The sequence below is a fragment of the Paenibacillus sp. P46E genome (assembly GCF_001909095.1).
Taxonomy (GTDB): Bacteria; Bacillota; Bacilli; order Paenibacillales; family Paenibacillaceae; genus Paenibacillus_AQ; species Paenibacillus_AQ helianthi.
This window is the reverse complement of record NZ_LVYZ01000052.1, coordinates 1-57,671: the sequence shown is the minus strand read 5'-3', so window position 1 is coordinate 57,671 and position 57,671 is coordinate 1. Positions and strand designations below refer to the sequence as shown.

Sequence of the window (57,671 nt, the reverse complement as noted above, 5' to 3'; positions counted from 1 at the left end):
AAAATAGTCAGCGCACCCAGGATGATAATCAGCAGAAACCGCCAGAAATAGGAATTGAAATAGGGAGCAAACCATCCTTCACGTTTCAATGGATTCCCTCCAATTGACTTTGAATAAGCTCATAATAGGCACCCCTGCGGGCTACCAGCTCTTGGTGTGTGCCAACCTCGGCCACTTGTCCCTGCTGCATTACGACAATGAGATCCATATCAATCATCCAGTGCAGCCGGTGGGTAGCCAGGAACACCAGCTTCCCTTCAAAAAGCGGGAGCATTGTTTCCTTCAGCTCATACTCCGTCTCAATATCCAGATGAGCAGTCGGCTCATCCAGCAGCATGACCGGCCGGCTGCTTAGCAGTGCGCGGGCCAATGCTACACGCTGCTCCTGGCCGCCGCTTAGTGAACGCCCTCCGCCGCCAATCATTTCATCCAGTCCATTCGGGAGTGACGCAGCCAGCTTCGATAATCCAGCAGCGGCAATCACTTCAGCCACCGCTTCATTCGTAGCATCAGGGTAATAGAACCGTACATTATCTGCGAGTGTGCCGCTGAAAATATACGGCCGCTGCGGAATATAGGTCGTCTGCTTGCGCCATTCCTCATCCGTTAACGCACTCACCTGGTTACCATTCACTTCAATCGTACCGGACGTAGGATGCAGGAAGCCACCCAGGATATCCACCAGGGTAGATTTACCTGCACCACTTTCGCCAATAATGCCGATCTTGGCATTCCCTCTGAACGCCAGATCCACACCGGAGAGCGAAGCAATCCCATCGGCTTCATATTTCACGCCCACCTGATGTAGTGCAAGGACACTGTCCTTCTGCCAAGCGAATACATCCCTGAATGGTACAGCTCCGGAAGCCGAAGTGGCAGCAACGTCACCTGCTACCGTTCTGGCCGTGTCTCCATTTCCAGCTTCAGCTATGACACCCGCCGAATTCAGCAGTTTGGCTTCCACTGCCTCCCGGTCAATAATACTCTTCATCGCTTCTCCTGCTTCCTTGCCATCAAGAGTAGCATGGAAGTCCGCTCCGACCAGGCGGACCGGCAGGAAATATTCAGGTGCCAGGATCAGAATGGTTAGTCCAGTGACCAATGTCATCTGTTCATTCACCAGACGGAGGCCGAGGCTTACCGCTACTGAAGCCACAGACAGCATCGTGAAGAAGTCCATGGCGAACGAGGACAGAAAAGCTACGCGAAGCGTACGCATGGTCGCGGAACGGTAGCGGTCACTAACCGCTGCTATACTCTCGCTATGACTGCGGCTGCGCCCGAGAAACTTCAGCGTTTCCAGACCACGCAGCGAATCCACGAAGTGATTGGACAGGGTGCGGTACGATTTCAATTGACGGTCCATCTGCTTGCGGGCCGTCATCCCGATCAGAATCATAAAGACAATAATGATCGGCAGCGTCAACGTAAGAATAACACCGCTTGAGGTGTCCTGAGTGTAGACGTACACCAGCAGCAGTGCCGGTGTGACCGCCATCCCCACCATCCGCGGAATAATCAGTTCCAGGTACGTCCGGAACTTCGTGACTCCTTCAAGCACAAGCGTAACCAGATCTCCGGTTCCCCGGTCGCCTGCCAGCCTTGGTCCCAGCTGGAACAGCTTGTCCATCATCTGTCTCCGCATGCTGCTGCCAGTAGCTTCCGCGAAGCGGTAAGACACACGGCTCATCAGCAGGGCACTGGCATGGCGCACCAGAAACGCAAGAAGGAACAAGAGCGATTTCGCCCCTTGTTCCTTCAGCGGTTCCCCCGCAAACAGCGCAGAGACTACTTCTGCCAGCGACTTCGCCAGCAGAAGAATGGACAGGCTTTGCACCAGGGTAAGGAAGCCCACGATCAGGAAGACCGGCTTAACTCCTTTATACCCAAGCAAATTTTTATCCATTAGTATTCAAGATGCTCCTTCTCGTGAACCCGTTTATGGAAGACGAAGTAGCTCCAGATCTGATAGCCCAGTACGAACGGCAGCAGCGACAGCGCTACAATCGTCATCACCTTCAGGGAATAATGGCCGGAAGCTGCATTCGTAATCGTCAGATTAAAGGCTTGATCCAGCGAACTGATCATCACCCGCGGGAAGAGTCCGACAAAGATAGAGATTACCGACAAGGCCATCACCGCACCCGTCATCCCGAAGGCGAGCCCGTCTTTCTTCTTACTCATGAAATAGCCGGACAGCACATAAGCAGCAATTCCCAGAATTACAATTACGAACAGGAGTGCTCCCCGTTTCTCAAATACATCTGTCATGTAATAAGTCATTACCACAAAAGCAAGCAGCAGCGCAGCCAGTGGGAACAGCAGCTTCTGTGCCAGCTTGCGGGCACGTTCCTGCAGATCCCCTACCGTACGAAGCGTAGTGAACATCAATCCGTGCACCAGGCAGAGCATCACTACAGTAATACCAGCCACTACAGTATAACCATTTACAATATCGAAGAATCCGGCATACATCTGCATATCCCCGTCGATCGGCAGCCCTTTGATGAAGCTGGCGAACACTACGGCAAGCAGGAACGGCGGCAGGAAGCTTCCGAAAAAGATGCAGACATCCCAGGTTCTTTTCCAAGCCAGCGAGTCCCGTTTGCCTCTGAATTCAAAGGCGACACCGCGGGCAATCAGCGCCAGCAGCGCAAATACGAAAGGAATGTAGAATCCGCTGAAAAGCGTTGCATACCAGTGCGGGAAAGCGGCGAACATTGCACCTGCACCTGTAATCAGCCATACTTCATTCGCATCCCAGAATGGCCCGATCGAGTTGATCAGCACCCGGCGCTCCGTATCATTCTTCGCCAGAATCTGAGTTTCCATCCCTACGCCGAAGTCAAAGCCTTCCAGGAAAAAGAAGCCGACGAACAGCACAGCAATCAGCACAAACCACAATTCATTAAGAGAAAGCATGGGATCCCTCCTTGTTATACGGATCATGGGATTCGCCGTGATCGTTATCCATGGCGTAAGGACCTTTTTTGATCACCTTGATGAATAAGCCAACCAGTACCAAACCAAGAATGGCGTAGATTGCTGTAAAAGAAATGACCGAGAACAACACCTGTCCGCTCGTAATATTAGGCGATACACTATCCTCTGTAGTCATTAACCCAAATACCGTCCACGGCTGTCTACCCATCTCGGTCATAATCCAGCCCGATGTATTGGCAATCGGCGGAAGCAGCAGCCCCCAGAACATAAAGCGCATGAACCAGGTGTTCGGGCGTTCCATCTTCTTGCGCCACATCAGGTAGATGGCGTACACTCCCAGCAGAATCATAAGCGAGCCTGCAGCAACCATGATCCGGAAGCTCCAGAAGGTTGTGCGCACCGGTGGAATATAATCCCCAGGACCATAGGTCTTTTCATATTCAGCCTGCAGCGTATTCATCCCTTTAACAGATCCCGAAAACTTACTGTAAGAGAGAAAGCTCAGCATATATGGAATTTTCACTTCATGAGAGCTTATTTTATTCTCTGGATCAATCGTCGCAAAAACTGTCCATGCAGCAGGGTCTCCACTGTCATCCCACAGTCCTTCGGAAGCAGCCATCTTCATCGGTTGAGTCCCAACCAGATACTGCGCCTGGGCATGACCCGCAATGGCTACACCGAACGATGAAATGATGCCGACAATCGCAGCAATCTCAAATGATTTGCGGAAAAAGGAAACATCCTGCTTCTTCAGCAATTTATATGCGCTAATTCCCGTGACCAGGAAGGCGCCTGTAGCGTACGCGGCGAGAACCGTATGCGGGAACTCGACCAGCAATTGTCCATTCGTAATCAATGCCCATATATCATTCATTTCAGCCCGTCCATTATTGATAGCAAAACCTACCGGATGCTGCATGAACGAGTTGGCCAGCAGAATCCAGAAAGCTGACAGCATGGTTCCGAGCGCTACCAGCCAGATCGAGACCAGGTGGACACGTTTGGATACCTTATCCCAGCCGAAAATCCAAATTCCAATAAACGTAGATTCCAGAAAGAAAGCAAGCAGCGCTTCAATCGCTAGTGGAGCTCCAAATACATCGCCGACAAAACGCGAGTAGTCAGACCAGTTCATCCCGAACTGAAATTCCTGCAGAATTCCTGTTACTACGCCCACAGCGAAGTTAATCAGGAAAAGCTTTCCCCAGAACTGCGCCATTCTTTTGTACTCATCATTGCCTTTTCTGACATACATCGTCTCCATGATTGCAATCAAGAGCGCGAGTCCAATTGATACCGGTACAAAGAAATAATGAAAAATTGTCGTCGACGCAAATTGTAATCGCGACAGCATCACTGTATCCATATTTCTCCCCTTCCTTCTCCCCATTCGATATGTCTATTTTGTCAAAAATTCAAAGGGTTAAGTGTGATATTTATCACATTATACACCCTATTCAGGCTTAAAATTCAATAAATTTGTGACAAATATCACAATATTGCATCCTGAAAGCAAAAAAAATAAGACGGTTTTACCGTCTTGATTGTGTTCATTATTCTATAGAAGCTTGACTCATAAAGGCATTGGTTAGGTAATGGAAATACCCTTCTTCAGCGATTTCAAATCGCCATTGGAATTGAGCAGCTGCGGCAGCATCTTCATACTGCGTTCCATCGGGGAGTGACAGAGACGGCAAGAAGGCGCATGTTCAAATGCGAAATTATCCCTCATCCATCCATTACATCCATCGTTGGTACAGGCCCAAATTGCGGTATTTTCTTCCGGTACTTCCTCCAAAGGCTTCTTCCGGTAGTTCATTGCCGTTCCTCCCTTCCTTTATGTCACAAGTTGAGAATCCAGACAAGTAGAAACGACATTGCCGTCCTTGATGTTAAGGACGGCAACCGTTTCACGAGAAATATAAGGGACCGATATTGCATGAAGCATATAATTCCTTATATTTGAAAAAAAGACCGTCCCAACTTTCACAAGCGGGGACGGTACCTTCTATTATTACAGTTTTACAACGTTTTCGGCTTGTGGTCCGCGGTTGCCTTGAACAACGTTGAATTCAACGCGTTGGCCTTCGTCCAAAGTTTTGAAGCCGTCGCCAGTAATTGCGCTGAAGTGAACGAATACGTCGCTTCCGCCTTCAACTTCGATGAAACCGAATCCTTTTTCTGCGTTGAACCATTTAACTGTACCTGTTTGCATGTGTGTTACCTCCACAAATTTAAATTAATATGTTCTTTTTATCTTCAAACAAAGAAAAAATTCACACATTGAGAAAGGTTGTAATCCATTTGACAGCCCTTTTCAATGCGAGAATTAGGTATCAATTGTATGATTAATTTCATGTTACCACACCTCAATAACAAAGGCAAGCTGTCCTATCCGAATTTCTCCGTTTTTTCACTATTTAGGTTAACCTTCCAATGTAAGGGCTGCCAGTTGGCCTAAATTGTATAACTACCGACTTCAACACTATCTTTTACCCCATTTTCACAGCTTAGAAACGGCTGCCGCTCATAAATTATAAATCATTTATGGGGCGGCGCCGCTCCCTGATGTGACTGCCTCTATATTATATACTGCCTCACAGGCTTTTATTCCTCCGGCTTCTCCAGAAGTTTTACTGTAACCTGCTTCACGGCTCCATTGCGGTAAAAGGTGATTCTAAGGTCATCACCGATCTTGGTATGATCGTACAGGTACTTGCGCAGTGCCAGTGTAGATGTAATGGATTGATCATCAAACTTCGTAATTACATCATTGAACTGCAGGCCCGCATCCTTAGCAGGTCCAACTGCATCCAGAACGACAACCCCGTCCTTCACGCTGGTAGGCAGATTCAGCTCCTTACGCTGGTCCTCCGCCAACGGCACATAAGGATTATTAAGATCCACTGAATATACACCTAAGTATGAACGGGAGATTTTACCTTTAGCTGCAAGTTCATCCGCCGTTTCCATTACATGATTGGCCGGAATCGCAAAACCGAGCCCTTCGACGCCTGTGTCGGAGATCTTCATTGTATTAATGCCGATCACCTTTCCATCCAAATCCACCAGAGCCCCGCCGCTGTTGCCTTCGTTGATGGCAGCATCCGTCTGAATGACTTCCTGCTCCCAGTCATACACACCATCCTGATTTAGCGATACAGGGATGGTACGCTCCGTATAGCTGACGATCCCAGAGGTTAGTGTATCACCAAGCCCCAGAGGGTTGCCGATAGCAATGACGGTCTCTCCCAGCCGGAGCTTGGAGGAATCGCCGATCTGGGCGATCGTGTTAATCCCCCCTCCATCAATGGAGAGCACTGCTATATCGCTTACTTTATCTGCGCCAACAAGTGTTGCTTTGCGGGTCTCCCCGTCAACCGTAACAACCTCCAGCTTGCCTGCACCATCAATTACATGGTTGTTCGTGATGATAAATGCCTTGCCGTCGTCCTTTTTATAGATAACCCCCGAACCCAGTGCCGACTCATCGAGAATATTAAGTTCCTTATTATCTTTCTTATGATTAATGATGCTCACTACCGCCGGGCGTACAAGGGCGGCGGCCTGTATAATCCGGTCGTAGGGATCCCCACTGCTTGCAGCAACCTTACCGATTACCGCCGGTGATTCGGCTTTCTCATGGGTCAGCTGTCCGGTCACCAGACTGAACAGAAGCACCGCTGTTACAGCACTGACTACAGAGCAGATTATAGCTACCTGCCATGTAGCCAGGTTCCTCCGCGATCTGCGGGGCCATTTGTGCCCGCCTCGTTCGCTTGAGGCATCAATCTTTCTGCTTCTGCGCCGTGACACTTTCGTTGAATAGAAATCATCGTCAAACAGTCCCACCGTTACATCCTCTCCCCTCTATTGCTACTGCATTCAATACCTGAACGCCAAGCAACCACGCCCGAGTTTACCTCATCTTCTCTTAGACTCCAGGAAGAACTAAAAGGTTTCATTTTATTATTTCACCCTACAAGTACGGGGGCAAAGCACATAGGACGTCTAGAATTCTTGCAAGCTAGCGTTATCCGTCATTTTTCAGGAATATTTTGCAGCATAAAAGCCTACAATAATAGAAACCATAGAGCCAAAGTCTGCCTTGCGCTTACTATTTAATTGTATCACACGCAGATGTTACACCGTGTTTTTTCTGCCGTAAAAATCATGTAAATTATTACATGCAAGGAGGGGTATAGCTTGGAATCTTTTTCGGCCAATATGGATCTTGTGCAGTTTATCGGTAAATTGGGTGATCTTAAGGATGAGCACTATCATTTGGTTCTGGTTCAGAGCGCCTTGATCGAACTTCTGATTGATAAGGGCTTCTTCTCACGCCAAGAGCTGGAACGCAAGATTACGGAAATGGACCAGCTTATGACTGGCTCACCTTATCCCATGGCGTAGGCCGGTCATAGTAAGTGTCACAGAGCCTGAATTCACTGTCTTTGAAAAAACAGCCCCGGTCCTCCATCGCAACGCGAACAGACATTTTAGCCAAGTCCATCATATTGTGATCCCGGCTCAAATGTGCCAGATACGTGCGTTTGGTCCGCCCGGTAAGAATTTCACTCAGCGCCGCGCCTGCCGCCTCATTAGACAAATGGCCCAAGTCACCTAAAATCCGCCGCTTCGTGTTCCAGGGGTACCGTCCCATTCTCAGCATTTCAATATCATGATTGGCTTCCAGTACAAGCACATCGGCATCCGAAATCGCCGTGCGCACTTTATCGCTCACATAACCCAGATCAGTCGCTACACACAGCTTCTCGTTGCCATCGTAAAAGTTATACCCCACCGGCTCAGCCGCATCATGCGAGATCGCAAATGACTCTACCCGCATACTGCCAAAATCCCTATGCTGCCCCGTCTCCAGAATGACCCGGTTCTGCTCGGCAATCGTGCCGATGCCCTTCTCAATCGCTCCCCAGGTATTCATATTGGCATAGATCGGAAGATCATATTTGCGCGCCATTGCTCCGAGTCCCTTAATGTGATCGGAATGCTCATGCGTAACTAGAATCCCATCGATATCCTGTCCGGTCAACTCGCGCATAGCCAGCAGCTCATCAATCCGCTTCGCGCTAAGCCCGGCGTCAATCATCAGTGTCGTTTCTCCGTTGCGCACCACCGTCACATTACCGGTAGAACCGCTGGACAGCACTGTAAATGATATTCCCATTCTCTCTCCTGCTCCTTCTACTCTGTTGTCTTAGGACTGATTATGTCCGCGCTAATGGCATCTACATAATAGGCATTGCCGTTCTCCAGCATGAACCGCCACATTGGCGAAGCCACCTGGCTCTCGGAGTTGAATAGCTCACCGTAATATCCCAGCTCAATCTCCTTAACCACCGAATTCGCCGGAAAATACTTCTCAATTAGGCTGCTGAGCGCCTGCGATGCCGGAAGCACCTTCTGATCAGTATCACTCCTTGTAGTTACCATCTCAATCTTCGGCCACCGGAAAGCCACGATTTTCTGATCACTGTTAATCAGCTCCAGTCTAACCCTGAACAGTGACCATTTCTTATCTACCAGCGGGTGCAGCACGAACTTGCCTACCTCACTTTCCTGGGCATCAAAACGGTAATTGGAAATATCCGGGATCTGTCCCTCCAGCGCCGTACTAAGCTCGGTAAAAGAGGAATAGATCAGCTTACTGTCAATCGGCTCCTTAAGCTCTACAGGAGGTTCGTTCTGCTCCTCACCGGAATAGTGATACGTAAGATCCGGCAACTGGGGGGTTGCAGCCGGAATTGGACATAGAATGCGGATGTTCTTCTCTTCCATGACAGCCTGAGTTGCCTGCGACAAGGAGGTGAAATCAAGGTTAGCGCTGGCCTGATCACGCAGATCCATCCACAGCTGATAGCACAGCAACAGATTCAATACCAGAAAGGCGTATATCAGCACATTTTTTGCTCTTCCCCAGTCCATACCTTCCCTCCTAAAAGTTTTTGTAACTATATTGGTTGAACTTTAGCTTCTCATATTAGGTCTGGTTGTCACTACAGGGAATGTTTGGACTTCCACCGCTGTCGTCTGCACTTCTACCGTTTTATATATAGCTTCAGAACTCTAATTCAGCGTAAGCACGGTGCCGTCTTTTAGCGTAACCCGCCATACCGGAATCAGCTGAAGCTTCTCCCCTTTGACAGCAGGTACGTACACCGGAGTCAAATCCTTCACCGCAGAAGCCTGGCTAATTTGTGCCAACTGGCCCTCCAGCCTTTCCCCGAACGATAAATCCACAATCCGCTTGACTGCCTTGTCCTCCTCCACAAACATCAGGGAACGTTCATAAGAAGATACGGTCCCTTGCTGAAGCTCGAGATTAATCACTCCATATTGCAGCTTCGGCTGGCTGATAATCGGATAGGAGCCATAGGGAGAAGAACCATAGAACTGTTGAAAAGATACCTTACGTTCCTGCCTGCCCTCTTCTGTTGCCGCCAGCCGGTAAGTTCCATTCCAGCCCCCGTGCTCATTCACAAAATCAACGGCCTCCAGAGCATCCTTAGCCGGAGTACTGTCACCAGCGGGAAGCGCAGCCGGATCACTATAGCTCATCCAGTTCTGTTCCTGATCGACCTGAAGACTGCGTTTGCTGTCTGTATAAATCTCGGAGCCGTCTTTTTCCGGAATATATCGGGTACTGCCTGCATCAAAAAAGAGATTGCTCTGCATCTGCTGAATCGTATACATGCCGGAGGGCATTTCGACTTCAACCATCGATACTTTGGCATCCGGCACATAATAATCGCCATTCACTGCTTTGTAATTGGTCAGGTTATTGCCGAAATCAACATGCTGCTGCACATCCTGCACGGTGAGGTCGGCCTTGGCCGCTTCATAGACAATGTCTCCCCGGGTACTGAAGAAGACTGCGTGTGCTTTGGAATCATTCTTCATATTATAAATCCAAATCCTGTCGATGCTCTCCCCTTCAAACAGGGAATCGGGTGACAACTGCATGACCCGCTGCAGCAGGGTTACGGGAATTCCTGCACCGAAGGACAGCTCAATCCCCGGATTTTCATTCCGGATCTTATCCCAGTCGAAGTCTTGCACGGACCGCCGCTGAAAGCTCTCAAAGCTCCGGCCCTTCAGACGGTTAAGGATGAGATTATAAAACGTCGTATTGGGATAAAAAAGCGTATGCTTGCTCTCCCCCATATGAATAATCATTTTATCGGGATAGAGCAGGTTCTCCACCTTCTCCTCCGGCCCCATATTGTCTGTCTTCACATATAAATTCTCCGACATGACCGCTGAATCGCTGCCCGGCAACCGGTAGATCAGATAATAACTCTCTACAAGACTCCCAAATACAAGCAGCGCAAGAACCCAGGATTTCACCTTTTCCTTCATGACTCACTCCCCCTCTCCTGCTTCAATGGCAGTGTAAAGGTGACCAGTGAGCCCTCATTCAGCTCCGATTGAAGGGAAATTGAGCCGCCATGTGCTTTGACAATTTCCCGGGCAATGGACAGTCCCAGGCCTGTGCCCCCCATATTACGGGAACGGGCTTTGTCCACTCTATAGAAACGCTCAAAGATGCGCTCAATATCTTTCTTCGGGATGCCGATTCCAGAATCCCGGACAGAAACAGCCAGCATCCCCTCTTCATTCTTCAGGGCCTCCAGCTGAATTGTCCCGCCTTCCGGCGTATATTTCAGCGCATTGGAGACCAGATTGCCCAGCACCTGATCGATTTGATCACGGTCAAGCCAAGCACTCTCAACCTCTTTGCGGACTCTGGTGCTGATATGAATCCGTTTCTGGCGGATTTGAAAAGAGAACCGGTCTGCCACATCCTCCAGCATCTCGGAAATATCAGTCTGCTGAATACGCAGGCTGGATTCCTTCGAATCCAGACGTGAGAGATGCAGCAGATCCGTAACCAGGCGGATCATGCGCTCTGTCTCATTGCGGATGACCCCAACGAACCGCACGGCAAGCTGCGGATCTTCAAGTGCGCCGTCATCCAGTGCCTCGACATAGCTTTTGATGGTCGTTAACGGCGTCCGCAGCTCATGTGACACATTCGCTACAAATTCACGGCGCGACTCTTCCAGATTCTCCTGCTCGGTTACATCCTGCAGGACCGCTATCGTGCCTGCGATCCCTCTGCCTTCCCGCCGGTGTATAGGCGTGAAGGTAACACGCACAATATTAGGATCTCCTCCGCCCATTGGCGACAGATGGAGCATTGCAGACTGGGCATTACCCTGAGCAAGGGAGCCTGACTGCTCATGATCCAGGCCGAGCAGCTCATCCAAGGGAGCCCCCTCCGGGAGCGGACCCTCTGAACCCAACATATCTGCTGCCCGGGTATTCATCAGAATAACCCCGCCACTCTCATCGGTAGCGACAACACCGTCACTCATATTCGCCAGAATGGAAGCCAGCTTCTCTTTCTCCTCTTCATTCTGAGAGAGAGCTTCCCGCAATCTTCCAGTCATATAATTAAAAGCCTGGCTTAGCTGACCTATCTCATCGTTGCCAAAAACCGGCATTTTGCGGTTGAAGCGACCTTCAGCTACCGCCGTGGCGTGCCGGGTCATTTCCTTTATCGGATGCGTGATCGTATGCGCCAGAATAACGCCCAGAACGGCCGTAAGCGCCAGGGCCAGCAGCAGTCCGGAGAGGAATACGCTGTTGATCCGGCTCATGGTAGCATACAGATCCTTCATGTCGGCAGCAATATAAATCGCCCCTACCACTTTGTCCCCGGAAAGCACGGGTTTGGCGACTACCTTCTTACGCACATTATCATCCGCTATAATATACTCCTCGTTGTCGCTGATTCCCTGAAGAGCGCGGCTGACCACTGTCTGTGTGTTGCGCTGGCCGACATAGTCATTCTGAGAAGGGACTGAAGTGGTGATGATCTTACCGCTTGCATCCAGCACCTGAATTTCGGCACCATTGATATACAAATTGTTGACCATACCGCGCAGACTTTCTACTGCAGTCTCTTCATCTGCGGTTCCGGCCTCACTGCCGAATTTATCGGCGGTCAGAATCGAGAGCATCTCCGCGCGCGCCTTCAGGTCCTTGGTGAAATTATCAGTCAGTGAATTCTTCATCGAGCTGACAAAATACACGCCAATCAGTTGCATCGCGATCAGAATCAGCAGTACATAGATTATTATAAGCCTGGCCTGTATCGTCCGAAAAAAGGACAGTCCCTTCATCACAACCCTCCGCTTTTGGGGCTATGCATCAAATAACCAAGTCCGCGCCGGGTAAAAATATATTCCGGTTTGCTGGGATTCTCCTCAATTTTCTCTCTCAGACGGCGGATCGTTACATCAACGGTCCGCACATCCCCGAAATACTCGAAGCCCCATACGGCCTGCAGCAAATGCTCCCGGGTCATCACCTTGCCGGCGTGGCGAATCATATAATAGAGCAGTTCATACTCACGGTGCGTCAAATCAAGCGGTTCGCCTTCCTTATAGACCATGTACATGTCTGTATCCACAAACAGGCCAAAATGCTGTACCCCCTGCTTGCTTTCCAGTTGTTCACTCTGAGCTTCCGAAGGTGCCGGCTTATGCTGACGCCGCATTTGCGCCTTGACTCTCGCCAGCAGTTCACGCGTACTGAACGGCTTGGTTACATAGTCGTCTGCGCCAAGCTCCAGACCCAGCACCTTGTCGATCTCCCCGTCTTTGGCGGTAAGCATAATAATTGGGATATCCAGATGAGCTGAACGCACCTCGCGGCAGACATCCATGCCATCTTTCCCGGGAAGCATCAGGTCTAGCAGCATCAGGTCGGGCCGTTTGGACAAGGCAAGCTCTACTGCACTGTTTCCGTCAAAGGCGCAGATTACTTCATAGCCCTCTTTTTCCAAATTGAATTTCAATATATCAGCAATAGGCTGTTCATCGTCTACTACCAGAATCGTCCCCATCTGCATATGCTCCGCTTCACCTTTCTAACCATACTTATCATTGATTCTCTTATTTTAGCATACCTGTCCTGGCGTCACATCCTACGAAGCGCATTCTTGTAATTTAAAAGCCGCCCGGAATCTCTCGGACGGCTGGCTTAAGATATGAATTATTGCAGATACTTCATGGGGTTGATCGCGATCCCGTTTTTGCGGATTTCAAAATGCAGATGTGTGCCGGTTGAACGTCCAGTGTTGCCCATGACTCCGATTTGTGTACCTTGTTCAAGTCTTTGTCCCAGAGAGACTGAAATTCTGCTCAAATGACCGTAGTACGTAACGTACCCGTTATGATGATCCACAATCACTACGTTGCCATATCCGTTCTGTACACCTGCAAAGCTGACAGTTCCGGCATCGGCTGCTTTGATCGTACGGTTACCGGATACCAGGTCAACACCTTTATGTACGCGGCCCCAACGCTCGCCGTAGCTGCTGGAAATCGATGCACCCACTACCGGCCAGGCAAACATCCCCGTTCCTTCTCCGGCAGAATTGGTTTCCTTGTACGTTTCTGCTCCGGCCACCTTGGTCCCCCGGTACACTACTTCCGGCAGCGAAGCATGCACTACCGTCTGCCCTAGCCATTCTTCCTTAACGACCAGACCATTTTCTTTGGTTAAGCGGTACTGCATCGTTTTGAGGCCCGTCTGTCCCGGGCGGACCACTTTGTTCTTGCCTGCCGGGAGCAGATCGCTCTTACGCACAATTACATCCGGCTCGGTAACGACCTGTTCCGCCACCTGTTCTACGGTAACCACCGTAAGTGCGGGCTGGGGAACCGTCAATTGCAGAGTATCGCCAATTTGCAGCGTCAATTCTTTGACCGTAGGATTGTTCTTGAAGATCTCAGCCTGTGTAGTCTCATACAGCTTGGCGATACCGGAAATCGTGTCGCCCTCCTGTACCGTATACGTCAGCGGCTCCTCTTTGCCTTCAGTAAGTGCACTTACGGCTTCATCCACACTTAAGACTTTATTCGGATCGGCTTTGACCGGTACAATAGACACCTGCTCACGGATATCAGCCGACTCTACGGTATCCTTGGCACTGGTCGACCCCTTGGCTGAACTTGAAGCAGCCGTCTTCTTGAGCTGGGCTCCTGTAGAAGCTTCGGTCTGCGGCATATAATGCTCCTTGACACCTTTCAGCACGGCTGCTGCCGTCGCCTGATCCTTGACGATACCAAGCACCTCGCCGTCCACCGTTAATTGCACACCTACAGCGTAGGCCTTCAGCATGCCATCCAATTTGTCCAATGTCGCGCCGCTGTCAACCTCAGGCTTAAAGGCCTTTTCGGCCTCGGTCGAAATACCCTCTGTCTGCAGCACCATCACGGATTCAGGATACTTCCGCTGATACTCCTGACTCTTCTGTTCAAATAGCTTCTCCAGTTCAGCCTTTTGGCTGATCTTTCCGATTTCTTCGCCCTTCACCAGAACCTTATAGTAAGTTACCGTATTAGCGGTCACATACCTCTTCTCGGCTCCCACCAGAAACGCACCAAGCAGCACCAGACCGGCGGAAGCCGCGATCCAGGAGCGCCGTAATCTCCGGGGTTTGGTCTCCTGATGAAAGACATTATCGCTATCGGCATCGCTGCCCTGTTGACTTGCTGCACCGAGCTCTGCGGAATACCGGTCATCGTTCCGCAGCTTCCCCGTCCGGCGCATGAACTTAAATCCCTTCATGAAACTCTCCCTTTCAGTCCGCCCATTCCTACCGCACAGAGCGGCCAAGCTTTGTTTACGTCCCCTTTTATATATGCTGCAGCATCTATTTATCTATTTGCATTAGTACGAATGATCATGTTGTCAGGTACCCGAAAAAGGTTACAAAAAATTAACCCCTTATAGTCCTTTTTTACTGTACCACAGCCGGGAGAAAAATTTCAACTTTCCGAACACAACAAAACCCGCGAAAATCGCGGGTTTATTCCAGAATTATGACGCATAAACAGCCTTCCAGTGTCCAAAAAGTGACATTTTTTAATTTTGCGTACTGTCCTTACTGCTTGGTGTAAGCATTTTCATTAAGGTCTCATATTCCTTTGGATCTACATACTTCGCTATGACCTGCTGCAGTTCCTGGACTTCACTCTCTGTTAGCCCATCTTCCATGGCCTTGGATATCTTTTGCATTTCCTCCTGAGGCAGCTTAGCCATTAAAATATTGAAAATATTGGTTTTTTCATCAGCAGGCAGATTCTCCTTCAAATTCAGCATGGCCTCCGGTGTCATAACCAATTCCTGTTCGCTGGAAGCTTCGCCCATCACAGGCAGGGCATCCTTAGGGGCATCTTCCTCCACGGGTTTCTCTCCACTTTTAACGCCAGTTGTATCCGGCTTACCTTCTTCCGTTTTGTTACTGTCTGGCACTGCAGTTTCTTTATCCTCAGCTGTAGCTGATGCCGCAGGTTTCGTGTCCATACCGGTCAGACTCTTCATAAATCCGCCGATCCCCGGCTCCGGCCCATCCAGCTTAATGTCGAAGCTTGCGAGCACCGACTGGATATACGTATTCACCACATAGGCTGTAGTCAGAATAGACAGTGCACTGGCCAGCACCACAATCAGGCAGACAGCAAGTGTACGCTTTACCAATTTCATCTTCATCTCTCCCTTGCTTCTGTTCATGGCCAATCTCAGGAATATCAGGCCTCGGCTCCTTCTATCCTTTCAGTATTGACTAGAACGCTGGAAGAGAAACGTCTGAACAGATACAGAGACTCTTAGATTATCGCCAGTAACAAATAAAAAGGAGCCTCAATAGAGGCCCCTCAATGGGTAGAGCTTATATTCGACCTAGATATAGATTGGAAGCACCTGGTTGGTCTGCTCGCGGTTACGGCCTACAGAGAAGATCGAGATCGGAATGCCTGTAAGCTCCGACACCCGTTCAACATATTTCCGTGTATTCACCGGCAGGTCTTCCAGCGTCTTCGCCGAAGTGATATCCTCACTCCAGCCTGGGAGCTCCTCATAGACGGCTTCGCATTCTGCCAGCATTTTCAGTGAGGCCGGATAGTGCGTAATCACTTCTCCACGGTATTTATAACCTGTGCAGATCTTTACGGTTTCCAGACCACTAAGTACGTCAAGCGAGTTCAAGGACAGACCGGTAATTCCACTGACGCGTCGGGCATGGCGTACCACTACACTGTCGAACCAGCCTACACGGCGTGCACGACCCGTTACCGTACCATACTCATGACCAGTTTCACGGATGTAGTCGCCGATGGAATCGTTCAACTCGGTTGGGAACGGTCCATCGCCTACACGGGTAGTATAAGACTTGGCTACACCGATAACCTGCTTAATCTTGGACGGTCCTACACCCGAACCGATGCAGACGCCGCCTGCTGACGGATTGGAAGAAGTAACGAATGGATACGTACCTTGGTCAATATCAAGCATGACACCCTGCGCGCCTTCGAACAGCACACGGGAATCGGCATCAATGGCCTCATTCAGCACTACAGAGGTATCCGTAACATAGCCTCGGAGCACTTCTGCATACTCCAGATATTGGGTCAGAATTTCTTCTACATCCAGCGCTTCCGCTCCGTAGACCTGAGTGATTACCTGGTTCTTCTCTTCCATTAGGTGGCGAAGTCTCAGCTCGAACTCTTCTGCATCCATCAGATCAGCAATGCGGATACCGTTGCGGGCAGCTTTGTCCATATAAGCGGGGCCGATTCCCTTACGGGTCGTGCCAATTTTGTTCGGGCCTTTACGGTCCTCTTCCAGCGCATCCAGTAGCATATGATATGGCATGATGACATGGGCGCGGTCACTGATCACCAGATTCTTGGTGTCGAAGCCGTTCTCATGAATATAGTTAATTTCTTGAATCAGCGCTTCAGGGTTGATAACCATTCCGTTACCGATGACACAAGTTTTCTCTTTATAAAATACTCCTGATGGAATCAAGCTCAGCTTGAACTTCTTCCCGTCAATCAGAATCGTGTGACCGGCATTGTTACCCCCTTGATACCGGGCGACCACATCTGCACTCTCTGCCAGAAAATCCGTGATCTTGCCTTTGCCTTCGTCTCCCCATTGTGTTCCCACGACGACTACCGTTGACATGTTCATTCCTCCGTAGGTGCTCGCTTAGCACCATTATTTTTCAAAATAGAAGAATCTATATGATTAAGCTATAAATTATCCTTCTATTTCCCGCTGAAACCCGCCGTCCCTTTAGGACAGCGAAGCCGTTTCCACTTGTAATATGGGCACTGTACGCGCTTCTTATGTACGCAGCCCTCCGGATGCCCGGCGGTTTAACCCGCTAAAGCACAATAACCAGTGTAACAGCGGTACTTTTTAAAGTCAAACAAAAACGAACGATCTCACAAGGAAATGTGTGATCGTTCGGATATTGTACAAAAAATGCCTAACCGGCAAACGGTTCGTTATGAGCACGCTCGTAGTTGACGAATTTGTTGAAATTTTTCAGGAACACCAGCTCTACGGTACCTACAGGACCATTACGCTGTTTGGCAATAATAATCTCGATGATATTTTTCTTTTCAGTATCCTGATTATAGTAATCATCACGATACAGGAAGGCCACGATATCAGCATCCTGCTCAATCGAACCCGACTCACGAAGGTCACTCATCATCGGGCGCTTATCCTGACGCTGCTCAACACCACGGCTGAGCTGGGACAAAGCAATCACCGGTACATCCAGCTCACGGGCAATCTGCTTCAAAGTACGGGAGATCTCCGAGACTTCCTGCTGACGGTTCTCGCCGCCCTTGCCGCGCCCCTGAATGAGCTGCAAATAGTCAATGACAATCATGCCCAGACCTTTTTCCTTCTTCAATCTTCGGCATTTTGCACGAATATCCGTAACCGTAATGCCGGGAGTATCATCAATATAAATTTCTGCTTCGGACAAAGATTGAATCCCCATTGTCAGCTTCGACCAGTCATCATCACTTTTGAAGTCACCGGTACGCATGATATTGGCGTCCAGATTTGCTTCAGCACAAATCATACGTTGAACCAGCTGCGGCGCTGACATTTCCAGACTGAAAATAGCGACAGTCTCTTTGGCCCGAACCGCTACATTCTGGGCAATATTCAGGGCAAATGCTGTTTTCCCTACAGAAGGACGGGCAGCCACAATAATCAGGTCATTCCGCTGAAAGCCGTTGGTCATATGGTCAAGGTCCACGAATCCGGTAGGAATCCCGGAGGTTCCCCCCTTGTTCTGATGGAGCAGTTCCACCCGGTCGAATACCTGCATGAGCACATCACGGATGGCAATAAATCCGCTGCCGCTGCGCCGGTTAGAGATTTCAAGAATCCGCCGCTCGGCATCGCTGAGCATACCACCTACATCTTCTCCGCCGGTGTAACCTTCACTGACAATCTGCGTCGCGGTACGGATCAAGCGCCGCAGCATCGCCTTTTCTTCAATAATTTGGGCATAGTATTCGACGTTGGCTGCAGTCGGCACCGCATGCGCCAGCTTCGCCAGATAGCTGACACCGCCGATATCCTCAAGCTGTCCCTTGTCCTGCAGTCTGGACGTCAGTGTAACCAGGTCAATCGGCTGGCTCTCTTCTCCGAGCTGCACCATCGCTTCAAATATCATCTGATGCGGTTTATCGTAGAAGTCTTCGGTATTCACCCGCTCCATCGCGGTGATCAGCGCCTCATCCTGCAGGAGTACAGCACCAATTACAGCCTGCTCTGCCTCCAGGTTCTGCGGGGGAATCCGATCGAAAAAGAGATCTCCACCCATCTTACTCCTCCGTTACCTGAACCGTGAGGTTAGCCTTTACTTCAGTATGCAGCTTCACCGTCACCTGAAATGTACCTACATGGCGGATCGGATCATTCAGTTCAATTTTACGCTTATCTATCGAAATCCCCTGGGTTGCTGCGAGGGTTTCACCGATTTGCTTGCTTGTGATGGCACCGAACAGCCTGCCGCCTTCGCCAGCTTTGGCCTTTAGAGTCAATGTCAGCTCGTCCAGCTTTTTGCCCAGCTGAACGGCTTCCTCTTTCTCCTGATCCTTGCGGCGCTGCTCAGCAGCTGCCTGATTCTCCAGAGTCTTCACATTACCTTCAGTAGCCGGGCGAACCAGTCCACGCGGCAGCAGGAAGTTGGCTGCATAACCCTCTGATACCTCTTTGACTTGCCCCTTTTTACCCTGACCCTTAACATCTTTTATGAAAATGACCTTCATTCGAACAGCCCCTCTTTCGCTTCAATTTCAGCCAGCACTGCAAGCAGTCTGGCTTCTGCTTCCTTGCTTGTTCCTTCTAGCTGAACGGCAGCATTGGACAAATGTCCGCCACCCCCCAGCTTTTCCATAACAACCTGCACGTTCATCCGCCCGAGTGACCGTGCGCTGATGCCAATGAGGCCGTCAGGCCGTTCGCTGATGACGAATGAAGCCACCACGTTCGTCATGCCCAGCAGCGTATCCGCCGTCTGGGCAATCAGCAGTTGAGGAATCTTCATTCCCGGAGCCGTGACAACCAGTGCTATATGATCATACACCATCCGGGCATGTTTGATAATTTCCGCTTTTGAAATGTACTCCTGCAGATCCTCCTTCAGCATACGCTGAATCAGAATTGTGTCTGCACCGACCCGCCGCAGAAATCCTGCCGCTTCAAAGGTACGGGATCCGGTGTGCAGCGCAAAATGTTTGGTGTCCACCGTAATTCCAGCTAGGAGCATTGTAGCTTCCAGCGGGCTGAGCTTGATCTTGTCATGAATATATTGCAGAAGCTCTGTAACCAGCTCGCACGTAGACGAGGCATAAGGCTCCAGATAGACCAGCACAGCATCATTGATGAACTCTTCACCTCTGCGGTGATGGTCAACGACCACTATCCGGCTGGCATACTGTACCAGGCGGGGTTCCATGGTCATCGAGGCCTTATGGGTATCCACCACGATCAGCAGTGTATGCTCCGTCATGATCTGCAGCGCTTGTTCTGTAGAGATAAAAGTTTTGTTCAATTCCTCATCCCGGCGGATTTGCTCCATCATCCGGGTAATTGAAGGATTTGGCGTCTCCATCACAATGTTTGCTTCTACATTGTACATTTGCGCTGCTTTGAGCAGACCGATCGCAGCCCCTACCGCATCGATATCGGGCGTCCGGTGGCCCATGATCAGCACCCGGTCGCTTTCCTGCATCAGATCACGCAGGGCGTGGGCAATAACACGGGCCCGCACTCTCGTACGCTTCTCTGCAGCATTACTCTTCCCCCCATAGAAAGAGAGCCTCTGGCCCGCCTTCACGGCCGCCTGATCGCCACCCCGGCCAAGTGCCATATCAAGACTGGACTGCGCCAGTGCTCCTAGCTCACTGGCCGATTCTGAACCGTAGGCAAGTCCGATGCTAAGCGTCATCGGCACCTTTAGATCAGCAGTCATTTCCCGCACCTCGTCCAGAATGACGAAGCGGCTCTCCTCGAGCGCCTGCAGGCTACGGTGATTAAGCAACATGAGGTACCGCTCCGAAGACAACCGGCGCAGGTATACCTCAAACTGCTTGCTCCACTCTGTAATCTCACTCGCTACCTTGGCGATCAGCGAGGTACGCTGCTGATCGTCCATGCCCTGTGCTGCTTCATCCAAGTTATCCATCATCACGATGCCGATCGCAAGCTTCTCTTCTTCGTAACGTTCGCGTAGCACCACAAGCTCAGTGATGTCATACAAATACAGCATTCGCTCACTAGGGATTACGACGACCTGATAATAACGTTCATCGACGGCAATCTCCTGACGAATATCCTTCAGACTGTTATCTTTGGAGACCTCCCTCTTAACTGGCACATGGCTGGCAAGAGAAGGTACGATGTCGGGCAGCAATTCCTCCATTGCCTCCCCAACCAAAGACTTGCGGGAGAAAATATCACCGGCACTGCGGTTGTTCCACTCTACTTTCCGGTCCTCACTGTACAGAATAATACCGAGTGGAAGCATACCGACCGCTTCCCCCTCCACGCGCTTGATGCGAAAGGATAGCCCATTGATATATTCCACCAAATTCCGGCGGAACGAGAGTTCTGCCTGCAGCATAGAGAAGCAGAGGGTCCCGGCCAGAAACAGACTGGCGACACCAATAACCCAATTATAGACACTGACTACTATAATCAGCAGCAGCAGCAGCATAAACGCCCATACGGTATGATAGCCGTGCCAGCGTCTTTGCAGAAATTTTGGCATGAGCTCTCACCCTATCGTTTCGATTTCGTCACAAGCTCGCGCAGCGGGAACGCCAGGTCGACTATACCGATGATCCACAGCCCCGGCATAAAAATAACGGGAATCGCCAGCAAGAGTGCCACAACCTTACTCCATTTCCGCTCATAGACCAGGAAGAAAAGGAACCCGATGGTCTGAATGATAAAACCTATCCGTAATAGCGGCAGCAGATTGTCCGAAATCATCGGCATGAATCCGCTGTCTGATCCCCCAAACATAAGGCTAAGCACTACACCCAACAGATAATACCAGATGAACGATCTTGGAAGTCTCCAGTCACGGGCTGGCTTCATTCGCGGAACTGCATATTCCATGCTATTCAGAATCGGACGGACAATGGAATGCGTGATCACGGCTATCATGAACGAGCTGATGATCAAGGTCATCGGGATAATCTGAACGGTCATATGGCTAATCGTACTGACATCCTCGGAAGAGAGCTTCAATTCGGAAATCAGAGGATTGCTGGCCCCCAGCTCCGACAGCGGTGAATTCACCATCTGCAGCACATCATTCACATAGGTGGTAAGGTCGAAATTGAATAATGCGGTTCCTAACAGCAGCAGCAACAGAAACTCACCAAGAATGGTGATCATTCCGGCGAGCAGTGTCGACATCGCTGATGAACGTTTCTTGTACCAGCGCCCCATCACTAGTGCGGGTATCAGGAAATAGACCGCTATCAAGACATAGACGGGTGTGATCAGACCGACAATCAGCAGCACAGGCAGAATATGGAGAATGAACTGCTTGGTATTCAGAGTAGTAAATAGCACTACTGCCGGAATAATCATAAATAACGTAGTGATAATGAGCAATGGGGTTGATAATGAGAGCAGCAACAGCAGATACGCTATGCTCCATGCCACCGATGTCCAGCGAAATTTCAACAGTATTCACCTCTTACGCATATGTTCTTCTAATGCAGATATATCCTGGTACCATTCTTCCAATTGATGCCCTTCCTGCCTGTGTTTTCTAAGCTTTTCAATCAGAAGATCGTCGAGTTCACGATAGGGGATTCCAAGTCTGCGGCCCAAAATATAAGAGCTCATAATCAGACTGGCCAGACTGTCTCCCACACGCGCAGTGCTGCCTTCCCAGAGCGCTTTGAACAACCGTGAGACTTGATCAATAACTTCGGTCTTCAACCATTCAATTACCTTGGCGCGTTTGGCTACATCCAAATCCTTCGGCACATTGGGCACAGTCTCTCTACCTCCGGCAAAAAGCATTATTCTCCATTATAGCATAAATAATTCCCAGCTACACGGGACGTCCACCGTCCCAGAAATACTCGCTGTATTTTCAAAAAAGGCCCGCATTCCGTGCTCGCCGGAAATACAGGCCTTGATCCATACTGCCTAAGGTCGTAAAACTAAATAAGAAGTCCTACACCGATTCCTGTGACTGGCGTGAAACAACCTTTTCACAATACTCAATAATTTGACTCCGGCGAACGATACCAATGAACCGGTTCATGTCATCAACAACAGGCACAAAGTTCTGCACCTTGGCTAAATTGATTAGATCCTCCATATCCGCATCAATGGATACCGGCAGATTATTCATCCGCAGCGGCACATCCTTCAGCAGAAATTTGGAAGCATTTTCGAACGTCACCGCCCCACCCGAATCCTTCATATACCAGAGCAGGTCGCCTTCCGTTACTGTTCCTGCATATTCCCCGTTCCGGTTCAGAATCGGTACAGCCGTATAGCGGTGAAACTCCATCCGTTCCAGAGTCTGGCGCAGCGTTGAATCGAGGGTCACGCACGCCACCTCCTGTTTCGGAAGTAAAAAAAACGCAATATTCATCTCTTGATCCTCCTCAAAGAGTTCCGAAGGAATTATTATGCCTTACCCTTTCCTTGAAGCAAGGGCCATCCGTAATTATACGTCTTTAGCCAATCATTCGTTCCATTTTATTATAACATGAGAACAGTAAGCAGCAGCCATTAAGATTGCGTATGGCTGCTGCTGTCATTGCATATTCTTTTACGAAGGAATTATTGCGCTGCAGATGTGGCCGCAGGCTCCAGTGCATTTTGCGCTTTGCCCGGTTCGATTAATTGATCCACCGGAGTGCTGGCATTCATCCAGTTGTCGATCATCGCTTTGGCTTCAGTCAGGTCCTCTTCATCAACGATATCATAATACACACCGCCAATACGTTCACCCTCACCCATCACGGTAAAACTGGAAATATCCATATCTTTTCCGCCCATGAATTTTCTGGCCAGACTAATGATTGTAGACGGTGCAATATCCGTCTTGAAATTGTCGCCCATGATATCCAGCAGCTCGGGGATGTTCCCGATCTGGCTAATGGACAGCATCTTGTTCGCAACCACATCAATGAATACCTGTTGCCGTTTCGTACGGTTAAAGTCACTGTCTTCACGGTAGCGCGTATAGTTGAGGGCCTCTTCACCATTATAATTGGATTTGCCGCCTTTAATAGTGAATTTCTCATGATCCTTACCCTTGTTCACAATGTCTTTTTTGATCGGCAGCGGTACACCGCCAATGGCATCAACCGCATCCTTTAGGCCTTGGAAATTTATGGTGGCATAATATTGAATGTTATGTCCAAGCAGGTTCTCCAGCGTATCCTTGGCCATCTTCTGGCCCCCGAACGCATAGGCATGCGTAATTTTATCCTTTTTGTTGTCATCGTGTCCGATGATCTCGGTGTACGTGTCCCGTGGAATAGAGATCAGTAGAATTTTATAATCTTCAGGCCGGATAACCGCGTAGATCATCGTATCAGAACGGGCCGTTTCATTTTTACGCTGGTCCGTACCCAGCAGCATTAGAGAAAACGGGTCACTTTTGTACACAACAGGTTCGGGTTTTACCGTAGTATTCCCATCATTGACTAGAGGCTGGTAAGATTTCTGGGACAGCTTATTCTCGACCCGATCCGACAAAAATAGATCAAAGGCCAGTACCGCCAGCTGTTTTTGGAACAGGAATCCTCCACCGATTAATACTACAAGTGCAGCAATGATGATGATATATCTTTTCTTTATTTTTTTGATTTTTTTCATGATTTTTTGATTCCTTCTTTATGGTGGAATGGTTATATGATTGCTTGCGATCTATTTACAATGCTTGCCTGGAGCGCACCAAGCAGTCATGGCTGTGCTTTTCTTGGCTGTTAAGATTATGGCCGATTCAGTATTATTATGTTTCCCCCCTTTCTGGAAATCGGGTCATGCTAATTGTAGAATAAACATGGAAAACGGCTTTGACACATAAACAATATTTCTATTGTAATCACTTGCCGCTAAAAAAGAAACAACAAATAACGACAAGTTTAGTACTGGAGCTACTTGCATTCCCTAAAGTATATGACGAGTGAAACTTCATTTTGATGCAGAATTAATAAAAAAGAAGCAAAACTACAGGGTCCGCCTTCAATAGGCAACGGCTCCTGAGCTTTGCTTCCAATCACTTCTCTTCCTTAATCCACCAAGTCTGTGGCTCAATAATAGTGCTGATGGAATTCACCCGTACGTTCTGCAGACGTTTGTTAACGGCTGTAATATTCGTGCGCTCGGCAAAAAAGATCATCGGCACTTCCTCATTGATTAATTTCTGCCATTCATAGTAGACCTGCTTGCGGTACTCTTTATCAAAGGATTTGATTCCTACGCCTTCGCGGATCAATTCTTCACTACGCTTTGAACTGTACCGCGGATAGTTCCACAAGTCAGTCGCTCTCCATAAACCGGAGGGATCAGGATCGCTGGCCAACCCCCATACTCCATTAAACAGCTCAACTGAGGGATCATCATTTTCTACGGCTTCATAAAAATCATTAAGCTCCTTAAGCTTGCCTCCGTTCAGCCGGACATTCAATCCGACATCGCGCCAATTCTGGAGAATGGCCTGCGTTTTTGCTTCAGCGGTTGTTGTTCCGGTCATCGCATCGTAGTTAATTATAAAAGAATGCCCTTTGGGGTCTTCACGCAATCCATCGCCATCCCTGTCCACATAGCCGGCTTCGTCCAGGAGTGCCTTTGCTGTACCGGGGTTGTAGTCATACGTATTGATTTCGGCATTGGGGATCTTAGCCCAGCTTGAGCTGGAAACCGGAGTTTCAATCAGACTGCCAAGACCATAGGAGTACTGGTCAATAATCCCCTTCCGATCAAGTGCGTAATACATGGCCTGCCGCAGACGCTTGTCGGCGAACTTGGGGTTATCCATGACAATCTGCTGGGTTTCCTTATCCCAAGACCCAAATTTGAATCCTATGTATTCGTAAGATAGCTCCGGAGATTCCAGTACCTCCACCTGGTCCAGCTGCTTCAGCGATGCATAGGCATCACGCGGGGCTGAAGCTATGTCCACTTGATTCTCTTCAAGAAGATTCACGATTTCCTTATCATCAAACACTTTATACTGCACTCCGTCCAAGAGAGCCTTCCCTTGATAGTAATTATCAAATCGCTTCATCTCCACAAGCTGCCCGGGCTGGATGTTTGTCACCTCAAAGGGGCCAATCCCGATAGGATGCTTCCGCACCGGATCGCTGTCCGGCATATCCTTCACTGCGATTCCGCTGAAAACCTTTTTATTCATCGGGTAGGACCACAGGTTGTCCAGTGCATTTACCCGAACTCCATTCATAGTAATTCTTAGGGTATAGGGGTCAATCACTTTTATCCCGCTGATCTCCTTGGCTTCCCCTTTATGATAGGCTTCTGCGCCCTTAATCATTTCTACACTGTAGTACCGTGACCCTGTATATTCCGGGCTGGCAATGGTCTCTAGTGCAAACTTCCAGTCCTCTACAGTTAACTCATCGCCATTATGCCAGCGGACACCCGCCTTTATTTTGAAGGTGAATACGGTGTGGTCGCCTGATTCCTGCCAGGAGGCAATGCCCGGAACGGTGGTTAAGTCATCATTTACCTTGAACATGGATTCTGTCATAAACTCCAATACCTGAAAATCATCTTCACCCTCATAAAAAGCGGGGTCAAACAACCCTTGGAACGGAGAGGAGTAGCCATAAGTGATGGTTCCCCCAGCTACAGGAACTTCTGACGTATTATTCGAAAGAATTCCATAGGAAAGCCGCTCAGAGCTAATACCGCTGCAAGCGGACAGCATCATAGCCATCGCCAGCACCAGTGTGCCATATCTGCGCTTCATCATATCATTCTTCCCTTCTTCCATTGTAAGCGCTATCTAAAGATCATCTTATTAATCATTTATATTCTCATTCTTTACAGCCTTTATAGACTATAATATTGAGGATAACCAATAATCAGTCTAAAGTGAAGCACTTAATTCAACTTCATACCCTATTCACCCTTATAGTAACATCCATACTTTTGGAAAAAAGCCTGCCCAAGGGGCAGGCCTTTGCATTGTCAGCTGCGGTTACTCGTCCTTCTCCTCATGAACAATAGTGAGACCTTCCACATGCTTTTTTCGCATTAGCTTACGCTTTTTCCGAGTTTCCTTACTCTCAAAAATAATATCAAAATCATATTCCTCCGGGTAGAGCTCTTCTTTAGAGAGGTATGGTTTGAGACGTTTATGGTTGAATTTCATTTTTTGCTTTTGAATCATTACGCCAACCATTCCCATTCCGTCTCTTGCCTCAAAGACGATTCCTGTTCTGCCCAGTGGCTTCACATACACCGCATCTCCTACTTCAAAATCTTTCTTCTGTTCCTTGCCATCACCTGTTTGAGCAGAGTTTGGGTCTCCTGATAAGTCCTTTGTCATTCCTGCAGAAACACTTGAATCCAGGTCTTTCTCAAGGAAATCATTCCCTTCCACATGGTTGAACCCTTCCCCTGATTTGCCCTGTCCTGAACGGTTAAAGTTATTCCAGTACCTTTTATCCCTGTCCACTTCATGCTGCCCTTCTACAAGCTGCTGCGAGCGCCGGATGACAGACTCGGGGATGCCCAATTTCTCGGCAATTTGCAGGGCATAACTTTCACCTGCTTCACCAATAGTCAACTGGTAGATCGGTTGCAGCGTATTCTTGTCAAACTCCATCCGCGCATTTTGGAATCCGCTGGTGGATGCGGCGAAGACTTTAAGTTCATTAAAGTGAGTAGTAACTATAATATTAGCCCCTTTACGGTTCAGTTCCTCAAGAATTGCAATCGAAAGCGCGAATCCCTCTCCAGGGTCCGTACCCGCCGCCAGCTCATCAATCAGCAGCAGCACACCCTTGCCCGCATCTCTAAGCATCCCCTCTATACTCTTCATCTGGGCTGAAAAAGTACTCAGAGACTGTGTCAGACTCTGTCCGTCGCCAATCACACTAATGACATCCGAGAACACAGTGAAGTCGCTGTCTGGTTCTACAGGAATTAGCAGCCCTGATTGAACCATTAGGGTTAGCAGCCCCAACGTTTTGAGCACTACTGTTTTACCGCCTGTATTAGGTCCGGTGACGATCAGTGATTTGTAGCCATTACCGAATTCCAGACTAACTGGAATCATCCCTTCCAGCTTAGGGTGCCTGCCCCCATTCATCCTCAAGTAACCGTGGTCATTCAGGGCAACGTTTCTTGCACCCATTGTTCGCGCATATTTGGCTTTGGCGAAAATAAAATCATAGTTGCCTGTAATTTCAATATTCAGCCGCAGCGCAGCCTGTTCCTTCTCCAGAAGCCCTGTCAGCATGCTTAGTATCTGCATCTCTTCCCTAGCCTCCTCAGCTTCCAGTAATTCGAGCTCCCCCTGCATGGAGGCGATCTCATAGGGCTCTACAAATACGGTCTGCCCACTGGTTGACTGATCCAGTACTGCTCCTTTTACCTGCTTGTGATACTCCCGCTTTACAGGAATTACATACCGCCCACTGCGCATACTGACGAGGTTTTCCTGCAGGATTCCCTGATGCCTCGACATTACAGCTTCTATCTTCCTCTGCAGGCGGTCCTTGGCTACAGCCAATCGTTTCCGAACCCGTTCCAGCCCTTTACTGGCGTGGTCATCAATGCCCCCCAGACGTATACAGCGTTCAATCTCCTCCCGCACATCCCTCAGCTCTTCAAGAGAAGCCGCATAGGAAGCAATCCGCGGAGCCGTCTGCTCCTTGGCCTTCATATATTTGCGCAGCTGGCTGCAGCTCTGCAGAAACACCGATACTGCCATGAAATCCTTCTCGCTATACAGATATCCTGTTCCCAGCAGCGACATTAGGTTCTCCATTCCCTCCAGGGAGGGAATCGGCACGCTCGCCCCTCTTTCCAAAAGCTCCTTCGCCTCAGCAGTTTCGTCCAGCGCCCTGTGAATGGCCGGAAGATAGGTCATAGGCTCAAGGCCGCTTACCGCCTTTTTCCCTTCATATGATACGGTGTGACGTCTTAGATCCTCTCTCATTTCCTCATATTCCAGGGTGATCTGGCTTTGTGTATTCATTATTTAGTGTTCCTCCTTTATTCCTCACCCGAACGTTCAGGCGGGTTGCTGATCTGTCCGTAACGCAAAAAAGGGCAAAGACTGCCACTACGGCTGTCTTTGCCCTCATTCACTGCTGCTGCCCACTTTGTGCTTCAGGCTGAATTTCCTCCTGTGGAGAAAATTCAGCCTGAAGACAGAAAAAACCGTGCTGCAAGAGCACGGTTTAATCACAAAGAGAACATTAGCCGTAAAGAGGCCATATGACGCTTCGCGTGTGTCCTTAACTAATTCATTCACCTTCCCAGAAGCACGAGCACATTCCTGCCGGACATACTCAAACACAGCCGCCTATATGCTATAGAACAGGCCTTGTGCAGCTTACGGGTTAGATGATATGAAATTGCTTAGTTAAGAACGCTCACCAACATCAAAATTTCCCCTTTTGTTATAGGATACCTGTAATTTACTACATTCTGTCACCTTCGTCAATTCCCTGCACAATAAACAGAAGCAGCCCTGACATATAAAAAAGCAGCCGGCTAGGCCGGTTGCTTCATGAAACGTCCTATTCCGTTGTGTAAGGCAGCAGCGCGATTTGACGCGAGCGTTTTACAGCAATGGTAAGAGCGCGTTGGTATTTTGCACTTGTACCTGTTACACGACGCGGCAAGATCTTTCCGCGTTCGCTGATGAACTTCTTCAGAAGCTCAGTGTCTTTATAGTCAATGTGAGTAATCTTGTTCACAGTGAAGTAGCACACTTTTTTGCGCTTGTTGCGTCCACCACGACGTGCCGGTCTTTTGTCGTTGTCTCCGCCTTCTCTTTGTTTGAAAGCCATGTCAGTTCAGTCCTTCCTTATTAAAATGGCAAATCATCGTCCGATATATCGATCGGTTTTCCATCGCCCGAAAAAGGATCTTGAGTATTGTTGTTACGCGAGAAATTATTGTTATTTCCGCGTCCACTGTTACCGCCGCCACCATAGGATGGTTCTTCGGGTACATTTCCGCCACTTGGCGCATTGCCACCTTCACGATTCTGCGAGGATTCCAGGAAACGGACATTATCGGCAATAACTTCAGTAACGTATACACGTTTTCCTTCGTTATTCTCATAATTCCGTACTTGGATGCGGCCTTCCACGGCTGCCAGACGTCCTTTGCGCAAGTAATTGGCACAGGTCTCAGCCAGCTGTCTCCAGGTTACTACCGGGATGAAGTCCGCTTCGCGTTCACCGTTCTGGCCCGTAAAGTTGCGGTCTACGGCAAGCGTAAACTGCGTTACGGCAACACCAGCGGGAGTATAACGAAGTTCCGGGTCACGGGTCAACCGACCGATCAGAATGATACGGTTCAACAATTCAATCCCCTCCTTATAAGCGATTCGTTACAAAGCTTGTCAAGATCTTAGGCAACGTCGTTCGTAATGAGATAACGAATGACTTCGTCGGAAATCTTCATGAGACGTTCCAATTCGGTAACAACTGCAGGTTCTGCAGTAAAGTTAACCAAAACAAAAACGCCATCACGGAATTTCTTGATCTCATACGCAAGACGGCGTTTACCTTGCACATCGTGCTTTGTAATTTCTCCGCCGTTGGAGATGACGCCTTGGAATTTTTCGACTGCTGCTTGAACGGCTTCTTGTTCAATGTCAGGACGAATAATGTACATGACTTCATATTTGCGCATAATTTTCACCTCCTTATGGTCTGCGGCCCCTAATCACGTCAGGAGCAAGGAACGAGCACAAACATAGACTCGCACCAAATTAATATACCAAATTGCCCTAAGGAGTGCAAGTTATTTTTATCAAGAAGGCCATTGGGTACTTTTTAGGCTACATGAACAGACATCGATCCGAGCATAATAACACCGCAATTACTCACTCTATCCAAGGAGGAATGGTCCAATGGGCGAACAAACCGAATACGAAAAAGGCGATAAGGCCCCAAATCCCGGAATCTACACAGAGGTTGGCGAAGCACGAAGCTTCCATACCCAAATTCAGAATCCAAAACGAATTGAAATGAAGAGGGGTGACACCTTTCCGGAAACCTCAAATAAAGACCGCAAGTGGAAAAAGGTTGAAAAAGCCCGGGTTCATTAATTTTTACATCACATGTATAAAAAAAACCTCATGAGACATACTATTCTCAGGCAGTACAAAAGAGAGGTGTGGTTCCGTTGGACGTCGTAGACGAACACAATCACAAGGATTCTGAATCAGCATCTATTGTAAGTCGGGGAGAGTAAAGGCTTCCTCTTAAAAAAGGGATAAGCCTGGCAAAACCTGCATCACTTTAGCGGCTATAGACAGATTAAATCCGAACGTTATCCATGTACTGCCTCTTGAGAGGGACCTGAAAGGGTCCCTCTTTTGTTTGTCGTTTGAATTGACATTACATACAATAAAAAAACCCCGTTATGTCAACGGAGGTTCTAAGTGTTAATGTATGTAGTACTGAAGTGGCGGAGAGGGTGGGATTCGAACCCACGCACGCTGTGACACGCCTAACTGATTTCGAGTCAGCCCCCTTGGGCCTCTTGGGTACCTCTCCGCAGCAAGAATTATTGTAGCATGCGAACTTCACTTTTGCAAGTCTAATTATTCACTGGCTTCTCCTGCGGCTGAACGCAACACCTTTTTCATGTTTTTCTCGAACTTTGCACGGGGAATGAGAACACTATGATGACAACCGGTACATTTGATCCGGATATCCATTCCCATGCGAATGATCTCCATTTCATTGGTGCCGCAAGGATGCGGCTTTTTCATGAGAACAATATCACCAAGCCCAAAAACCTTCCGTTCCATTACTGACCCTCCTCTTCTCCCTCATGGGTAGCGGCTAACTGTCTGCTCAATCTAGCTTCTGCCGAACTACGTCCCCTCTGCGCCGCCTCCATGCCTTCCACTTCCATTGCAGCCGTAGCAGCACTTGCAGCCCGTTCAGCCTCCTCACGTGCCTCCTGCTCAGCCTTAGCAGCCTCTAGGGCACTCTGCTTCTCCAGCGCCTGCTTTATATCGCTCTGGATCTGCCGCTCTGCAGCATCTCTGGCATTCGGAAGACAATTGGCCGCTACCCGAATCACATACTCGGAGGTGCTCATGGATTGAATCCCCAGAACTTTCGGATAGGCAACGACATTGGGATTCCTCTCCTCTATCCCTTTCAGAGCTTCGCCGATCATAGCCAGCGTCTCTTCAAGCCCCCGTTCAATCTTCACCGGAACATCTACAACCGCCAAAGCATTGGCCAGTGAATAGTTCGTGACATTGATTATGGTGCCATTTGGGATAATGTGTACTTCCCCAGTACTGCTAAGCAATCTTGTCGTTCTAAGACCAATCATCTCTACGGTCCCTTTGTAAGTTCCTGTCTGGATTACATCACCAACAGCGAACTGGTCCTCAAAAATAATAAAGAAGCCCGTGATTACATCCTTGACCAAACTTTGTGCTCCAAAACCGATGGCAAGTCCGACGACACCAGCCCCTGCCAATAGTGGACCCAGATTAAAGTGAAATTCGGAAAGCACCAGCATAATCATGACAAAATTACAGATGAACGTAACCACATTCTTCAGCAACCCGCCTACCGTTGAGAACCTGCGGCTATCCCCTAATAGTTTTCCTCGTGTCTCCCTTTCCATCGACCGGTCAATCACCTTAGAGACAACCTTTATAATAACCCGGGTCAAAATGAAGATTAAAAGAATACGCAATCCTGCAAATAACACATTTGCCCACATTTCCGCATCTGTTACCACATTCCACACCTTATCTTTGAACTGTACTGCATTTTGCACAGCCTTGTCCGTTGTCATCGTCTCCAGGATCGACCTATTCATCCAACCCCTCCTTTTCTCCGATTAATTCGTACCCGTCACTCTCTTTTGCTCTGAAAATCCCGCGCACTTCAACATTCTGTTCCTTTACAATCTTGCGGACCTCTCCCAGTGCTCCCCGAAAGAATTGGATCGACATTGCACACCCGGCAGTAATCTCTTTCGGAGTGGGGAAAATATCAATTTCGATTTCCGCATATTCAAGCAGCATTTCAGCACGCAGCGCCTGTTGGGTAGAGTCAAAGGCAATCAGCAGTTCCTCATTCATGTGCAAGCCTCCTTTTGGGTTTATCGTCCTATCTCTATCGAGTGAAGTATAAAAAACATTTTTCATCCATATACTAGGATCATCAGCAGGCTCTCGAACCTATATAACCTCTGGCATATCTGCTGGTATTTTCACATACGCTCCGTCTCAGAAAGGAAGATCATATGAATTATTCTTCTAAAGCTGCCTCATTGCCGGAACCGTCCTGTTTAAAAATATCACATGCGGATCCCAATATCTATTCTGCCATTACACATCGGCTGTTATTTCATTTCTCCCGCACCCACTCGGATACACCAATCATAATAGTCTGTGTGGGTACAGACCGCTCAACCGGCGATTCGCTCGGTCCGCTTGTTGGAACCGCATTAGCCCGCTTTCACAGTCCCTTGTTTCATTTGTATGGCACCTTAGACGAGCCTGTACATGCTGTGAATTTAGAAGAAACTCTTACTCTCATTCACGAAAAACACAAGCATCCATTTATCATCGGCATTGATGCCTGCTTAGGCCATTCCACCAGTGTCGGATGTATTCAGGTCGTCGAAGGTCCACTGAGACCCGGAGCGGGGGTTAACAAGCAACTTCCTCCTGTCGGAGATATCCACCTCACCGGAATTGTGAATGTCGGCGGATTTATGGAGTATTTTGTCCTGCAGAACACAAGATTAAGTCTAGTCATGCGGTTGTCGGACATCATTGCCTCCAGCCTCTATTCCGCCTTAAGACAATGGAATCTTCATGCTAGATCTGCTGCGACGCGAGAGCAATAACTTCCTTTTCTTCGGGTGACAGCGGATATTGCGATTCTCCGCCCTCAAGAGGCTTAGAGTAAATATATGAATTTTCACGGTTATGAAGACTAGTCAAGACAACTCCACTCCGGTTGTCGTCAATGATGGCCATCGAGAAGCTCAGGTCATTCCCGCGCTCTCCAAAAGCATTGTATCGTTTCACTGCAACCTTTGACTTCATGCCTCGGAGTTTGACCTGTGCCGCCTCAATCATTGTCTTGTGCTCCCGCTGGGTTTCTTCCAGCATGTCACCCTGGTTTCTTAGATCGATTAATAAACTTTCCAGGTCTTCCACACCATTCCCGGTCATCATTGCCTCATATTTCCGACGCATTTTACGAATCCTTGTTCCCTGAACAATTAATACAATTACCAGCACCATGATAATCAATGCAAATCCCATGATGAACACCGATAACTGCTCAGTAATCACTTCATTTAATTCCGACATGTACAGACCATCCTTCTGTATAAATATAAGTGTAAATATATTCCGTATTCAATCATCTTACTACCTCTTTTTCACACATGACCATGCTATAGCAATGAGGACAATATGTGTTTGCTCGATATACTATTTTTTCTGTCCATACATTTCTGTCATTGCAATCAGAATTCTGTGAACATCCTCATCTGTTGAAGTGACACCGACGCTTGCTCTTACGGCCCCACTTTTGAGCGTTGATGCAGCTTTATGGGCTAGCGGAGTACAATGCATTCCTGCTCGTACAGCAATATTATGTTTACGATCGAGGCGATGCGCAATATCTGCAGAATCCTCCCCCTCTATGACAAAGGATACTATCCCACTTCGTTCCAAGCCTATTCCCGGCCCGAGCAGCTTCATTCCAGGAATAACAGACAATCCTTCCATGAGCTTCTGGGTCAACTCCCATTCCTGACGGTGAATGTTCTCCGTACCCAGAGACATCACCTTTGTCACTCCTGCCAGCAATCCGGCTATCCCTACCCCGTTTTGAGTTCCTGCCTCATACCGATCCGGACGCACTGTAGGCTGTTCGCTATTTTCGGATTGACTCCCAGTGCCCCCATGCATTAGAGGGATCAGGTCCAGCTCTGGCGCTATATACAACCCTCCGGTACCCTGTGGCCCCAACAACCCTTTATGTCCTGGAAATGCAAGCAGATCTATATTCATTTTTTTCACATCAATAGTTAATGAACCTGCACTTTGAGCAGCATCCACCAGAAAGACTGCACCCTTCGACTTGGCAATATCTCCAATCTCACCTATAGGCAGAATACTTCCTAACAGGTTAGAGCTGTGATTGCATATCACCATTTTTGTATTAGACTTAAAGGTTCTTTGCAATTCGAGCAAATCCACTTGTCCATCACGATCGACCTTAACATAATCAATGGATATGCCCAGGGTTTGACGCAAAAATTCCAAAGGCCTACGCACGGAATTATGTTCCGTCATTGTTGTAATAACATGATCCCCTGCTTGAAGTGTACCCTTAATGGCCATATTTAGCCCCATTGTAGTGTTGTGTGTGAAGGCAATATTTTGGGCATTGGAGACAGAAAAGAGTTCAGCTAGTTTACTGCGCGCCCTCACAAGTACACGCCCGGCTCCTATGGCCAATGAATGATTCCCACGTCCGGCATTCGCTCCAGAATTTTGCAGTGCGTCCATCATGGCCGATCCAACCTCAAGCGGTTTTGGCCACGAGGTTGCCGCGTGATCCAAATAGACCAATTCCTCCATTCCCACACCCTCCACCCTTTCATCAAAAAACATACCCCTCCATATCCGTTTTAAGGGATATCTCAGGATATGTTTTCAGCACAGATATCCATATCAGTTGCCCAATAGTTCCAATAACCTTTCCAGGTCTTGGGCACTGTAATAGTTCAATTCTATTTTCCCTTTTTCTTTACCCTGTTTGATTTTAACTGTTGTTTTGAATCTCTCACGCAACAACTCTTCAACATTATCAATATACGGATCACGCTTTACTATTTTCGCTTTAATTGCCCCAGTTGGTTTACGGTCCAAATTCTTAACAACCTCTTCCAACTCTCTAACGCTCCATTGCTGTTCCACACATTGTTCCGCCAGTTGTTTAACGGTTTCAGGGTCTTTGAGTGCCACAATAGCTCTGGCATGCCCCATGGAAATTGTTCCACGTGAAACATATTCCTTCACCTCTTCCGGCAAAGAAAGCAGACGCAGGAAATTAGCAATATGCGATCTGGATTTTCCCACCTTTAAGGAGAGTTCTTCCTGGGTAAGCGCGAATTGGTCCATCAATCCTTGATAGGCAACCGCAATCTCCATTGCATTCAAGTTTTCACGCTGCAAATTCTCAATAAGCGCAATTTCCATAACCTGCTGGTCACTTAAACTGCGGATAACTGCCGGAATTGTTGCTTTACCGCAAAACTGTGATGCTCTAAATCTCCGCTCGCCGGCAATGATTTCATAGCCTTTGAGAACGCTTCGAACAATAATCGGCTGTATGACTCCATGCTGTCTTATCGATTCAGCCAATTCCTGGATGGCCTCTTCATTGAAGTCCTTACGCGGTTGATAAGGGTTCGCACGCAATTGCGCTAAAGGGATCTCCACAACCTTATCATCTTCGTTGATGGACAAGGAAGGTATTAATGCATCGAGGCCTTTCCCTAAACGCTTACTCATAAGAAATCACTTCCTTTGCCAACTCCAGGTATACTTCTGCACCTTTGGAGCGATTGTCGTAAGTAATAATAGATTGCCCGTGTGAAGGAGCTTCACTTAGTCTCACATTACGCGGAATAATTGTTCTATACACCTTTTCCTGGAAATACTTTTTCACTTCCTCGATAACCTGAATCCCCAGATTGGTTCTGGCATCCAGCATTGTCAAAAGCACTCCCTCAATTTTGAGATGAGGATTAAGATTTTTCTGAACCAGACGAACCGTATTCAACAGTTGGCTCAAACCCTCCAGTGCGTAATATTCACATTGAATTGGAATGATAACAGAATCAGCTGCGGTTAATGAATTTATGGTAAGGATGCCCAATGACGGAGGACAGTCAATAATAATATAGTCGTAATTCGACTTTACAGCATTTAAAGCCTTTTTCAGCTTTAGCTCTCTGGAAATAGTGGACACTAATTCAATTTCCGCACCTGCCAATTGGATAGTAGCTGGAATAATATGGAGGCCGTCAATTTGTGTCTCTAATATCGTTTCTTGGGGATTCGCTTCATTGATAAGAATATCATAAATGCAATTTGCTACATCCGCTTTGTTGATGCCAACGCCGCTTGTAGTGTTTCCTTGTGGGTCGATATCAACAAGAAGCACTCTTTTTCCTAAAGTAGCCATTCCAGCACCTAAGTTTACAGAGGTTGTTGTTTTACCAACACCACCTTTTTGATTTGCTATAGCAATAATCTTGGACACTAATTTCACCTCGAATTGTTAGGAAGAATCATCTTGTAGGTCGTGAGTTGTAGCGGCACTAACCGCCTGCTGAGCTATGGCATCAATTTCACGAAATATATAAGCAAATATACGGATAACACTCACATTTTGGTTTTTTGACAATACTCCGGTTCAGGTCACAGAAAAGGCGGCCAATCACCTCAGGGCCGCCTTCAGCTTGTTGAAACCAATTATCGTTTTGGAATTTGAATTACAATCTCATAATGGTCACCGCGGTCGTTTTCAGAGGTTTTAATCTCCATTCCTGAACCAGAAACCATATCTATGGATTGACGAATTGTATTAAGAGCGAGACGAACATCCTTAGTGTAGGAAATTCGTTTTGATTTTTTGGTTTGATTAACTGCTTTATAGAAGGCAATACGTGCTTCCGTTTGTTTCACGTTCAACCCTTTGGAAATGATCTCCCCCAGAACCTTTAGCTGCATTTCAACAGTATCCAGCGACAGCAGTGATCTTGCATGTCGTTCTGTAATTTGTCTTTCCATTAATGCTGTTTTCACTTGTTCAGGAAGATTTAGTAAACGGATTTTGTTGGCAATGGTTGATTGACTCTTGCCAAGCCGCTGCGCCAGGCTCTCTTGAGTCAGCTGGTGAAGATCAATTAATTTCTGGTATGCAATAGCCTCTTCAATTGAGGTCAAGTTCTCACGCTGCAAATTCTCGATTAAAGCAATAGAAGCAGCCTGTGAATCATTAAACTCACGAATAATAGCCGGGATCGTTTCCATCCCTAGTTTTTTAACTGCTCGCCAGCGTCGTTCTCCTGCAATGATTTCATATTGAGAATCACGTATACGAACAACTATCGGCTGGATAACACCATGAGTTTTGATAGTTTGACATAGCTCGTCTATCTTGTCGTCATCAAAAATCGTCCGGGGCTGATAAGGACTACTGATGACCTCATGAACCGGGATCTGTTTGACCTCTTCTCCGCTGCTCCGCTCGGTAAATCCAAAAAGCTTGGTGAATTGTTCTTTCATTCCGTTCATAACCACCTAATTTCGTTATAGTACGATCTTCTTGACCTTGCCTAGCGAAAAGCTTATCGTACAGCAAGTAGAAGCGGCTACGCCGTCCTCAAAAGAAGCGTATGCTTCCGGAGCAGCAATATCTACGCATTGCTTTCAGGCACTTATTCAATAAAATAACCTGAAAACCACGCCAGGCTTAAAGCCTTCATGTATTGGAGATTCTGCAGCGATTGAATCACTTACCCATGAAAAGTCTTACTATATTATTCTATCACTTTTTAACCTATAATCCTATTCTCCAATGAGCCCTATTTTTCCTGCATTTCACGCTATTCTCGTCCTAAACAAAAAAACGAACCTTTCCAGAGAGAAAAGATTCGTTATTTGTTCGCTTGAAAATCCCAGGAAATGTTTCACGTGAAACAATTAAATCAATGGAGCTTTAGCAGGTGTTCCTGCTTTGCGTGGGTATTTTGCCGGTGTCGCGCCAGTTTTTTGAATTAAAATAATATGTCTAGCTGACTCTTCAACAGGAAGACTAAATGATTCCACCTTGCGCAGTTCGGCACGTAATTCCTTTAAGCTTCGCTTGGCTTCAGTCAACTCCTCGGTAGAATCATTGCCCTTCATCGCCGCGAAAACTCCATCTTTACGGGTAAAGGGAAGACAAAATTCATTCAACAGCGATAAACGCGCAACAGCTCGTGCTGTTACCAAATCATATGCATCGCGATGAACAAACTCTCGTGATACATCCTCAGCCCTTCCATGAATCAATTGTACATTTTGCAATTCCAATGTATCACAGACGTGCTGAAGAAATGAAATGCGCTTGCTAAGTGAATCTACAATAGTAAGTTTCAAATGCGGGAAGCAAATTTTTAGAGGGATTCCAGGGAATCCAGCACCTGAACCGATATCCGCCAGTTTATTCACATCCTCCATATTCATGAAGAAAGACAGAGAAAGTGAATCATAAAAATGCTTCATGAACACTTGGTCACGTTCAGTTATGCCGGTAAGGTTCATTTTCTCATTCCATGAAACAAGCTCTTTGAAATAAAGTTCAAATTGCTCTAACTGCTTTGGTGTTATTGTGATCCCTTGCTCTTGCAGTAAAGCAGTAAACTGAGCTGCAGTATTATCCATAGATTATCCTTTCGCTGCTGTCACACGGTTATAATGCTCCAAGTGTACAAGGAGTATTGAAATATCAGCCGGGGTTACGCCGGAAATCCGAGATGCCTGACCAATGGAGATAGGAGCAATTTTAGTCAGCTTTTGCCGGGCTTCCATAGCCAGACCATGAATTTCATTATAGTTGATATCGTCTGGAATCTTCTTCTTTTCCATCTTTTGCAGCTTCTCAACATGTTGAAGCTGTTTTTCAATATAGCCGGCATATTTGATCTGTATTTCTACCTGCTCCTTCATATCTTCATCCAAACCTTCAGGAGAAGGTGATACCTGATCAACAAAACTGTAAGTAAGCTCCGGGCGCCGCATCAGTGTCAGCAGGTTGCTTCCATCAACAATAGGCGCCGATTCGTATTCTGAGAGTGTAATGTTGACATCGGCAGGTTTGACTTTGGTTTCCCGAAGGCGCATGATCTCACGCTCTACCCGTTCTTTTTTCTCCAGGAAAGCTTCATAACGCTGTTCAGAAATCAGACCAATATCATAACCAATTGGCGTCAAACGTAAATCCGCATTATCATGTCGAAGCAATAAACGGTATTCTGCACGTGATGTCAGCAAGCGGTAAGGTTCATTGGTTCCTTTGGTAACTAAATCGTCAATTAGAACGCCAATATATCCTTGTGAACGGTCCAGTACAACCGGATCTTTCTCCTGCACCTTGCGGGCCGCATTAATACCGGCAATAACACCTTGTCCTGCCGCTTCTTCATAACCCGATGTCCCGTTGATCTGTCCAGCTGTGAATAGTCCAGGCAGGCGTTTGGTTTCCAGTGAAGGCCACAGCTGAGTTGGAACCATTGCATCATATTCAATTGCATAACCATTGCGCATCATTTCCACCTTTTCCATCCCAGGAATAGAACGCAGGACAGCCAATTGGACGTCCTCAGGAAGGCTGGTGGATAACCCTTGAACATAATATTCAGCTGTGTTCTTACCTTCTGGCTCTAGGAAGATCTGATGTTGGGATTTATCACTGAAACGCACCACCTTGTCTTCAATAGAAGGACAATATCTTGGACCTGTTCCTTCAATAATACCCGTGAACATCGGAGCACGGTGCAGATTATCATTGATGATCTGATGCGTAACTTCGGAAGTGTAAGTCAGCCAGCAAGGCAATTGTTCATTATCAGATGATTTGGTTTCGAAGGAAAAAAACTTTGGCTTCTCATCCCCTGGTTGAATTTCGGTCTTGGAGAAATCGATCGTATCCTTATGCACCCTTGGCGGTGTGCCAGTCTTAAATCGAACAAGATCAAACCCAAGTTCGCGCAAATTCTCAGAAAGTCTAACCGAAGGCTGCTGATTGTTCGGCCCGCTCTCATAAGTCAACTCACCCATGATCACTTTGCCGCGCAGGTAGGTTCCTGTAGTCAGAATGACTGTTTTGCTATGGTATACCGTTCCTGTCTTTGTGATGACACCGGCAACTTTTCCATCTTCAACAATCAGTTCCTCCACCATCCCCTGGCGAAGGGTCAGATTTGGAGTTTTCTCCATCGTTTCCTTCATCGCGTGCTGATAGAGAAATTTGTCTGCTTGTGCGCGTAGCGCATGAACTGCAGGACCTTTACCGGTGTTAAGCATGCGAAGTTGAATAAAGGTCTTATCAATATTCCGGCCCATTTCGCCGCCAAGTGCATCGATCTCACGCACAACATGGCCTTTGGCGGGACCGCCAATGGACGGATTGCATGGCATGAAGGCTACCATGTCCAGATTGATTGTAATCATCAGCGTGCGGCAGCCCATTCGTGCTGCGGCAAGTGCAGCCTCGCAGCCGGCATGGCCTGCGCCAATGACCACTACGTCATAGCTGCCTCCATCAAAGTTCATAGGTGTTACCTCCTAGTTTTTTTGTTTTTATAGTGGATACGCTTATCAAGCGCAGTTATTTCCCCAAGCAAAATTGTGAGAAGATTTGGTCCAAGAGCGAATCAGCAGCTGTATCCCCAATAATCTCCCCGAGCTGCTCCCACGCAAGGCGCACATCAATCTGAATCATATCTATAGGAATATGCATATCAGCAGCCTCGTAGGCATCCTGCAAAGATTTATAAGCCTTTTTGAGCAGAGCAATATGCCTTACATTGCTTACATAAGTCAGATCGCCTGATTCCAGCTTACCTTCAAAAAAGAGCTCAGAGATTGCTTCCTCCAGCTGATCTAAACCTTCCTCCTCCAGCACAGACATTGGAACAATGCTCGATTCGCTAAAATAAGAGAGCAGTCTATCCTTGTCCAAACGGGAAGGTAAGTCCATTTTATTCATGATCACCAATGCTTGTCTACCTTGGATTTGTTCCATTAATGCCAATTCATCCTCATGGAGCTCATCGGCTGAGTTCAACACAAGCAGGATGAGATCAGCATCACTAAATGCTGCCTTGGAGCGCTCAACGCCAATTTTCTCTACTATATCCATAGTTTCGCGAATTCCAGCAGTATCAAGCAGCTTTAACGGGATATTGTTAATCGTTACATACTCTTCTATAACATCACGCGTTGTTCCTGGAATATCGGTTACAATCGCTTTGTTGTCACGGGCCAGTGCATTAAGCAAGGAGGACTTACCAACATTGGGACGTCCGACAATTGCAGTCGTAATACCCTCGCGCAGTATTTTTCCTTCATTTGCCGTCTTAAGCAGTCTGTTGATGCCATCCATAACTTCTGTGCTTTTATCTTTAATAAATTCAGCAGTCAAGGACTCCACATCATGCTCAGGATAATCAATATTCACTTCAATATGAGCCAATGTTTCAATAAGTGTATGGCGGAGTGTGTGAATACGTTCTGACAAGGATCCGCTAACCTGCTTCAGCGCAACCGAAAAAGCACGGTCCGATTTCGAACGGATCAGATCGATTACAGCCTCCGCTTGAGAAAGGTCAATACGTCCGCCCAAAAATGCGCGCTTGGTGAATTCCCCAGGTTCTGCAAGTCGAATATCCTGCTGCAGCAGAAGATCCATCACTCTCCGAACCGAGATCACACCGCCATGGGCGCTTATTTCAACTACATCCTCAGTAGTAAATGAACGTGGTCCCTTCATCACAGTGACCAGCACTTCTTCCATTCGTTCTCCGTCATCAGGACTGATGATATGCCCGTAATGAACGGTATGCGACTCCACCTCTGTGAGCGGTGTCTTACTGCGAAACAATGGAGCCACCTGGGAAATCGCTTGGGGGCCACTGACCCGGATAATCGCTATCCCTCCTTCGCCTAATGCTGTAGATACAGCAGCGATGGTGTCACTAAACATACTCTGTTCACCTCAATTTGTTCTACACTTCAGCTCCGGCTGAATGAATGATTTTGGTCTTGTATTCGAAAAAAACAATGACCCCTTATATTGGTCAAGGAGTCATTGCAGCAATATAGTCTCTACTTCAAAGTGATAACGACGCGGCGGTTCGGTTCTTCACCCTTGCTGAGTGTATTAACCTGCCGGTGGTCCTGTAATCTGGAGTGAATAATCTTCCGCTCTTGAGGAGACATCGGCTCCAGAACAACCTCTTTGCGGGTACGAACAACCCGTCCAGCCAAGCGGTCAGCCAGCTCTTCCAGCGTCTTCTTACGGCGTTCACGGAAATTCTCAGCATCCAGCACAAGCCGGATAAAACTATCGGAATAACGGTTGGCCACAATATTGGCCAGATACTGCAGAGCATCAAGAGTTTGTCCTCTTCTGCCGATCAGCAGCCCCAGGTCCGGACCGGATATTTGTAGAACAGTCGATTCCTTGCCATGAATGATTTCAACTTCCACCTCGAGCCCCATGCTCTTGGCGACATCCACAATGAAATGAACGGCCTCTTGGTAAGCATCCTCTACCGGGTGTCCGGAATCTTGGCGTGGTACACCGCCGGCAGCCTCTGGTTTGCTCTCTCTTGTTGACTGATGAGGCAGTGACGGAGCACTCGCCGCTGATGCCGGTGCGGCTTCGGTAATCAAGGTCAGTTCGACCTTGGCACCCTTCGCACCGATCAATCCCAGGAATCCTCTTGACGGCTGTTCCAATACGTTGACCGTTACCCGGTCCTTGTGAACTCCAAGCTGGTTAAGGCCTCGTTCTACAGCTTCTTCAATGGTTTTCCCTGTCGCGACGACTTTGCTCATTTTGACTTTTTGGCCTCCTTATTTCCTTTGCTGCTGTTGCCTTTCGCAGCAGGAGTAACATCCTTGCGGGCGGAGTTATTCTTACTCTTCACCAGATTGACTTCTTTGGTGCTACCGGTGCCTGCACCAGCAGCAGCAATGGCCAGTTTGGCTTTGTCATTGTTGCGGTACAAGAAATAGTTCTGAATAATGGTGTACAAGTTACTGTAGAACCAATACAGCGGAAGTGCAGACGGGAAGTTGTAGGACATGATGAAAATTAGAACTGGGTATACCATCATCATGAACTGCATAGGGCCCTGCTGCTGTACAGGGTTCATCTTGGTCATCATCCGGGTCTGCAGGAATGTAGTCGCTGCTGCCAAAAGCGGGAGGATGAACAGGTGATCGGGCTTGCCGAGCTGAAGCCACAGGAACGAGTGCTCACGCAGAGACGGGTTATAATAGATCGAATTGTAAAGCGCGATAAAGATCGGCATTTGCACAATCAGCGGCAGACAGCCGGCCATTGGGTTAACCTTGTTCTCCTGGAATAGGCGCATTGTTTCTTGTTGTACCTTTTCAGGCGTATCTTTATATTTTTTCTTAATTTTCTCGAGTTCCGGTTGAATAGCCTGCATCGCACGCGAGCTTTTTACCTGTTTCATCGTAAGCGGCAGGATGATTGTGCGGACAATAATAACCATTACAAGGACGGCTAAGCCATATTGTCCATTAAACCATTTAGCAAAGGTATCCAAGGCTGTGGCAAAATAATAAACCACATTACTCTGCCAGAAGCTTCCGTGCTTCAAATCCTCCGTAGTATGCGTCACAGTTGTTGACGACGGAGAGCACCCCGACAGAACAGCAATCATTAATACCATTACACCGAGGAGAAGAAACCATTTTCCTCGTTTAGTCTTCAATAGAGACACTTCAAAACCCCTCTCTTAAACATTCCATTGCACCGTAAATCATATCATATTTATGAATACAAATAAACAAGCCCATTCTGTCCCTATTACGCTCGTGAAGCCTTGAGCAGCTTGGCTTTGCGAAGCACATGAAGAACGCTTTTCTCCAGTTCCCCATAATCCTTGGAGAGTGCCCCTTTTCTTACGATAAACACCATATCAATACCTCCGGAAATTTCCGGTTCATGATGTCTGACAATCTCTTTGACCAGCCGCCGCATCCGATTGCGGACAACTGCGTTTCCGACCTTCTTGCTGACAGACACTCCAAGCCGGAACCGCTCCACCTCTCTTCTGCTGAACCAATACACCACGAACTGATGATTGGCAAAAGACTTCCCATGGCGGTATACGCGGCTGAAGTCGGCGCGGTTTCGTAATCTTAGACTTTTGTGCACGGGAATCTCCTATTCAAAGACCGGACTCAAAGTGCTCCGGAATTTTATCTTCTAATTAGTATAGTCATCGGGGAACCGACATAAACAGCTCTGGTTCTGAACACTTTTTCATCCCACATCAATTATATTCGTACATTAAAAAGCCCCGCAAAGTGTAGCAACGCTGTCTTAGGCGTATTCCACTGCAGAGCTGATTAATTCCATACAATGAGAAGAAACAGTTGCCCTTGTCTCTTTCTAGTGTGAGAACCATTTCTGACGGTATATAAGGAAGTAATTAATTTACGGATGTAAAACAATACGTCCCCAACATTTAAAAAAGGACCACCGTAGTGGTCCTTAAGTGGCCTAACTTACGCACTCAAAACTTTTCTGCCTTTCAGGCGGCGGGCTGCCAGCACTTTACGGCCGTTTTTCGTGCTCATTCTTTTGCGGAAACCATGCACCTTCTTGCGTTTGCTCACATTCGGTTTGAACGTCGGTCTCATGTATTGCACCTCCCTTACAGGATCATAATTACTGTCATATAAGCAGAAACGGACTAGGCCGTCCTTGAAGTAGGGACAGTATCTACAAGTATTATCATTTTAATTTGGAGACATATCCTCACAGAAAACACCTTTATATATTAAATCACACAATCCGTACAAAAGTCAACCTTGTCTGTTTCACCTCATACGTCCCCATTTCACAGCTTTTATCCACAATCCTTTTCCCAAAAAAAATAATCCACAGTGTTTTACAGTTATCCACCTGTGATTAAAAAATCAAATTAAATGTTCACAGCCTCGAACAACCTGTGTATAAAAAAATCGCCGGCATAGGAGATCATGTCGAATGGTGAACAAATTATCAACAATATCTAGTGTTGTTCTTAAAAATTATACACAAGTGATTGAATTTGTGGATAAAATGGCCGCGCACATTGAAAAACAAGGGGGCTTTTGCTATGATGGTATTACTTTTGAATGTGAATAGATTTGTTTGTTCCCTATATTATCAACAAGCTGTGGATAAAGTTGTGAACAATTCAAATTTATCCATGTTTTTTTGTCTCTATATATTGCCTATTGGGGATAAGATTCAGCACCAACCCATTTTCTTCGACATTTCCACTTCATGGCTGATGCCACATTTGGAAGATTTAAAGGAGTGACAGTCTGTGGACAGCCATACTTCCGAATTATGGCAGCAAATTTTATCGATTATTCAAACCAAACTAAGCAAGCCGAGCTTTGATACCTGGTTTAAGGCCACGAAGGCGCTTACGTTCGGCCCTCAGGCTTTAATCATCTCGGCGCCTACAACCTTTGCCGTAGAATGGCTGGAAAGTCGTTATACAAAATTGGTAGGAGCTACGGTTTATGAAGTTACCGGAGAGCAAGTTGAGGTTAGATTTGTCATTGAGGAGAACAAACCGGCCGAGCCGATAGTTCAACAAATGGCTCCTTCTCCAGCGGTATCGCGTGAAGAGGCGCAGACCCATTTGCTCAATCCCAAATACACTTTTGATACGTTCGTCATCGGTTCCGGCAACCGCTTTGCACATGCTGCCTCACTGGCAGTGGCAGAAGCACCGGCCAAGGCTTACAATCCCCTGTTTCTTTACGGAGGCGTAGGCTTAGGAAAAACTCATTTGATGCATGCAATCGGACATTATGTGCTTGAACATAACCCGAACAATAAGGTTATCTATATCTCGTCCGAGAAATTCACCAATGAGTTCATCAATTCCATCCGTGACAACCGCGGAGAAAGCTTTCGTAACAAGTACCGAAATGTTGACATTTTGCTCATTGACGACATCCAATTCCTCGCCGGCAAGGAGTCAACGCAGGAGGAATTTTTTCATACGTTCAATGCTTTGCACGAAGAACGCAAACAAATTATTATCTCTAGCGACCGTCCCCCAAAGGAAATTCCCACATTGGAAGAACGGCTGCGCTCCCGGTTTGAATGGGGACTCATCACCGACATTCAGCCACCGGATCTGGAGACGCGTATTGCCATTCTGCGTAAGAAAGCCAAGGCAGAGAACCTCGATATTCCGAATGAAGCAATGATGTACATTGCCAATCAGATCGATACGAATATCAGGGAACTGGAAGGTGCACTTATTCGTGTAGTCGCCTACTCTTCCCTGACTAATCAGGATGTAACGACTCATCTGGCAGCCGAAGCACTTAAGGATATTATCCCTTCGAGCCGGCCGAAGATGATCACAATTAACGATATTCAGCAAAAAGTCGGCGAATATTACAATTTACGCATGGAAGACTTTAAAGCGCGTAAACGTACCAAGGCTGTAGCTTTTCCACGGCAGATCGCCATGTATCTCTCCCGGGAGTTGACGGATTATTCGCTGCCTAAGATCGGAGAGGCATTCGGAGGACGGGACCATACAACCGTTATCCATGCCCATGAGAAGATTACACAGTCATTAAAGGTAGACCAGGAGTTGTACAAAGTGGTAAATAATCTTGCGGAGAAAATTAAAAATCCTTCATAAGAGGAACTAAGAGCCTATACACAATCTATACACATGTGGGTAGGCTTAATTTTATGCTGTTTTCGGGGTTATCCACATAAACGGAGCCCCTACTACTAATACTAATAAATAACTATAATAATTCATCTTCTAAAAGCGCGTTTCGTAGAGGAAGAACTATCAACCATTTCCCAATTTTTCAGCTAGGAGTGAAATCATGAAAATAAGCATTCTTAAAAATGAACTCAACGAATCGATAGGTCACGTATCTAAGGCAATCTCCAGCAGAACCACCATCCCGATTCTGACCGGTATCAAGTTTGAAGTCAGCCATCAAGGAGTTACCTTGACTGCAAGCGATACCGATATCTCCATCCAATCCTTTATTCCTGCTGAAAATGACAGCCATACGATTGTAAAAGTCGAGCAGCCCGGAAGCGTAGTGCTTCCAGCCAAGTTCTTCGTTGAGATTATCAAGAAGCTTCCCTCCAAAGAAATTCACATGGAAGTCAAGGAAGGCTTTCAAACCTACATCTCTTCCGGTTCCACCGAGATTCAAATCGTAGGCCTTGATCCCGAGGAGTTCCCTGTGCTGCCTAGCATTGAGGAGAACGAGACCATCTCATTGCCTGGTGATTTGCTGAAAAATATGATCAAACAAACTGCTTTCTCCATCTCCACACAGGAGACAACTCCGATTTTGACAGGGATTCTATGGAATCTTAGCGATAATGAATTCAAGTTCACTGCCACCGACCGCCACCGCCTGGCAACAAGAGCTGCGCATCTGGAAGGTACTGAAAGTGTCCAATTCGCGAATGTTGTCATTGCCGGTAAAACGCTGAACGAACTCAGCAAAATTATTCCGGACCAGAATATGCTGGTCGACATTGTAGTGGCTGATAACCAGGTGCTGTTCAAGATCGACAAAGTGCTGTTCTATTCGCGGATCCTGGACGGGATTTATCCGGATACTTCTAGAATTATTCCGACTGCCTACAAAACAGAACTAACTTTAGATACAAAAAAACTCAGCGAATCGATTGACCGTGCTTATTTGTTGTCCCGCGAGGAAAAAACGAATATTGTACGCATGCAGACGCTCGATAATGGCGATGTTGAAATTTCGTCCAGCTCATCGGAGCTGGGTAAAGTGCGGGAAGAGCTGGAAGTCATTGATTTTAAAGGCGAACCGCTCAAGATCTCCTTCAACTCTAAATATATGCTGGATGTACTCAAGGTAGTTGAGAGTGAACAGCTCGTAATTGCTTTTACCGGAATGATGAGTCCGATTATCCTTAAACCGCTGGACGAAAGCCGTAGTCTGTATGTCATTCTCCCGTATCGTACAACGAATTAATGCCGCTCTCCATGCACATGTGGATAAGTGGCTGAAAGGAAGAAAATCATGAAAAAAATACTTATCCACAGTGGATATATTAAGCTCGACCAGTTTTTGAAACTCTCTGATTGTGTATCCACAGGCGGGATGGCCAAAGCTTTGCTTCAGGAAGGACACGTACGGGTCAACGGAGAAAAGGAAGATCGGCGTGGAAGAAAGCTGTACCCAGGCGATAAAATAGAGGTTCAGGATAACGGCGTTTTTGAAGTTGAAGGCGGCGGAATAAAAGAGTAACACTTCGGGGAGGCACAGCTTCGTGTTTGTCAAAAATATCGGTCTGCAGCATTACCGCAATTATGGGCTGCTGCGTCTGGAGAACCTTGGCGATGTAAACCTGATACTTGGTCAGAACGCACAGGGTAAAACGAACCTGATGGAGGCACTGTTTGTGCTGGCAATGACTAAGAGCCATCGGACCTCCAAGGACAAGGAGCTTATTTCCTTTGACGCTCCAGCAGGCTCTGCACAAATTGTGGCCGAGGTGGAACGTAAATACGGGGATTTGAAGCTGGAGCTGACCCTGACTTCTGGAGGCAAAAAAGCCAGAATTAATGGACTGGAGCAGCGGAAGCTGAGCGAGTTCATAGGTGCTTTGAACGTTGTCATGTTCGCTCCCGAGGATCTGGAAATTGTCAAGGGAACCCCTGGCATCCGGCGCCGGTTCCTCGATATGGAAATTGGCCAGGTGCAGCCGGGCTACCTGTTTCATCTGCAGCAGTACCAGAAAGTGCTGCTCCAAAGAGGCAACCTGCTGAAGCAGCTTTGGGGGAAAGAGGCTGCTGGCAAAGAGCTTTTAGAGATATGGGATGCCCAACTTGTAGAGCATGGTGTTAAAATCGTCAAAAAAAGGAAACAATTCATAAAGAAGCTGCAAATATGGGCAGAACGTATTCACCGTGGCATTACGAACGGCGGAGAAGAGCTGAAACTATTGTATGTTCCCTCTTTTGGTGAGCGTGAGATGGAAGATGAAGCTGTCTTATTAGACAATTTTATGTTAAAGTTATCACAAACGAGAGATCAGGAAATCAGACGCGGCATGACGCTGACGGGTCCCCATAGGGATGACCTGTCCTTTTTTATCAACGGAAGAGAAGCTCAGGTCTACGGTTCCCAAGGACAGCAACGTACGGCAGCTTTATCGCTCAAGCTGGCGGAAATTGAGCTGATCCATGAGGAGATCGGAGAGTATCCTGTGCTACTTCTTGATGATGTTTTGTCCGAACTTGATCCCTATCGTCAGACCCAGCTTATCGAGACTTTTCAAAGCAAGGTGCAGACTTTTATCACCGCCACCGGGGTTGAAAGTCTGAGTGCCGATAAATTAAAAGGCGCAAGCCTATATCATGTGCATGACGGGAAAGTGGAGATCTAAAGAGCGGAGGAAGACCATGTATATTCATTTGGGTGGGGAAAAGATTATTCGATCCTCAGAGTTAATTGCTATATTTGATATCTCGATTGAGAAATCCTCCAAGGTATCGAAGCAGTTCATTATTCATTCCGAGCAGGACAAAAAACTGGAACGAATCGGTGAAGAGGAAGCGAAGTCTATTGTCGTAACCAAAAATACTGTATATTACTCCCCTATCTCCTCCTCCACTCTCAAAAAACGAGCCAAAATCTTGTTGGAAATATAACGTTTTATGATGTACAAGAGATAATCTGAAAGAAGTAGGTGAAGGCATGTCAATGAATCAACCGACATATGATGAGAGCCAGATTCAGGTACTGGAAGGGCTGGAGGCAGTTCGGAAACGTCCCGGCATGTACATCGGCTCTACTAGCGCCAAAGGTCTGCATCATTTGGTCTGGGAGGTTGTCGATAATAGTATCGATGAGGCGCTGGCAGGCTATTGCGACCGGATTCAAGTGATGATTCATGAAGATAACAGTGTGACTGTTATCGATAACGGGCGGGGTATTCCTGTCGGAGAGAACGAGAAGCTGAAGAAATCCACGCTTGAAGTTGTAATGACTGTCCTGCATGCAGGCGGTAAATTCGGCGGCGGGGGATATAAGGTTTCTGGCGGTCTTCACGGCGTAGGGATCTCTGTTGTGAATGCATTGTCCGAGAAGGTAGTTGTAAAGGTTAAACGTGACGGACATGTCTACCAGCAGGAATACAGACGCGGTGCGCCGCAGTACGATATCAAGGTTATTGGCGATTCCGAGGAGACAGGAACGACTACAACTTTCCATCCCGATCCGGAGATTTTCACCGAAACGACTGTTTTTGAATACTCAACACTGCTTACCCGTATCCGTGAGCTCGCCTTCCTGAACAAGGGCATTGAACTATCCCTGCTGGATGAACGGACGGGGGTCTCCAATACCTTCAAGTATGAAGGTGGTATTGTAGAGTATGTGAAATACCTTAATGAGAAAAAAGAAGCCCTGCATGAGGACCCGATTTACGTGGAAGGCTCACGGGATATGATCGCGGTTGAAGTGGCTCTCCAATATAATGATTCATACACAGAGAACATCTATTCCTTTGCCAACAATATCAACACCCATGAGGGCGGTACTCATGAATCTGGTTTCAAGAGTGCCTTGACGCGGATTATCAATGATTATGCCCGTAAGGCGGGTGTTATCAAGGACAGCAGCCAGAATCTGACCGGGGATGATGTACGTGAAGGTCTGACGGCGATTATTTCCGTTAAAATCCCTGAGCCGCAGTTCGAAGGCCAGACTAAGACCAAGCTCGGGAACAGTGAAGTCCGCGGGATCGTGGAATCGCTATTTGGTGAGAAGCTGCAGGAATTCCTTGAAGAGAACCCTGCTGTCTCCCGCCGGGTACTGGAGAAGTCGTTGCAGGCTTCCCGTGCCCGCGAAGCAGCCCGCAAGGCCCGTGAGCTGACTCGCCGCAAGAGTGCGCTTGAAGTCAGTGCCCTGCCGGGTAAGCTGGCTGACTGCTCCTCCAAGGATGCTTCCATCAGCGAGCTATACATCGTCGAAGGGGACTCCGCCGGCGGTTCTGCCAAGCAGGGACGTGACCGGCATTTCCAGGCGATTCTGCCGCTTCGCGGAAAGATCCTGAACGTTGAGAAGGCACGCCTCGACCGTATACTGTCCAATGCTGAAATTCGGGCAATTATCACGGCACTGGGAACCGGGATCAGTGATGACTTCGATTTGTCAAAAGCCCGTTACCACAAGGTTGTCATCATGACCGATGCGGACGTCGACGGAGCACATATCAGAACCTTGCTGCTAACGTTCTTCTACCGCTACATGCGAAAAATTATCGAAGCAGGCTATATTTATATCGCTCAGCCGCCACTCTTTAAGGTTGAGCGTAATAAGGTCATCCGCTATGCTCAAACTGAGAAGGAGCGAGATGAGATTATTGCCAGTTTCGGTGAGAATGTTAAAGTCAACGTTCAGCGCTATAAAGGTCTTGGGGAGATGAATGCGACACAGCTCTGGGACACAACTATGGACCCTGAGACTCGTATGATGCTGCAGGTGACCATTGAGGATGCGATTCTGGCAGACGGAATCTTTGATACGCTGATGGGAGATAATGTTGAGCCGCGTCGCGAATTTATCCAGGAGCATGCTCAATCTGTAAGAAATCTGGATATCTAATATTCGTAGGCTGTTATAGTGAACCTCCGTTTTCTCTATTTGTAATAAATATGAGAATGCGGAGGTTCTTTTTTTATCGTCTTTTTGCCAATTTGTGCCGGGAAATCGAGGAGCGGGTTCTTTTTAACCTGCCGTATGCTACTGCATAAAGGCGGATTTTACGGTAAATCGTCTTATCCTGAAAGCTGCTGAACACAATAATGGATGGAAGTGTATTAACCTCCAGCAACCACAGATCATGATGCGGATCCATAGCCACATCAAGTCCTATCTCTTTAAGATCCGGATAAGCAGTTTCTAGCTGTGTGGCAATTTTTACTCCCAATGATTTTAACTGCTGAATGGTTGTTTTCAGTTCAATTGGACTCATATGTTCTTTAAGCAGATGGTGGACGGAAAAAATACTGCCCCCACTATGATAATTGGTGACGACTTTTTGCGGTGCGGCTACTCTCCCCAGCATCCCTGTGGTTTCCCATGCTCCTGATAGGTTTTTTTGCGTAAGTACCCTTAGATCAAAGGGCCGGTCCTGGTGGTGTAGGAGATCAATGCCCTGCTGAATTAAATATATACGGCCCTTAATCCGCGGCAATAACGCTACATGAAGCTCTTGTGGTGAGGCAAAAGCTTCTGCATCTTTTGCGTAACGAAGGATATATATTACCTTTTGTTCAACGATTATTTCGCTATTCTCCATATCATTCCTTGGTGCAAAATCATTACCCGGCTGATGGTCACTTGGGCTTAAATGGATCGTGCGCTTTTCTGCCCTCATTACGCCGCTGCCATAAGTGCCTCGGTCTGGCTTAATATATACTATTCCATAGATCTCAAGCAGTTCAATTAACGCCTCTTGACTATATTTTCGCGTTTCGGGGATGAATATAGCCAGCTGACGGTTTTGTAGAATGACTTTCGTCTTGGACCATTTGCTGGATACCCGTTGAATCCTCATGATCTACCTCCTTCAAAGTATTACAATCAATCCCCTAGTTTTCTTCATGTAGATTGGATATCCATTACCCATCTGCTCGTCGTAAAAATGGATTTCATATACATAGGGTTTGGCACTAGGTATACTGAAATGTCAGGACAAGCCATCCAAACAGTGCTATAATATAAGGATATGGGGCTATGTCTTTTGGGACAAAAACAGGGATATAAGGTCATTCTTCTTGTCATTACAGTCTATGTACTGAGGCCATTTGCTGAGAGGGCGTATACCCGTATCCCGTTAAAAGAAAATCATTATAGAAGATAAAAGGCTATCATGTTTAATTGTGCTACTTTTGTGAAAGTAATATAATAAAGGGTAGCGGTTTTTAACTGAAGGAGGTCCAGCAACTCATGGCTGAACAAAATAACCCGCAAGTCAAAGATCGGGACATTGGTGTGGAAATGCGTGAATCTTTTATGGATTACGCGATGAGCATCATTGTGAGCCGGGCTTTGCCGGATGTGCGGGACGGACTTAAGCCTGTCCACCGACGCATTTTGTTTGCGATGTCGGAACTTGGAATGTTTGCAGATAAACCTCATAAGAAATCTGCGAGAATCGTCGGTGAGGTAATCGGTAAATATCATCCTCACGGGGACTCTGCTGTTTATGAAACGATGGTACGTATGGCGCAGGATTTCTCAATGCGGTATATGCTCGTGGATGGTCACGGAAACTTTGGTTCTATAGACGGGGACATGGCTGCTGCAATGCGTTACACCGAAGCCCGGCTCTCCAAAATTGCCGGAGAAATGCTTCGCGATTTGAATAAAGAAACGGTTGATTTCGCACCCAACTATGATGGTGAAGAGAATGAGCCAGTAGTACTGCCGGCCCGTTATCCGAACCTGCTTGTAAACGGTGTGGGTGGTATCGCTGTTGGTATGGCTACCAATATTCCTCCTCATAATCTGGGGGAAGTCATTGATGGTGTACAGGCGATGATCAAGAACCCTGATATTACACCCATGGAACTCATGGAATATATTCAAGGCCCGGATTTTCCAACGGCCGGTTACATTTTGGGCCGTGAAGGTATCCGTCAAGCCTATCGAACTGGTCGCGGATCAGTTACAATGCGAGCCAAAGCAAATATTGAAGAGAATAACGGAAAAGCGCGAATCATTGTAAGTGAACTGCCTTATCAGGTTAACAAAGCCAGATTGGTGGAGAAGATTGCTGAATTAGTTCGTGAAAAACGGATTGAAGGTATTACGGATTTGCGTGATGAATCAGACCGCAATGGTATGCGTGTAGTTGTTGAGATGAGACGTGATGTGAACCCGAGCGTTGTTCTGAACAATCTATACAAACATACCTCAATGCAGTCTACATTTGGTATTAACATGCTTGCTATCGTTAAAGGCGAACCGAAGATTCTTAATCTCCGTGACGTGCTCTACCATTACTTGCAGCACCAGATCGAAGTTATCCGTCGCCGGACGGTCTTTGACCTTAAGAAGGCTGAAGCGCGGGCACATATCCTGGAAGGCCTGCGGATCGCGCTAGATCATCTGGATGAGGTTATTGCCTTAATTCGTGCTTCCCGAACTACGGATATTGCAAGAGACGGCTTAATGAGCACATTCAGCCTCAGCGTAGAACAGGCACAAGCTATCCTTGATATGCGGATGCAGCGTTTGACCGGGTTGGAACGGGAAAAGATTGAGAACGAATATAACGAGCTTTTGGCCAAGATCGCGGAGTATCGTGAAATTCTGGCTAATGAGCATTTGGTACTGGAGATTATCAGCAACGAGCTTCAGGAGATTCGGGATAGGTATTCTGATGACCGCCGTACGGAAATCACGGTAGGTGAAGAAAGTATCCTCGATGAGGATCTGATTCCGCGTGAAGAGGTTGTCATCACCATTACGCATACCGGCTATATCAAGCGTCTGCCAGTTAGCACCTACCGTAGCCAGAAGCGGGGAGGCCGTGGTGTTATAGGGATGGATACCAAGGATCAGGACTTTGTGGAGCATCTCTTTGTAAGCAACTCCCACAATTATCTGATGTTCTTTACTGATAAAGGTAAGGTCTACCGGATCAAAGCGTATGAGATCCCTGAGCTGGGACGCACTGCCCGGGGAACGCCAATCATCAACCTGATACAGATTGAGCAGGGTGAGAAGATTAGCGCTGTCATCCAAGTAGAAGATGCTGACAGTGACAAATATCTATTCTTTGCTACCCGTGAAGGGATCGTGAAGAAGACACCGCTTGAGGATTACAACAATATCCGTAAAGGCGGATTGATAGCGATCAATCTCCGTGAGGAGGATTCACTGATCGAAGTGAAGCTGACAGACGGTGAGCAGAATCTGATTATGGGTACGGCACGCGGGATGTCGATTACGTTCTCCGAGAACGATGTTCGTTCTATGGGACGCAGCGCAACGGGTGTTAAAGGTATTTCACTGGATGAGAATGACCAGGTCATTGGGATGGATTGTGTAGATAAGGAGCTTGAGGTACTGATTGTTACCACCAAGGGTTATGGTAAACGTACCCCTGCCCTCGACTATCGCTCCCAAACCCGTGGCGGTAAGGGGATCAAGACCATTAATCTTACTGACAAGAACGGTCCGGTAGTCGGACTGAAGGTTGTCAAAAAAGATGAGGACCTAATGATCATCACGACGAGTGGTACTTTGATTCGTACCAGCATGGATGGCATTTCTACCATGGGACGTTATGCCCAAGGGGTTAAGCTGATTAATATCCGTGAAGATGATGCAGTGGCTACGCTCTGCAGAGCCGATAAGAATGAAGAAGATGAGTTCTCGGAACAAGAGACCGGAGAAGAGATCCTGGATGCAGCAGCAGAAGGAACTATTGAAGAAGTTCAGTCCGAAACTGTTTCCGATAGTGAAGACGATAGCCTCGAATAAATTTATTATGGAGAGTATGGGTTTCTGCTTGCAGAGACTCATGCTCTTTTTGTGTATGTGGGGTTGAAATGAATAAATCACTGGAATTAATTTTTTAAGGAAACACCTTACCCCATCTAGTCGCTTGAGGTTATCCATACTATAATTAGGGAAGTAAAATCACTGAACAAGTGTCACTGAAACAGAGGGGCTGAATGTATGCCAAGCATAACGTTAGGGGAAGTTAAGCCAGGTACAAAAATTATTAAAGATGTAGTCACACCTTTGGGTGGCGTTCTGTTCAACAAAGGGAAAATTATATTGCCAAGGGACATTGAAATCCTGCAGGCCTTTTTGATTCAACAAATAGAGATCGAAGGTGCTCAGGGGGAAAGCACTGCTTCTGAAACAGCCAAAGCCACGAAGCAGACAGCTTCGGTAAAATCTGGTGCTGTAATCAACGAATCTCAGCTGGTCAAAAGCAATTCGCCACTTCATGATGAGTATGAGAAGATGGTGGCGCTTGTTAAGAAAAGCTATGCGGCCGCCGCTGCGGCTCCACTCCCCATATTGGAATTACGAAGTCAGTTAGAAGCTCTAATCAGCCACTTGAAGGATTATCATGTACTAAAATTTGCACCACGCGTTCATCTGGAGCAGGATTATAATTATCACAATGCGGTACTCTCTGCTTTAACCTCCTATAAAATCGCCCAGTGGTGCGGATATCCACAAAAAGATTGGATGCAGTGTGCCTTTGCAGGTTTGCTGCATGATATAGGTAATGTTAAGGTAGATGCTGCCCTGCTGCAAAAGCCAACGCCGCTGACTGCCCCTGAGATAGAGGAAGTCCGCAGGCACACGACCTATGGATACCAGCTGCTGCGTAATGTTACGGCTATCAATGAAGGTGTTCGACTGGCCGCGCTGCAGCATCATGAGAAAATTGACGGGTCAGGTTACCCGCTCCATATGGAAGGCAGTCAGATCCACTTCTATGCCAAGATTGTGGCGGTTGCAGATATATTCCACGCAATGACACTTGTAAAGGCTTATAGAAGGGCACAGTCACCCTACCTTGTATTGGAGCAACTGCTTACAGAGAGTTTTGGTAAACTTGATCCTGTCATTGTCCAAACGTTCATTCAGAAAACAACTAACCTATACAATGGTACAAGGATACGTCTTAGTGATGGTCGCCACGGTGAGATTATCTTTACAGATCGTAGTAATCCCACCCGCCCAATGGTACAAGTGGAAGGTGCGATCGTTAATTTAATGCTGGAGCGGGAGTTGTATATCCAAGAGATCATTGCTTAAGGATGTCTAAGCTGGTTATCCCATAAGGCTGCTGCCTTCTTAGCTGCTGTAATAATCAGTGTTTAAGTATGGAGCAGTCTTATATGATGGTTCTTTAAAATAATGCTTGCAATGAAACTCTGTACATGGTATATTCTTATTCCGGCCAAGAAACATCAACGCCGAGCTCGATAAGAAGTTGAAAAAAAGAGCTTGCATTACTCGGCCGAACGTGATATATTATAAGAGTTGCTGGTGACGAGATAATCGGCGCCGACGACGAGCTTGATCTTTGAAAACTGAACAACGAGTGAGTGGGATTTCACGCAAGTGAGATCCAAAAATAGAGAATATTTTATTCTCGTCAGATGTTTCAAAATGAGCAATCGCTCTTTCTAAATACCAATTTGGAGAGTTTGAT

56 protein-coding genes and 1 tRNA gene (1 of these 57 running past the window's edge) are annotated in these 57,671 nt (G+C 47.3%); 12 read left to right on the top strand and 45 right to left on the bottom strand.

The features are described from left to right. The 7 genes from cydC to A3849_RS19850 form a co-directional block, all read right to left on the bottom strand. Positions 1-89, bottom strand: the start of a protein-coding gene (gene cydC, locus A3849_RS19880) for a thiol reductant ABC exporter subunit CydC (RefSeq protein WP_074112977.1). It extends 1,708 nt beyond the left edge of the window; the window shows 89 of its 1,797 coding nt (coding positions 1-89); the start codon lies at positions 87-89; its stop codon lies off the left edge, out of view. Next, positions 86-1,906: a thiol reductant ABC exporter subunit CydD gene (gene cydD, locus A3849_RS19875; RefSeq protein WP_074112976.1), complete on the bottom strand. Its 1,821-nt coding sequence runs from the start codon at positions 1,904-1,906 to the stop codon at positions 86-88. Before cydD ends, cydC begins: the two co-directional genes overlap by 4 nt. Then, complete coding sequence (gene cydB / locus A3849_RS19870; protein ID WP_074086451.1) at positions 1,906-2,922, bottom strand: cytochrome d ubiquinol oxidase subunit II; 1,017 nt, start codon at positions 2,920-2,922, stop codon at positions 1,906-1,908. Before cydB ends, cydD begins: the two co-directional genes overlap by 1 nt. Next, positions 2,909-4,312 carry a cytochrome ubiquinol oxidase subunit I gene (locus tag A3849_RS19865; protein ID WP_074112975.1) on the bottom strand — a complete coding sequence of 468 codons (1,404 nt, stop codon included), beginning with the start codon at positions 4,310-4,312 and terminating at the stop codon, positions 2,909-2,911. The genes cydB and A3849_RS19865 overlap by 14 nt, the downstream gene beginning before the upstream one ends. Before the next feature lie 222 nt (positions 4,313-4,534). Further along, entirely contained in the window at positions 4,535-4,765 is a 231-nt protein-coding gene (locus A3849_RS19860; RefSeq protein WP_020425962.1) for a cold-shock protein, read from the bottom strand. Between the two features lie 195 nt (positions 4,766-4,960). Then, entirely contained in the window at positions 4,961-5,161 is a 201-nt protein-coding gene (locus A3849_RS19855; RefSeq protein WP_019914582.1) for a cold-shock protein, read from the bottom strand. 392 nt (positions 5,162-5,553) lie between these two features. Then, complete coding sequence (locus A3849_RS19850; RefSeq protein WP_074112974.1) at positions 5,554-6,798, bottom strand: S1C family serine protease; 1,245 nt, start codon at positions 6,796-6,798, stop codon at positions 5,554-5,556. Positions 6,799-7,152: 354 nt separating this feature from the next. On the opposite strand from A3849_RS19850, the gene A3849_RS19845 reads away from it, so the two are divergent. After that, entirely contained in the window at positions 7,153-7,359 is a 207-nt protein-coding gene (locus A3849_RS19845; RefSeq protein ID WP_074112973.1) for a hypothetical protein, read from the top strand. Here A3849_RS19845 and A3849_RS19840 read toward each other — a convergent pair. The 20 genes from A3849_RS19840 to rpsF all read right to left on the bottom strand — a co-directional run bounded on the left by A3849_RS19840 (position 7,328) and on the right by rpsF (position 30,249). After that, the gene (locus A3849_RS19840) at positions 7,328-8,134 is read right to left on the bottom strand and encodes an MBL fold metallo-hydrolase (RefSeq protein ID WP_074112972.1); all 807 of its coding nucleotides are present in this window, start codon (positions 8,132-8,134) and stop codon (positions 7,328-7,330) included. The genes A3849_RS19845 and A3849_RS19840 overlap by 32 nt on opposite strands. A gap of 17 nt (positions 8,135-8,151) precedes the next feature. Further along, a complete protein-coding gene (gene yycI / locus A3849_RS19835; RefSeq protein WP_074112971.1) occupies positions 8,152-8,892 on the bottom strand; it encodes a two-component system regulatory protein YycI in 741 nt (246 codons plus the stop codon). A gap of 141 nt (positions 8,893-9,033) precedes the next feature. Continuing rightward, on the bottom strand, positions 9,034-10,326 hold the full coding sequence (locus A3849_RS19830) for a YycH family regulatory protein (RefSeq protein ID WP_074086458.1): 1,293 nt from the start codon (positions 10,324-10,326) through the stop codon (positions 9,034-9,036). Next, positions 10,323-12,155, bottom strand: a complete 1,833-nt coding sequence (gene walK, locus A3849_RS19825) for a cell wall metabolism sensor histidine kinase WalK (RefSeq protein ID WP_074086459.1) — start codon at positions 12,153-12,155, stop codon at positions 10,323-10,325. The genes A3849_RS19830 and walK overlap by 4 nt, the downstream gene beginning before the upstream one ends. After that, the gene (gene yycF, locus A3849_RS19820; protein WP_074112970.1) at positions 12,155-12,886 is read right to left on the bottom strand and encodes a response regulator YycF; all 732 of its coding nucleotides are present in this window, start codon (positions 12,884-12,886) and stop codon (positions 12,155-12,157) included. Before yycF ends, walK begins: the two co-directional genes overlap by 1 nt. A gap of 143 nt (positions 12,887-13,029) precedes the next feature. Then, the gene (locus A3849_RS19815; RefSeq protein ID WP_074112969.1) at positions 13,030-14,610 is read right to left on the bottom strand and encodes a peptidoglycan DD-metalloendopeptidase family protein; all 1,581 of its coding nucleotides are present in this window, start codon (positions 14,608-14,610) and stop codon (positions 13,030-13,032) included. A gap of 297 nt (positions 14,611-14,907) precedes the next feature. Further along, positions 14,908-15,528: a hypothetical protein gene (locus A3849_RS19810; RefSeq protein ID WP_074112987.1), complete on the bottom strand. Its 621-nt coding sequence runs from the start codon at positions 15,526-15,528 to the stop codon at positions 14,908-14,910. Positions 15,529-15,723: 195 nt separating this feature from the next. Further along, a complete protein-coding gene (locus tag A3849_RS19805) occupies positions 15,724-17,010 on the bottom strand; it encodes an adenylosuccinate synthase (protein ID WP_074100724.1) in 1,287 nt (428 codons plus the stop codon). Between the two features lie 307 nt (positions 17,011-17,317). Then, on the bottom strand, positions 17,318-18,679 hold the full coding sequence (gene dnaB, locus A3849_RS19800; protein ID WP_074086464.1) for a replicative DNA helicase: 1,362 nt from the start codon (positions 18,677-18,679) through the stop codon (positions 17,318-17,320). Between the two features lies 1 nt (position 18,680). Further along, positions 18,681-19,127: a 50S ribosomal protein L9 gene (rplI, locus tag A3849_RS19795; RefSeq protein WP_074086465.1), complete on the bottom strand. Its 447-nt coding sequence runs from the start codon at positions 19,125-19,127 to the stop codon at positions 18,681-18,683. Continuing rightward, positions 19,124-21,130 (bottom strand): DHH family phosphoesterase, encoded by a 2,007-nt coding sequence (locus A3849_RS19790; protein ID WP_074112968.1) that lies wholly within the window; start codon positions 21,128-21,130, stop codon positions 19,124-19,126. The genes rplI and A3849_RS19790 overlap by 4 nt, the downstream gene beginning before the upstream one ends. Before the next feature lie 11 nt (positions 21,131-21,141). Next, positions 21,142-22,059, bottom strand: coding sequence for a DUF2232 domain-containing protein (locus A3849_RS19785; protein ID WP_074112967.1), 918 nt, complete (start codon positions 22,057-22,059; stop codon positions 21,142-21,144). Between the two features lie 6 nt (positions 22,060-22,065). Continuing rightward, the gene (locus A3849_RS19780; protein ID WP_025707985.1) at positions 22,066-22,368 is read right to left on the bottom strand and encodes a MazG-like family protein; all 303 of its coding nucleotides are present in this window, start codon (positions 22,366-22,368) and stop codon (positions 22,066-22,068) included. 193 nt (positions 22,369-22,561) lie between these two features. Beyond that, positions 22,562-22,987, bottom strand: a complete 426-nt coding sequence (locus tag A3849_RS19775) for a CBS domain-containing protein (RefSeq protein ID WP_074086468.1) — start codon at positions 22,985-22,987, stop codon at positions 22,562-22,564. 191 nt (positions 22,988-23,178) lie between these two features. After that, complete coding sequence (locus A3849_RS19770) at positions 23,179-24,222, bottom strand: LCP family protein (RefSeq protein ID WP_178382751.1); 1,044 nt, start codon at positions 24,220-24,222, stop codon at positions 23,179-23,181. Between the two features lie 403 nt (positions 24,223-24,625). Then, on the bottom strand, positions 24,626-26,341 hold the full coding sequence (opp4A, locus tag A3849_RS19765; RefSeq protein ID WP_074112966.1) for an oligopeptide ABC transporter substrate-binding protein: 1,716 nt from the start codon (positions 26,339-26,341) through the stop codon (positions 24,626-24,628). Between the two features lie 228 nt (positions 26,342-26,569). After that, positions 26,570-28,576 (bottom strand): endonuclease MutS2, encoded by a 2,007-nt coding sequence (locus tag A3849_RS19760; RefSeq protein WP_074112965.1) that lies wholly within the window; start codon positions 28,574-28,576, stop codon positions 26,570-26,572. A gap of 547 nt (positions 28,577-29,123) precedes the next feature. Next, positions 29,124-29,396 carry a 30S ribosomal protein S18 gene (gene rpsR, locus A3849_RS19755; RefSeq protein ID WP_019914552.1) on the bottom strand — a complete coding sequence of 91 codons (273 nt, stop codon included), beginning with the start codon at positions 29,394-29,396 and terminating at the stop codon, positions 29,124-29,126. A gap of 20 nt (positions 29,397-29,416) precedes the next feature. Next, entirely contained in the window at positions 29,417-29,917 is a 501-nt protein-coding gene (gene ssb, locus A3849_RS19750) for a single-stranded DNA-binding protein (RefSeq protein ID WP_074086470.1), read from the bottom strand. 47 nt (positions 29,918-29,964) lie between these two features. After that, positions 29,965-30,249, bottom strand: a complete 285-nt coding sequence (gene rpsF, locus A3849_RS19745; RefSeq protein ID WP_074086471.1) for a 30S ribosomal protein S6 — start codon at positions 30,247-30,249, stop codon at positions 29,965-29,967. Positions 30,250-30,469: 220 nt separating this feature from the next. Between rpsF and A3849_RS19740 the strand changes: the two genes are divergently transcribed. After that, positions 30,470-30,667 (top strand): YjzC family protein, encoded by a 198-nt coding sequence (locus A3849_RS19740; RefSeq protein ID WP_074086472.1) that lies wholly within the window; start codon positions 30,470-30,472, stop codon positions 30,665-30,667. Positions 30,668-31,027: 360 nt separating this feature from the next. Here A3849_RS19740 and A3849_RS19735 read toward each other — a convergent pair. The 4 genes from A3849_RS19735 to A3849_RS19720 all read right to left on the bottom strand — a co-directional run bounded on the left by A3849_RS19735 (position 31,028) and on the right by A3849_RS19720 (position 32,677). Next, positions 31,028-31,118 (bottom strand) — tRNA-Ser (locus A3849_RS19735). A gap of 47 nt (positions 31,119-31,165) precedes the next feature. Beyond that, positions 31,166-31,375, bottom strand: a complete 210-nt coding sequence (locus A3849_RS19730) for a DUF951 domain-containing protein (protein WP_074112964.1) — start codon at positions 31,373-31,375, stop codon at positions 31,166-31,168. Next, positions 31,375-32,412 (bottom strand): mechanosensitive ion channel family protein, encoded by a 1,038-nt coding sequence (locus A3849_RS19725; protein WP_074112963.1) that lies wholly within the window; start codon positions 32,410-32,412, stop codon positions 31,375-31,377. Before A3849_RS19725 ends, A3849_RS19730 begins: the two co-directional genes overlap by 1 nt. Continuing rightward, positions 32,405-32,677 carry a putative Se/S carrier protein gene (locus A3849_RS19720; RefSeq protein ID WP_074112962.1) on the bottom strand — a complete coding sequence of 91 codons (273 nt, stop codon included), beginning with the start codon at positions 32,675-32,677 and terminating at the stop codon, positions 32,405-32,407. The genes A3849_RS19725 and A3849_RS19720 overlap by 8 nt, the downstream gene beginning before the upstream one ends. A 164-nt stretch (positions 32,678-32,841) precedes the next feature. Between A3849_RS19720 and yyaC the strand changes: the two genes are divergently transcribed. Next, complete coding sequence (gene yyaC / locus A3849_RS19715) at positions 32,842-33,450, top strand: spore protease YyaC (protein ID WP_074112961.1); 609 nt, start codon at positions 32,842-32,844, stop codon at positions 33,448-33,450. Here the strand turns inward: yyaC and A3849_RS19710 are convergent. The 12 genes from A3849_RS19710 to rpmH form a co-directional block, all read right to left on the bottom strand. Further along, positions 33,422-33,922, bottom strand: coding sequence for a DUF4446 family protein (locus tag A3849_RS19710; RefSeq protein ID WP_074112960.1), 501 nt, complete (start codon positions 33,920-33,922; stop codon positions 33,422-33,424). The two genes, yyaC and A3849_RS19710, sit on opposite strands and share 29 nt — an antisense overlap. Positions 33,923-34,045: 123 nt before the next feature. After that, complete coding sequence (locus A3849_RS19705) at positions 34,046-35,203, bottom strand: aminotransferase class V-fold PLP-dependent enzyme (RefSeq protein ID WP_074112985.1); 1,158 nt, start codon at positions 35,201-35,203, stop codon at positions 34,046-34,048. 93 nt (positions 35,204-35,296) lie between these two features. Further along, positions 35,297-36,139 carry a ParB/RepB/Spo0J family partition protein gene (locus A3849_RS19700; RefSeq protein WP_074086477.1) on the bottom strand — a complete coding sequence of 281 codons (843 nt, stop codon included), beginning with the start codon at positions 36,137-36,139 and terminating at the stop codon, positions 35,297-35,299. After that, the gene (locus tag A3849_RS19695) at positions 36,132-36,893 is read right to left on the bottom strand and encodes a ParA family protein (protein ID WP_074086478.1); all 762 of its coding nucleotides are present in this window, start codon (positions 36,891-36,893) and stop codon (positions 36,132-36,134) included. Before A3849_RS19695 ends, A3849_RS19700 begins: the two co-directional genes overlap by 8 nt. A gap of 212 nt (positions 36,894-37,105) precedes the next feature. After that, positions 37,106-37,921 (bottom strand): nucleoid occlusion protein, encoded by an 816-nt coding sequence (gene noc / locus A3849_RS19690; protein ID WP_074112959.1) that lies wholly within the window; start codon positions 37,919-37,921, stop codon positions 37,106-37,108. Positions 37,922-38,338: 417 nt separating this feature from the next. Beyond that, complete coding sequence (gene rsmG / locus A3849_RS19685; protein WP_074112958.1) at positions 38,339-39,061, bottom strand: 16S rRNA (guanine(527)-N(7))-methyltransferase RsmG; 723 nt, start codon at positions 39,059-39,061, stop codon at positions 38,339-38,341. 3 nt (positions 39,062-39,064) lie between these two features. Further along, positions 39,065-40,951, bottom strand: coding sequence for a tRNA uridine-5-carboxymethylaminomethyl(34) synthesis enzyme MnmG (gene mnmG, locus A3849_RS19680; protein ID WP_074112957.1), 1,887 nt, complete (start codon positions 40,949-40,951; stop codon positions 39,065-39,067). Between the two features lie 55 nt (positions 40,952-41,006). Further along, on the bottom strand, positions 41,007-42,383 hold the full coding sequence (gene mnmE, locus A3849_RS19675) for a tRNA uridine-5-carboxymethylaminomethyl(34) synthesis GTPase MnmE (protein WP_074112956.1): 1,377 nt from the start codon (positions 42,381-42,383) through the stop codon (positions 41,007-41,009). A 122-nt stretch (positions 42,384-42,505) separates the two neighbouring features. Continuing rightward, positions 42,506-43,240: an RNA-binding cell elongation regulator Jag/EloR gene (jag, locus tag A3849_RS19670; RefSeq protein WP_074112955.1), complete on the bottom strand. Its 735-nt coding sequence runs from the start codon at positions 43,238-43,240 to the stop codon at positions 42,506-42,508. Next, entirely contained in the window at positions 43,237-44,157 is a 921-nt protein-coding gene (locus tag A3849_RS19665) for a YidC/Oxa1 family membrane protein insertase (RefSeq protein ID WP_074112954.1), read from the bottom strand. Before A3849_RS19665 ends, jag begins: the two co-directional genes overlap by 4 nt. An 86-nt stretch (positions 44,158-44,243) precedes the next feature. Next, a complete protein-coding gene (gene rnpA, locus A3849_RS19660; protein ID WP_074112953.1) occupies positions 44,244-44,594 on the bottom strand; it encodes a ribonuclease P protein component in 351 nt (116 codons plus the stop codon). A 353-nt stretch (positions 44,595-44,947) separates the two neighbouring features. Then, a complete protein-coding gene (gene rpmH, locus A3849_RS19655; protein ID WP_019914530.1) occupies positions 44,948-45,082 on the bottom strand; it encodes a 50S ribosomal protein L34 in 135 nt (44 codons plus the stop codon). A gap of 349 nt (positions 45,083-45,431) precedes the next feature. Here rpmH and A3849_RS32995 point away from each other — a divergent pair, with 349 nt between their 5' ends. From A3849_RS32995 to gyrB, 7 genes are all read left to right on the top strand, one after another. Further along, positions 45,432-45,572: a hypothetical protein gene (locus A3849_RS32995; RefSeq protein ID WP_167374746.1), complete on the top strand. Its 141-nt coding sequence runs from the start codon at positions 45,432-45,434 to the stop codon at positions 45,570-45,572. Positions 45,573-45,756: 184 nt separating this feature from the next. Then, complete coding sequence (dnaA, locus tag A3849_RS19645; protein WP_074086487.1) at positions 45,757-47,103, top strand: chromosomal replication initiator protein DnaA; 1,347 nt, start codon at positions 45,757-45,759, stop codon at positions 47,101-47,103. Positions 47,104-47,299: 196 nt separating this feature from the next. Continuing rightward, positions 47,300-48,442, top strand: coding sequence for a DNA polymerase III subunit beta (dnaN, locus tag A3849_RS19640; protein WP_074112952.1), 1,143 nt, complete (start codon positions 47,300-47,302; stop codon positions 48,440-48,442). A 48-nt stretch (positions 48,443-48,490) separates the two neighbouring features. After that, positions 48,491-48,718, top strand: coding sequence for a S4 domain-containing protein YaaA (gene yaaA / locus A3849_RS19635; RefSeq protein WP_074112951.1), 228 nt, complete (start codon positions 48,491-48,493; stop codon positions 48,716-48,718). Positions 48,719-48,740: 22 nt separating this feature from the next. After that, complete coding sequence (gene recF, locus A3849_RS19630; protein WP_074112950.1) at positions 48,741-49,859, top strand: DNA replication/repair protein RecF; 1,119 nt, start codon at positions 48,741-48,743, stop codon at positions 49,857-49,859. 16 nt (positions 49,860-49,875) lie between these two features. Next, the gene (remB, locus tag A3849_RS19625) at positions 49,876-50,124 is read left to right on the top strand and encodes an extracellular matrix regulator RemB (protein ID WP_019914525.1); all 249 of its coding nucleotides are present in this window, start codon (positions 49,876-49,878) and stop codon (positions 50,122-50,124) included. A 46-nt stretch (positions 50,125-50,170) separates the two neighbouring features. Beyond that, the gene (gene gyrB, locus A3849_RS19620) at positions 50,171-52,081 is read left to right on the top strand and encodes a DNA topoisomerase (ATP-hydrolyzing) subunit B (RefSeq protein WP_074112949.1); all 1,911 of its coding nucleotides are present in this window, start codon (positions 50,171-50,173) and stop codon (positions 52,079-52,081) included. A 73-nt stretch (positions 52,082-52,154) separates the two neighbouring features. On the opposite strand, the gene A3849_RS19615 is transcribed toward gyrB, so the two are convergent. Continuing rightward, positions 52,155-53,036, bottom strand: coding sequence for a YheC/YheD family protein (locus A3849_RS19615; RefSeq protein WP_074112948.1), 882 nt, complete (start codon positions 53,034-53,036; stop codon positions 52,155-52,157). Between the two features lie 392 nt (positions 53,037-53,428). Between A3849_RS19615 and gyrA the strand changes: the two genes are divergently transcribed. Both gyrA and A3849_RS19605 read left to right on the top strand, forming a co-directional pair. Next, entirely contained in the window at positions 53,429-55,972 is a 2,544-nt protein-coding gene (gene gyrA, locus A3849_RS19610; RefSeq protein ID WP_074112947.1) for a DNA gyrase subunit A, read from the top strand. 198 nt (positions 55,973-56,170) lie between these two features. Next, the gene (locus A3849_RS19605; RefSeq protein ID WP_074112946.1) at positions 56,171-57,271 is read left to right on the top strand and encodes an HD-GYP domain-containing protein; all 1,101 of its coding nucleotides are present in this window, start codon (positions 56,171-56,173) and stop codon (positions 57,269-57,271) included. A gap of 219 nt (positions 57,272-57,490) precedes the next feature. Here A3849_RS19605 and A3849_RS33355 read toward each other — a convergent pair. After that, positions 57,491-57,671, bottom strand: a 181-nt coding sequence (locus A3849_RS33355) for a hypothetical protein (protein ID WP_218619251.1), incomplete at its 5' end; no start/stop codon positions are given.

Bases quoted from the DNA above. Each gene is read 5' to 3' on its own strand.
- cydD (WP_074112976.1), bottom strand. From the start codon at position 1,906: ATGGATAAAAATTTGCTTGGGTATAAAGGAGTTAAGCCGGTCTTCCTG.
- cydB (WP_074086451.1), bottom strand. From the start codon at position 2,922: ATGCTTTCTCTTAATGAATTGTGGTTTGTGCTGATTGCTGTGCTGTTC.
- A3849_RS19865 (WP_074112975.1), bottom strand. From the start codon at position 4,312: ATGGATACAGTGATGCTGTCGCGATTACAATTTGCGTCGACGACAATT.
- A3849_RS19860 (WP_020425962.1), bottom strand. From the start codon at position 4,765: ATGAACTACCGGAAGAAGCCTTTGGAGGAAGTACCGGAAGAAAATACC.
- A3849_RS19855 (WP_019914582.1), bottom strand. From the start codon at position 5,161: ATGCAAACAGGTACAGTTAAATGGTTCAACGCAGAAAAAGGATTCGGT.
- A3849_RS19840 (WP_074112972.1), bottom strand. From the start codon at position 8,134: ATGGGAATATCATTTACAGTGCTGTCCAGCGGTTCTACCGGTAATGTG.
- yycI (WP_074112971.1), bottom strand. From the start codon at position 8,892: ATGGACTGGGGAAGAGCAAAAAATGTGCTGATATACGCCTTTCTGGTA.
- A3849_RS19830 (WP_074086458.1), bottom strand. From the start codon at position 10,326: ATGAAGGAAAAGGTGAAATCCTGGGTTCTTGCGCTGCTTGTATTTGGG.
- walK (WP_074086459.1), bottom strand. From the start codon at position 12,155: ATGAAGGGACTGTCCTTTTTTCGGACGATACAGGCCAGGCTTATAATA.
- yycF (WP_074112970.1), bottom strand. From the start codon at position 12,886: ATGCAGATGGGGACGATTCTGGTAGTAGACGATGAACAGCCTATTGCT.
- A3849_RS19815 (WP_074112969.1), bottom strand. From the start codon at position 14,610: ATGAAGGGATTTAAGTTCATGCGCCGGACGGGGAAGCTGCGGAACGAT.
- A3849_RS19810 (WP_074112987.1), bottom strand. From the start codon at position 15,528: ATGAAATTGGTAAAGCGTACACTTGCTGTCTGCCTGATTGTGGTGCTG.
- A3849_RS19805 (WP_074100724.1), bottom strand. From the start codon at position 17,010: ATGTCAACGGTAGTCGTCGTGGGAACACAATGGGGAGACGAAGGCAAA.
- dnaB (WP_074086464.1), bottom strand. From the start codon at position 18,679: ATGGGTGGAGATCTCTTTTTCGATCGGATTCCCCCGCAGAACCTGGAG.
- rplI (WP_074086465.1), bottom strand. From the start codon at position 19,127: ATGAAGGTCATTTTCATAAAAGATGTTAAGGGTCAGGGTAAAAAGGGG.
- A3849_RS19790 (WP_074112968.1), bottom strand. From the start codon at position 21,130: ATGCCAAAATTTCTGCAAAGACGCTGGCACGGCTATCATACCGTATGG.
- A3849_RS19775 (WP_074086468.1), bottom strand. From the start codon at position 22,987: ATGAATATTGCGTTTTTTTTACTTCCGAAACAGGAGGTGGCGTGCGTG.
- A3849_RS19770 (WP_178382751.1), bottom strand. From the start codon at position 24,222: ATGAAAAAAATCAAAAAAATAAAGAAAAGATATATCATCATCATTGCT.
- opp4A (WP_074112966.1), bottom strand. From the start codon at position 26,341: ATGATGAAGCGCAGATATGGCACACTGGTGCTGGCGATGGCTATGATG.
- A3849_RS19760 (WP_074112965.1), bottom strand. From the start codon at position 28,576: ATGAATACACAAAGCCAGATCACCCTGGAATATGAGGAAATGAGAGAG.
- rpsR (WP_019914552.1), bottom strand. From the start codon at position 29,396: ATGGCTTTCAAACAAAGAGAAGGCGGAGACAACGACAAAAGACCGGCA.
- rpsF (WP_074086471.1), bottom strand. From the start codon at position 30,249: ATGCGCAAATATGAAGTCATGTACATTATTCGTCCTGACATTGAACAA.
- A3849_RS19740 (WP_074086472.1), top strand. From the start codon at position 30,470: ATGGGCGAACAAACCGAATACGAAAAAGGCGATAAGGCCCCAAATCCC.
- A3849_RS19730 (WP_074112964.1), bottom strand. From the start codon at position 31,375: ATGGAACGGAAGGTTTTTGGGCTTGGTGATATTGTTCTCATGAAAAAG.
- A3849_RS19725 (WP_074112963.1), bottom strand. From the start codon at position 32,412: ATGAATAGGTCGATCCTGGAGACGATGACAACGGACAAGGCTGTGCAA.
- A3849_RS19720 (WP_074112962.1), bottom strand. From the start codon at position 32,677: ATGAATGAGGAACTGCTGATTGCCTTTGACTCTACCCAACAGGCGCTG.
- yyaC (WP_074112961.1), top strand. From the start codon at position 32,842: ATGAATTATTCTTCTAAAGCTGCCTCATTGCCGGAACCGTCCTGTTTA.
- A3849_RS19710 (WP_074112960.1), bottom strand. From the start codon at position 33,922: ATGTCGGAATTAAATGAAGTGATTACTGAGCAGTTATCGGTGTTCATC.
- A3849_RS19705 (WP_074112985.1), bottom strand. From the start codon at position 35,203: ATGGAGGAATTGGTCTATTTGGATCACGCGGCAACCTCGTGGCCAAAA.
- A3849_RS19700 (WP_074086477.1), bottom strand. From the start codon at position 36,139: ATGAGTAAGCGTTTAGGGAAAGGCCTCGATGCATTAATACCTTCCTTG.
- noc (WP_074112959.1), bottom strand. From the start codon at position 37,921: ATGAAAGAACAATTCACCAAGCTTTTTGGATTTACCGAGCGGAGCAGC.
- rsmG (WP_074112958.1), bottom strand. From the start codon at position 39,061: ATGGATAATACTGCAGCTCAGTTTACTGCTTTACTGCAAGAGCAAGGG.
- mnmG (WP_074112957.1), bottom strand. From the start codon at position 40,951: ATGAACTTTGATGGAGGCAGCTATGACGTAGTGGTCATTGGCGCAGGC.
- mnmE (WP_074112956.1), bottom strand. From the start codon at position 42,383: ATGTTTAGTGACACCATCGCTGCTGTATCTACAGCATTAGGCGAAGGA.
- jag (WP_074112955.1), bottom strand. From the start codon at position 43,240: ATGAGCAAAGTCGTCGCGACAGGGAAAACCATTGAAGAAGCTGTAGAA.
- rpmH (WP_019914530.1), bottom strand. From the start codon at position 45,082: ATGAGACCGACGTTCAAACCGAATGTGAGCAAACGCAAGAAGGTGCAT.
- A3849_RS32995 (WP_167374746.1), top strand. From the start codon at position 45,432: ATGGTGAACAAATTATCAACAATATCTAGTGTTGTTCTTAAAAATTAT.
- dnaN (WP_074112952.1), top strand. From the start codon at position 47,300: ATGAAAATAAGCATTCTTAAAAATGAACTCAACGAATCGATAGGTCAC.
- yaaA (WP_074112951.1), top strand. From the start codon at position 48,491: ATGAAAAAAATACTTATCCACAGTGGATATATTAAGCTCGACCAGTTT.
- remB (WP_019914525.1), top strand. From the start codon at position 49,876: ATGTATATTCATTTGGGTGGGGAAAAGATTATTCGATCCTCAGAGTTA.
- gyrB (WP_074112949.1), top strand. From the start codon at position 50,171: ATGTCAATGAATCAACCGACATATGATGAGAGCCAGATTCAGGTACTG.
- A3849_RS19615 (WP_074112948.1), bottom strand. From the start codon at position 53,036: ATGAGGATTCAACGGGTATCCAGCAAATGGTCCAAGACGAAAGTCATT.
- gyrA (WP_074112947.1), top strand. From the start codon at position 53,429: ATGGCTGAACAAAATAACCCGCAAGTCAAAGATCGGGACATTGGTGTG.
- A3849_RS19605 (WP_074112946.1), top strand. From the start codon at position 56,171: ATGCCAAGCATAACGTTAGGGGAAGTTAAGCCAGGTACAAAAATTATT.